Here is a 57,671-nt window from a genome sequence, read left to right as displayed (position 1 = left end):
CAAAATTGTGGCAACATACTTGATATGAATGGCTTAATTAGTTCACAATGAGATAATTCAAAAATTAATTTTAAATTTGTAGGCACATACAACACTCTTTATACTTTGCATACATTCTAAATACATGTCAAATCAACTATATTGTCAAATATGCCATAAACTCAAATTCCCCAGGTTTGAAAAACAGCAAAAATGTGAATGTAAGAAAATTTAAACTGATAATACTTTTTCGTAAAATTATGTTCTCTTCCACCAGCAATATTTTTCTTGTATGTTATAATGTAAAAATATATGAATTAATTTTTTTATATTGATGTACATTTTAGAATTCATAGTCACTGTTTTCCTTATTCAAATAATTTAATTAATTTTCTACCAAAACCTTTTCAATTATTTCAATTTCTATATGGTTCAAATGTGTAGAATAAATTTTAGTTTCATAGTTTCGACAAGAGTTTGGCATGATATCTTTATCAGAACCAACTAGAATTATTTCCATATCAGATTTTACCAAAACTTTGGCTTTATCCAAAATTAGATCTCCTGCACAAATATCAAATTGAACCATAAATGTTTCAGAATAGAGTTGTTCTGTTGAGCGAACTTCAGTATACGGTTCTATTGGAATTCGTGAAGGAAGTGCAAGATTTTGCTTATGAATTTCAATGAATTTATTGTAAATCCTTTCGTTTCTGTCATCCCCCTGATAATGCCAGACTTTGTCATTGTAGAGATCCACACAATCATACAGATAAGCTATGTGAGAATGTTTATCTTGGAATTGAGTATACTCTAAAACCACATAGGAAGAATGTAAAATATTACATTGTGTTATTCTTGGATCATTAAATGATTCATCAGGTGTCAAAATGACAGGATCTACAATGATTTTATCTTTTATCTTGTCTATTGTGATGATATTATTTTCAATTAAATATTTTATAGCATTTAGGAATTCTTGTTCAGATACCATATCTTCTCCAAACCACATGGCAGTATTTTTTATCCAGGAAGGAACAGATTCTGCATACGAGTAAGAGCTGAAACCTCCTACCAACAACAGTACAACAGGAATCAAGACAAGGGTTATTTTCAATTTAGACATTCTTTTCTTCTTAACTTGAAGTAAATGATTTGAACATCATTTTGTTTTTGGCACTAATTATAATTACACTTGTGATTGAAACAATTAGGATCATCATGGCAATTGTCCCAAATTCAGGAACGATGTTAATTTCAATAGATTCTCCATCCAATGTAGTTAAGGAATCAACTCCAATTCCGTGTAATGTGAGGGAAATACTCACATTATCATTACTAGGTAATGCTTGTGTAAGATGGTCACGAATACCCATTTGTTGATTTATCATTGTTTTGTACAAAATGACTTTATCATTTTGAGATGCTAAAATATCATAATTTACATCAGTTAATTCTTGTCCATTCTTATCAGTGAATCTCACATTAATTGTCATATGTTCACGTTCTACAGGTTCTGAAGCTGTAACAAATATCCAAACAGATCCATCATCAGAAAGAGTCTGAGTTTTTACCATAGAGCCAAGATGATTTGCACCAATACTCAATTCAGCCTTTGGACTAACTGGCTCTTCTGCAAATGCAAATGTGTGAAAATTAGTAGCAGTAAATATTGTTACAAGCAATATTGAAAAGCATAGAATTTTTTGTCTTGTATTTAGATTAAAAATACAGTTAGAATTAATCAAATAATGAGTCCTGATGGACTCGGATATTACTGCCGTTAATTTGAACCAAATTCAAAAAAATCATTCGTATTAACTACGCGTAACTTACTATTAAGGAGTCCTTTTAAACATCACACATCAAAAGAAGATTATAGGAAATGTTTCTTGTAACAAATCTATTTTGAATATTTTTTCATATAGTTGAGACCCACGTAGTAATAACAACTGCACTTATGCTGGAGAAGTATAAACCATATCCCATGAGCTTATTTCTGGGTTTCATTATGCACCTATCACAGTCATTTCGAGTTTTACCTTACAAAGATTCACCATACAGTCATTGCAGGCATATTCACCAGTTGAATTCTTGCAACCACAGTTACATGTACAGGAGTAATCATTCATTCTATTAGATTCGCCCGCACAAAGAATTATTGGTTGATTGATAGTTGCATTTACTTTCTTGTTTTAGTAATGTATTTTTTATCATACATTAATTGGTCATACTAACATATAAGATACAGATGATTTTTGTTTTGATTTAACATTGAATGGTTGATTCAGTTTAAGTCATGTGTGGCAATTAATACATAGGTCACAGTATAACTCATTTTTGTTATTGTTTACTCTTGATAGTAGACATTGTATGTGGAAATTGTGGAAAAATAATTAAAAATATGATCAAACTTAGATCTGTAAAAGACTGTATGCGTAATTTTTCTAATAAATGCCCATATTGTGGAAAAACTTTATCCATTTCAGACTTTATGTTGGATGTTGAGATTTGTGCATGAAGCAGATAAGATGAAAAATAGCTCACTATGAGATGTACTCTTGGAAATATTGTTCTTATTCTATAGAATCAGAATATAATCTAAATAAATCCTAAAAAAGATCATTTTATTCTAGGAATTTCAATAAGATGTAATTAATTTGGTTTTATTTTGTGTTGATAGTAGCTAGAACTAATTTTGTTGGGGTTTAAAAGACAAAAACATGCATGTAATACATGTTACAAAAGTATCAAATTCATAATTGCAACTATAGTAAATTAATCACAGATACAGTTAATGGAGAAATTTTTTGTGCAAATTGTGGCACAGTTATTGAAGAAAAATTAGATAATCATAATGAAACGTCTGTTCACAGTTTAGAGGATTTCATGAGTAAGAGTCAAGTTGGTTCAAAGCAATCCCTTGCAATACATGACAAAGGAATGTCATCTATCATTGGAAAAGATAAAGATGCTACAGGCAAATCACTAAGTTCATTTAACAAATCAAGATTTAATCGACTAAGAGTATTAGATAGTAGAAGTAAAACAAGAAAATCATCAGAAAGAACACTTGTAAAATCTCTAAATTTTCTAAATGGATTAAAAGGAAAGCTAGGCATATCTGAGAATACAATAGAAGGTACATCGTCACTATTTAGAAGGGCACAAAAGCATCAATTGATTCGAGGAAGAAGTTCCAATGATTTGATGGCAGCAGCTTTGTATGTTTCATGCAGACAAACTATGACTCCTAGAAGTCTGGAGGATATTTCTGAAATTGCCAACATTACAAAGAAACATCTACAAAAATCAGTCAGAGTTTTAATTAATGAATTTGGACTTGTACTGCCTCAATACAATATATCTTCATTTCTAACTAAATTATCCAATGATCTAGGATTTTCTGAGAAAACCAAACGTTATGCTTTGAAAATATTATCAGATGTTGAAAAACGTGGTTCTGCTGCTGGAAAGAATCCTATAGGACAGGCAGCTGCATCACTATATCTTGCATCTATGCTGATGGGAGAAAATATTCCACAGAGAACATTCTCAAAAATTTCTGGAGTATCAACTGTAACATTACGTAATAGAAAAAATACAATACAAAAATTATTGGAATTGTAAGTGTGATAGGATATTGGATATTTCTCATCTCAAGAAACTATTGCACCAATTCCTGCACCACAATGTAGAAAAAAAGCATCATTGGTGGACTGAATAATAAAACCTACTGAATTCCATTAGTCCCAGGACAGAGTATATTTCACAATTCATTTGCTTGTGATTTTATATTTGCAAAGCAAGTCAAGAAATAACCTCAAATCTTTTTTGTGTTCCTTTTCTGACTCGTTTAGTTCCTTGAGCAAGTCTTTGTAGTCATAATCTGAATGAGATTCCATTGATTCCTGATTTACTTCGTTTATTGAGATCCTTTTTTGGATCTGCATGATTTTGTTTTCCCCATATTCTATTGTAGAATTAATCTTCTGCATATGCTCATTAGGATTTTGCTTTGAATTATCCTGCTGTTCAGTCATTTTTGTAACTATCTCATGGTTTTGCAGAATCTGATTCCATTCCTCAAGTGTTAATGGACGTTTTAGTATACAAACTTCAGTTCCATCAGGTATGTCTTTGTGCACGTATTCTGTAGTATGTATTACTCTCTCTTCACTCAATTTGGTTTTGCCAGCAGTATGATCCAAAGTCATTCTATTCTACAACACTCACATTTTCTTTCGCTTTTTTACCAAAATATTTTTCTATTATTTGTAAAACTTCATCAGCAATTATTCCCTGTTCGTCTTTACCCCATATTGTCTTTAACTCTGCTACCATCTCCTGATTGTCAAGAATTTGTTGTTTTAACATTTCAAGATTTTCTCTAGGATATGCCAATCTTGGAATCATGAAATAGTTGTAGTTCATTCCAACCAAAACAAAATCATCTCCAGTCAATTTGATTTTAGAAGTAGATTCTATATCTAATTCCCTTATGGTTTGCACTTATTTAGTCACCATGATTTAATCCTCTTGCATACTTCAATATTCATCAAAGAAAGATACATCCTTGACTCTAGACATGTTGAGCATTTTACAATTGAGATGTCATCACTATTTGGCAATAATTCAAACGTGTGGTCTCCATACTTGTAGTTCAGCTCAGTGTCATACCAAACACCATTTACAAGTGTCATTTGGCCTCAATTTTCAAAATGTATCTTGGCAATCCTGAGGATGCTTTACTCATGCTTGTTGACTTGTCCTGATATCTTTTTTTAATAATTCATAGGATTCTAAATATTCTTTTTTCTTGAGATTCTCCGGAATTGTCTTGTTATTCTTGTTTACTTGTGGTGTTTTTTCTTTTTTTGTTTTTGTCATAGTATAAGTGTGCGAATCTAGCATATATCATTGATCTATTTGTCATGAGTGTTAGATAGAAAAACCAACAAAAAAATCATATAAATCCATTCAATGAAACTCGAATGAATCTAGTGAAAGATTTCACTTATTCCATTTATCATGAACTGAATTGCAAAAGCCGCCAGAAAAATTGCAAAGACCCTAGTCACAATTAATGAACCACGTTTTCCCAGAATTTTGTTAATCGGCTCAGCAGATAGCAACACAAGATATGTTATTACAGTTACAATCAAGATTGCAACCAACGTTATCAAACCTCCAGATGATTGAAACGATATTAGTGCAATAGTCAATGCCCCTGGACCAGAAAGCAATGGAAATGCCAGTGGGACTATACCTTGCTCTTGTTCTATATTGCCTCCACCCATTCTCCATTCACCATGGGTCAGAAATTCAATGGCAACGATGAATAGCAACACTCCGCCTGCTATCATGAAACTGGAGATTTGAATCTCAAAAATTGAAAGAATTTCATTTCCTACAAATGCGAAGACCAACAGCAAAATCACCACCACCATAACAGTATTTTTGAACAATGATCTTCTCTTACCCTTCTCCATGTTTTTGGTCACGCCAATTGTGATTGGAATCGTTCCAATGGGGTCAATAACCACAAAAAGGATGATTATCGTTCTAATCAGTTCTACAGAAAAATTCTCTGGGATAAAAAACAGGCCTTCAAATGACATTCATTACTTATAATGTAATCAAGTCTATAAAGTAACCATCACTTTATGTTGTAAGTTCAGTTGTTTTCTTTGCAACATAATAACTCTGCATATCCATTTGTCATCTTGCTGTCAGTCGAATAATGCCAAATTGCCTTGTATTCTTTTCCGCATTTATTACATATTTCTGTCATGAGATAGGTCCTTCTTCCACACATTACATGCAGGACATCTGTTTGTTAACTTGGTTGCTATTTTTTTTAAGAACACATTACCACAATTCTCACAGGATCTCAAATCATCATTTGCAATCATGTCTTATGTCGTTTTTCCTGCAATGGATGTTGCCTTTTCTTTCAGATGAGTTTTTTCATGAAGAAGAAGTTTTCGAATATCACCTTCAGAGGAGTCCCAAGTAAATTTGCAGTGTTTGCAATGATATGTCATTTATTTTTCTAGATCCTCTGTTTTCGTTTTTCCAGATTTAGCGAATTTGTTTACGTCTTTTGATGTCTTTTCTTGTTTTCCTTTCAGTCTTGCAAAAATATTTTTTATCATACATTAATTGGTCATACTAACATATAAGATACAGATGATTTTTGATAATAATTTACACGTAGCTGAGTAGTCAATTCAGTCCTTCTTTACAGATATGCAAACTCACACCACTACGATACTAACATTACGTTAATTTTACTTATAGAGTTTCTTCAAGTACAGGTTAATTAGGTAAAAAGGGCAATTAACATTATGAATACAATGAAATCCTATAGTCAAAAAACTTGTTCAGACTGTAAGAGAGTACATTGTCAGAGAGGATGTAACTGTGATTGTCATTGGGAGCCATAAAAAATAATTTTGACCCACGGTATTTTTACTCAAGAAACATGTACTCACGATGCTAAAGTTAGGATGGCAGGACTCAAGGACATGTATGAATGCACGAATTGCCACAAATTTATCCCAATTGTTGAATCAAAAGTGATCGATAATAGAGCTCCACAATATTTAGAGAATAATTGGGAAGATGACTGAAATTAGAAAGTTGTTGTAAATACTCTCTAATTTTTCATCATAGAGAAAACGTGCATAACCCATAACTGTATCTTCGGATTGAATTAGATTGCAGATTTCCTTCTTGTCTTAGGATTTTTAGATAATTTTTGCAATTATTTTTGCAAAGTCTCTACCATCTTTAGTTAGTGAAATGTGTATTTTATTATCATAAATTGTAGATTTGGCAAGACCCTTTTTTTCCATCCAGACAATGTGTTTTGCAAGTCTTGTATAGTTTAGTTTAGTATCTAATGCCATCTGTGTTTTTCCTTCTGAAGGATGTTCAAGCATAAATTTCACTATTCTCATCAGAGTTTTCATACTAGGATCAAAAGTAGGCGCGATAGATTTTGATTTTAGAATTTTTATGACTTTAGGATTGACAATTTTACTCAATATGGGCCTAATTACAATACTAAATGGTGTGTTATAACCCATATCTCAATAGACAGGCATGTCCAACCTATAGTTTAAGAGATAAGTTACTTTTGGCACTAATTCCCACCACACTTACAATTGACACAACTAGAATCATCATGGCAATTGTTCCAAATTCAGGTACGACATTAAACATAATTATATCTCCTTTAGGCCCTGTCCAATCATTCTCCTGTCCAGGAATTCCTATTCCAAGTAACGTAATCTTTACGTTGACAGGATCTCCTGATGGTAAAACAGCAGTCCAATACTCTTCAATTCCTGCATTACTATGATTATTATCAATTGTCAGTACATTATGTTCATTTTGTACTGCAGTTAGATCATAGTTGAGATTCTTAATCAAATCTCCTTGTTCATCAGTAAATTTTGCATGAATTCCCATTGCTTTTCCTTCAGTAGGATTCATCACTTCGAGGTTTACTATGATTGTTCCATCTGAAGACATGCCTTCAATTATTGTCATTCTATCTGCCTTGTCTATGATTTTACCCGTTACAGTGATTTTACCCGTTTCCCAATGGTATGTTTTGTCATAATATTCATGTATGGTCTGGGATTCAAATCTATAAGTAAAAATTTCCCCGGGTTCTATTATACCACTTTCAAAAACTCCATCTGGACCATCTATTGGATTACCACTTGCTATTGATCTTGGAGAATCATCAAAATTGTGCCACACTACCAATGTATCTTTTTCTATAGTCAAATCCATAGGGATAAAACAAATTCCAGACTCTTTACAATCATGACTATCATCTGTAAATGGAATTATTATTGCAGCAATACCTGAAAATGGGAATTTATCCTTCGACTCTTGCGTTGAACTGGAATTATCTGTTTTTTCAGATTTTTCATCAAAGGTATCCTGCACAATAATTACTCCTGTCATCCAAGGATGGATATTGCAAGTATAATCAAAAGTACCAACATGCTCAAACTTTTGAGAGAAAGAATCTCCTGCCATAATTAAACCACTATCAAAAATATTGTCGGATTGAACTGTGGGATTTGTAGATGTAACTGTATGTGCGGTACTATCACTATTTTTCCATGTTACTATACTTAAAACATCGATTGTTATTTGTGAAGAATCAAAACACGTATTATTTTCCTCACATCCTGGTACTGAAGACCCCTTAGTGATGTTCACACTAACATTAGTATGATCAGCATATGAACTAGGTATAGAAGAAACACCTAATATGAAAACAAACAATACAGAAATACATAAAAATTTTTTTCTGTTAAGTAGATTTGATCTAGTGTTGGAATTATTCAAAGGACAACAGCTAATCCATTAATTGCACAATCAGATGAACAGTAGGAACTAGCACGATGGTAAAAATCCTTTCCACAGTATCTACAGGTCACAACATTATTTCAGAAAATACAATATTAAACAACACTGACAATTATGTACATCTTCTTTACATAAGCATCAGTTTTTCTCAATTAAATGTTCCATCATAAAAAATCATACATGAAAAAAATTAAGAAACCTAAAGAATCAAATACATTCCACCAAATTCTTGTAGAACTTAGAAAACATGATTAAATGTAGTGTAACTTTAAAGAAAATGTTGACAAGTACAACATATTTTTTCAAAAAGTAAATTTGATCAAGTATTCAAAAGATCATACATCTCATTTCTATATCTTGTATATACTAGTTAGACATTACAAAATCAATGAGTTTCAAACATGACAAAGAAAAACAAACCCCCAACATAATAGACCTTCTTTTGAGCAGGAAGGCCAATGAAAAAATTGAACCAAACACATTGATAAAAAATGTTCAAAACAGAATCAATAATGCATTGGAAAAAGGTTATCAATACACAAGAGTGATTGATTCATCTGAAAAATTTCTGAGAAAAAATGTATTTGGACAAATAAACATGGCAGTACTTTATGTAGACATTGTTGGTTCTACGAAAATGAGCATGACATTACCATCTGATAAACTCTCGCTAATGCTAAGCTCATTTTCTCAAGAAATGTCGTATGTAATTGAACAGTTTGATGGTTATGTCCTAAAATTTGTGGGGGATGCCGTTATAGGATATTTTGTAGAAGATAAGGCAAATCAAGTACCTGCAGCATACAATGCAGTTGCGTGTGCAGAATCCATGATAAAGGTAGTAACACAAGGAATCAATCCAATATTAATTGACAAAGTGGGGCTTTCAGAGATTAGCATAAAAATTGGCATTGATTTTGGCAAGAATGTAGTAGTAAGATATGGCTCTGATGAAAAAAAAGCATTTGTTGATTTGCTTGGACCTACAATGAACATAGCATCAAAGATCCAAAAATTAGCGAAAGCAAACCAAATTCTAGTAGGTAATGAGATATACAACAAACTAGACTCATACATGCAAAGATTTTTTTCAGATATGACAAGTGACTTAGTTTATCCTTTACAACATTATTCAGAAGATTCTGATGATGTTTATCGTGTTTATGGATACAGATGTTAATATTCACACATAATCAATTTTTAGATTTTTCTAAGACATTCCTTTAAAGTCTTAATACTTATGTTAACCACGTAATGTTATGTTAAAATCAACATTTGAAAATAATTCCCATTGGGAATCTACAAGTAAGCATATTCTGAGTTTTCCAGAAATTAGATTTGTCGGAGTCATAGACAATATGGGCAATCTTGTTGTAGGAGATTACAAAAAAGGTGTAGTACCAATTGCAAAGATAGACCAATACAAGATCTGTATGGAACACGCACTAGAATTATTTATGAAAAATGATCTTGATGACGTCTTGGGTCCGTTGGATTACATAGTTTCAAAAAGAAAAAACATAAAGATAATCACTATTCCTGTTAACAATTATCTTGTATTGATTTCTGCCGAATCTACTGTGAATGTAGAACCAATAATTGATGAGATAATTCAATCTTTGAATGATAGATACAAAACAATTAATCAATAAATCATTTAAAAAATTCTTTATTATTACCTGAATTTTTTACTAATTCCATATCAAGACTTTTTCAATTATTTCAATTTAGACAATCTTTTCTTCTTAACTTGAAGTAAATGATTTGAACATCATTTTGTTTTTGGCACTAATTATAATTATACTTGTGATTGACACAACTAGAATCATCATTACGATTGTTCCAAATTCAGGCACAATTTCTGTCTCCATATCTTCATCAAATACTTCATCAAATACTTCATTAGAGAGGTCATTTGAAACCATGAAATACATCTGAGTTTTTTCTTCAAGATTTTCTTGGCTTGCTTCTATGGTATATTGTCCTTCATCGAATCTAGGAATAGGAGGAGTAATCAAATATTTGAATTTGCCATCGCCATCAATTTGGACATTTGGTCGATAAACTACATTTCCAGATGGATCATAAATGACAAGCTTGATTGGATGGAATGATTGGATGTCACCTTCTATTGTTCCCATAATTAGTAGTCTATCTGTTGTGGCAATGGTAGAATCATATGAATAAAGTGAAATTTCTCCAAATGAAAATGAATCAAAACTTGTAATAGCAAATACAGATGCAGATAATATGAAAATGCACAAAAACTTTTGTCTTGTATTTAGATTAAAAATACAGTTAGAATTAATCAAATAATGAGTCCTGATGGACTCGGATATTACTGCCGTTAATTTGAACCAAATTCAAAAAAATCATTCGTGTTAACTACGCGTAACTTACTATTAAGGAGTCCTTTTAGATGTACGTCAGATTAGAACGGGTTGAAGAAAATTTAGTTTACAGAGATTGAATTAGCATTTTGTATCTAGTTTTCATTTTCTAATATCCACTCAGTTGTCTAGTGTGAGTGGCATCATTTACTACTGCTTCTTCCATTCTTTTCTCCAATATGCCAATGTATGAATCTCTACATCCTTGAGAGCAAAATTTTTTATTAGTTCCTTCAAACGATTTCGTACAATGCTTACAAATTAATTTGATATTGTTTGTCATCTTTGATTTTACCGTACCAAGATCAATCATGTGCATGTGGATTTGCAGAACCTGATTTCATCTTTACAAAAGTCCCAGCTTCCTTTTCATGAAATTCCTGATTAGCCTGATCTACCTTGATTGCTTGTGGAGGGCATACAGAAACACAGGCCATACACCAAATACAATCATGTTCTCTTATTGGATCTGCTTTGTCAGTCATATCTTTTCGTTCATCTTTGACATCACTTCCAGTTCCTTCAAAAGTTTGACCAATGACATCTTTTGCTGGGATGTCTTTTTCAGTTCTATACCACTGAAAAACTTGCACAGGACATGCTTCAATACATGCACCATCGGCAACACAAGAATCCCAATCAACTGCAATCATTGTACCACTTACACCAAGTGGAACCTGTTTTTCTCCCCTTGTAGCATATGCTGCTATTACTTCCTTGTTTTTGGATGCTTCAGCATCTGCTCTGCCAGGGCCCCACATAAAATGAAAGTGTTCTCCATCAGAATGGTTAATCTTTCCAATTGGTTTTAGGCCTTCAGGGAAGTTTTCTGCTATTGGCATAACTTTATTTTAATAAGACATTCTATTAAGAAAGCCTGATGTTTATGTATGGAAGATATACAAAACTGTCAGCATTTTCTAAATACTGATTTGTTATTATTATAATGATTGATACTTTCACCAACCCATCCCCTGTTTTGGTCTTAAGTTTCAATCATTTTTTTACTTAGATGTTTTACACATGTTTAATCCAAATAACATCCATACAATGCATTGTTATGTCTTAAAAACTGTAATGGAGTTTAGCAAATAATGGCAACAATCTAATAATTCAATACTATAGTTCTACAAATTTTAGAACAATATTGCTATATTTTGTTTTTCCACGTCTCTTTCCAAGCATCATAAAACCCTTTCAAAGAATCAGCATATGCATCTAACAAACTGATTGATTTTTGGCATAATTTATGATTTAATGTTGCCTCGAAATTTTTATAATCAGATATAGAGGGTAAAGGACCTTTGAGAAATGTATCATATTCATCTTTTATTTCTGAAAATGAAGAGGCGTTTTCAACATCAATACGTGCAAGCCACAAGGTTGCAAAGTCTTTTCTAGTTTTTGTGGAATCATCTTTTGATTTTTCCATTACTTGTGAATATATTTTTTTAATTTCATTTGAAGACTTTTCTAAGGAATTTACAGAATCATCAAATTTTTCCATATTTTTATAATATTCATCTTGTAATTTTTGCCAAGACATTGTTTGATATGTTTCCATACTGTTGTTAGTACAATATACTACTTAAACATGGCAAAGTATGGAATTTAAGAAAACAGATGTTTATGTAAATAAGATATACAAAATCATCAGTGTTCTACAAATACTCACTTACCATTGTGATGATTAATGAAACTTTCACCAGTATACATCCTGTATTGGTCTTAAGTTTCAATCATTTTTTTATTTTGACATTATGATGATCCGTATCTTTTTTTCCAAAAATAAATTTAATATAACAAATCTCCAACAAACAAGATCATATTTTATCGCTAGTTAGTAGATATGAAAGCATAATGGAGATAATGGCCACCGTTAGAAGGAAGTATGAATAATTTGAGGATGGCGACCATTAGTAAATTGTATGTTAATTATGCTATTAAGTAAGCCTGACTTTTATGTTATTTTTATCGACAAATCTGTCAGAGATAAAACTAATTTATCAAACAGTCTCTGCAATCAGATGAGAAAATTCGTGGCCGTTTTTAGTCAAGACGATATTGATTTTATTATCCTTAATTGTAGATTTGATGAAGCCTTTGTTCTCCATCCAGATAACATGTTTTGCAAGTCTTGAATAGTTCAGATTGGCATCATGTGATAGCTGAGTCTTTCCTTTAGCACCATTTTCTGTCAGAACTTTGAAAATACGTAACAGGGATGTCATACTTGGTTTAAAGCTAGATTCTAATTTTATACACTTGATGTCTGTAATTTGTGCAACCAATTGCCATTCTTCCTCAATAATATGTACGGGACAATCATATTTAACAGATTAAATATGATTAAGATCTGTAGGCGTAAAAAGAAATATTCTAAATTTTCAGAGTCAATGGTTAATACCTATGATGAACACTAGTAAGCCTGCCAAGAAAAGAGTATAAAACCATTAGCATAAAAGTGAAAACTTTTGTGAGATTTGTAAAAGGTGCAAAAGATGCACGTAAAAAGAATCCTACAACTACCAATACCAGATTCCTTGACTATCTTCTTGATCTTGGGCATGTATGATAGAACAAATTGTCATAAATTTATCCCCATTGTCGAATCAAAAGAGATTGATCATAGAGATCCACAATATTTAGAGGATAACTGAAAAGATGACGATATAGAAAGTTATTGAAAATCATTAGACTTTTCTAATAAAGTATGTTTCAAGTCCTCATAAGGCTAAGCAACATGATATAATGTTTTTAGATACCCGTCAGATTAGAAAGGACTCTTTCAAGGTCTTGTTTTTCATATCTTAGGCTTTTGACTGTTGTATTGTCTTGTACTAAAGTAGATGAGAATTTCTGCAACATCAATTTGTTTTCATTAGAAAGTACAGAGGTTGTAATTACATCATTCAGGGTCTTTGAATGGTGATAAAGTAGTCTTGCATCTATTTTGGCATCTACATTTTTTGCCAACGAAATTTGGTTGATCAGTTCAGTATTAATCTCATCTAATATTGTTTTGAGTGCATTTGAAACAAATGTCATACAATAGGATAGTCGTTCTAGTTAATTAAGATGCAATAATCCATTATTGCATATACAATATGAGAATCTATATCCATACAGTATTTCTTATCTTAAGAATAGAATTATGCTTATGTGTTAGGTTTTAACATATGTTCTCAGTGACAATTTTGTCAGTATTGTTATTCAATATGTACATCAAATCAACAAACATGTCAGCGTCGGTTAATATAGAAAATTTTGTAAAATAAACAATGGGAGATATTCAAGTTTAACATGCAATATAGTTGGTTTTAACATATGGAATTACTCTTTAAACATATTCTTGTACCCTATGATGGAACAAAATCTGGAACTAAGGCATTTAATGGTGCAATTCAACTTGCAAAAAAATTTTCTTCTAAAATCACCATACTAGCTTGTATGGAAAAAAACTCCACCTTTGGATTTTTTGATACAAAATCTGATAAAAGCAAAATGAAAGACAGAAATGAAATAATGAACGAAAAATTAGATGAATTAGACCAACTAGCAAAAAAATCAGGCATTCGATGTAATTCAAAAATTTCTAACTGTGGTGTAGCATCAACATGCATCATATCATATATCAAATCACATGAAATAGATCTAATTGTTATGGGTAAATCCTCTAAAGTCAGTCCTGAAAAAATTTACCATGATAGTACTGTAAATCACATCTATGTTAGCGTTAAATGTGCAATGTTAAACATTTGAGATGATTTTATTTCCACCTAAACCCATCAATGTGTGTACGACTTCAAATATTATGTTTGATTGTGGTCAAAAGGGAATTGTTCTTTATTGAAAAAAATTATCTTAACTTCCAATGAACCTCAGGGATTAAGCATAGAATATGTGTTCAAATCATTCAAGGTACCATTCTATAAAGAAATAGTTCAAGCAGAAGATCTTAAAATATCGGAATACACTGCAATTGCACCAGATAATACGGCACGAACAATTTTAGAAAAACTATCAAAAATACTTGATACCAAGCAAAAAGAGATAATGATTACTAGTCAAACATTGGATGCGTCATTTTCAGATTATCTTGAAAATCTAGAACAACAAGAACAAGAAAAAGATACAGGACGACTAACTGAAGAGTTTCATGCAATCTCAGAGCCTTCTGTTGAATTTAACAAAGATTTGTTTGTAATGGTAGTTATTGCATCAATTGCAGCAGTAATTGGCCTATTTTCAAACAATGCTGCACTTGTAATTGGTGGTATGCTACTAGCACCTTTGATTGGACCTATGACTGCATTTTCATTTAATGTTGCAGTTGCACAGCCACGTAAGATTGCAAAAGCAGCTTTGAATGGTATTTTACTTTTGATTGCAGCTTTTGCCACTGCTGCAATATTGACACTGATAGTATCGCAGTTTGTAGAATTACCAATTACTGAAGAGATTATTTTGAGGACCGAAGTGTCTTTCGTGTTCTTAGCTTTGGCAATAGCATTAGGTGTTGCAGGAGGCGTTGCAATGTCTTCAAGTATACCTGGTATTCTTGTAGGTGTTGCAATTGCTGCTGCCTTGGTTCCACCATTGGCAGTTGCGGGAATTGGTCTTTCATTATGGGAATTGGATATTTTTACTAATGCGCTTTTACTTACCACACAAAATGTAATTGGTCTTATTTTGGGCATGATTATGGTATTTTTTGTCAAAAAAATAACTCCTAGAAAATATCATGAGAAAGAAAAAGCTAAAAGTTACATGCTCATTACAATATCTATTTTTGTTGCAATGAGTGTAATTATTGGCATAATTTCTCTTCAGGCATTTATCTGACAAGAAGGTAAATGAAAATCATAGTTTTTCATACTTTCCACCTGCCATGTTATCAAATAGGATCCCAAAAATGAAAAATTACTTATGAATAAACATCAGAATTTATAATTATTACTTTAATTTTGCAAATAATTTTTTTATCAATGTAAAAAATGGAGAGGGGTTTAATCCTTTTTCTCTGTTTTTGTAGAGTCATCTTTCTTTGGCTCTACTTTTTTCTCGTCATGGCCTTTTGGCAATGTTGGTTTTGTTTCTTTATCTTCCATACTATTATTTCAGAAAATAAGATATTAAGTGGCGCTGACATAGCAGTGTATTTAGTGAACAAGTATGGTAACATAATAGACATATTGGTAAGTATTGCGTACTAGTCAGATATAGTTATGTTACACCAATACAAGAACTTGTTTTGTAAATTATAAACGTCTTTTTTTTGATTTTTTTAAATCATAAAAAAAATATGTAACATCTTGAAATATTGATCATATCTTTCTTACTAGCATCTGACAAGTTTGATTCAGCAATGCTAATTTTCTCCCTTAGTTTTGAAAATTAGTCAGGGGTAACGTTTATTGGCTTAAAATATTTGATAAACAGTAATTGGTTTGCACGCCAACAACCCAGTGAGATAGCCAGCATTCGTGTTGTGCACTCACTGGGACATTACATCTTATCAGGAGCAGTAATTCCCAATAGGTTCAGTGTTTTTTCAATAGTAATTTTAAAAGAATGAACCAAACACAAACGAGAATTTTCTAGTTGTTCATCACCCAAATCAAGAACCTTAGATTTTTCATAAAAAGAGTTGAATGCAACTGCCAAATCATGACAATACCTAGAGATTACTTTTGGAGACAAATTATTTGCAGCATCGCGAACTTGCAAATTGAAAAGCCCAATTGTTTTCACCAAATCAATTTCAGATGGCTCTTGAAGTAAAGAAAAATCAACATCAATAGAAGGAGTTTTTCCAGATTTTTCTAAAATTCTAGATGCTCTAGCATGAGTGTATTGGATGTATGGTGCAGTATCACCTTCCAAACTAAGAGATTTTGTCAAATCAAATGCAATAATTTTGTCTAAATCTTGCTTTATCATTTCATAGCGTAATGTTGCAACAGATACAGCATGAGAAATTTGTTCAATCTCAGAATCATTCATTTCAGGATGTCTTTTCTTTGTTTCCTCAGTAGTCTTTTCTTTTAGTAAGTCATAAACAGAATCAGCATTAACATACAATCCTTTTCTTCCAGACATTTGTGCTTGTTTACCATCAGTCTCTAATCCCAAAATTTTTGCAGTATCAGAACTTAGAGTAACAGATTCGTATCCTAGATGAACATATGCATCAGGAATCGATTTGAATTTGCCCATTAATGATGTGATAATTTTTTGTAATCTTGCCTGACGCGAATCAATTACTGTGATCACCTTATCACCAGAAAAATTTTGAGGTTCAGAATTACTATCATCAAGTGTAGTCTGCCATAAAACACGCGAATTTGGTTGTTCTTTTTCATATTTTTCATAATAGAATGGATCATCAAGTAATCCTAATTTCCAGGCAGCATATGGAATATCTTTTGCAATATAGGTAGCAGTCCCATTACTTCGAACAATTACTTTGTCTTCTTCTTTATCATCGCCACGAATAACCCAACATCCAGCATTTTTTCCATCATTTTCAAATTCTACTAGTTTCATTTCTTTGAGTTTTTCAAAGATTCCATCCCATAATCCAGAGCGAATTATTTGAGATTCAAAATTCAAGCAATCATAAGAAACAGACAGATTCCAGCACGTTTCAAGTTGATTTGATAGTACACGACGTGTTATTTTATCAGCAAATTGGGCAGTTTCAGAATTTCCATCCTCTAATTCCTTGAGAACATTTTTCCTGATTTCTTCCAAACTAGAATCTTGTTCATATTTTTCAGTAGTTTTGACATAAACATCATCACCACAATAATGATCAAATTTTTTCCCTTTTGGAGGTTCAACATCAAATCCAAAATGTTTGAACCCAACAATAATGTCTGCAACTTGAAGACCAGAATCATCAACATAGTTTAAGACATTAACTTTGTAGTTTGCTTTTTGTAAAATTCTAGAAACAGTATCACCAATAATGATATTGCGAATATGACCAATGTGAAGAGCTTTATTTGGATTTACACTAGTGTGTTCTACAACAATTGTGGAGTTTTTTCCAATATCAACATCTCCAAATTCAGGTAGATTAGATTCAGATAAAATTAGTTGGCTTAGTTTTGGCCAATCAGCGTAAAAATTTAGATAACCAGAAGGATGTGATTCAGATTTTAAAACTAGTGTGTTTGTACATTGAGAGTATTTTTCAGATAACATTTCAGAAATTTCTTTTGGGCTTTTTTTGAGTTGTTTTGCAAGTAAAAAAGAGACATTAGAGCTAACATCACCAAATCCAGGTTTTGCAGGTTCAACAGAAAACTTTACGTCAGAAATAGAAAGTTCATCTAAAATTTTGTTGATGTTATTTTCAATTTCATCAATAATAGATTTGAAAGTCATACTATATCTCAGATAATATGGGTGCTAATTTATCTAATGCTTCAAGTACTCCATCACCTGCATGTGCAGAGACAGTCATCGTGGCCGCTGATTTTACAGCATCAGACGCATTACCTAAAGCAATACTTGTTTTTGCTACTTTGAACAATGGAATATCAGTTGCACTATCACCAATTGCTATAACATCATCTTTTGAGATCGAAAATCTTTTCATAATTTCAGTAAATCCAGTTCCTTTGTCAATTCCGGAGGAATTGATATGATACGCATATTGACTATCAGATAATTCAACGTCAATATTGTGCTCAGACAATATTTTTCTAGCCTGATCCAGATCAAATGTTCTTTGTAAAACAACCTCAGTCATTCTAGGAAAAACATACTTTTCTTCTACATTTTCCATGTTATTTTTTAAAACATCAAGAGCATTTTTGCACTCGTCGATATTACCTAGCAAAATATGATCGTTAGAATCAAGGGTGATACAACCGCCATTTTCTCCTACAGCAACCTTTGTTGTGCCACCAAATACTGAAAGTAAAAATCCTTCAACAGAAGATCGGCCAGTTACAAAAATTACATCATGACCCATGTTAACAAGACGTCTTAATGCTTCTAAAGCATCCAGATGAATTCGTCCACCGCCATTTTCAGTGATAGTACCATCAATATCTACTGCAAAAGTTCTTTTTTTCACATCAGATGTTTTTTCTACTGAATAATATTTGCTACGTATGAAACAAAAAAGAAATACGTATTGTTCATTAATGCAGTGATTTTATTCAAAATATGACAAAAAAAGGAATTATTGAAGAGATTTTCAGTAAAGCAAAATTTGCAGATGAATCTAAATCATACAAAATTTTCTACAGAAATTTTGAAAGAACAGTTGAAACCACGTTGCCAGAATTTTTAGTTCAATCAGAAAACCTACAGACCATACCAATTAGCAGAATAAAGAAAATTAAAAAAAATAATACGATTTTATTTGAAAAGAAATTAGCAGGTAGTGAATAGTATTGGGAATTCCTGAAAAAATTAAAGCCATTCAAGATGAAATGGCAAGAACCCAGATTAACAAAGCAACAGAACATCATCTTGGATTACTAAAAGCAAAGATTGCAAAACTCAAAAGAGAGCAAGAAGATAATGCTATAAAAAAATCTGGAATGAAATCAGATGGATTTGATGTTAGGAGAACAGGTGATGCAACAGTTGTGTTCATTGGATTACCAAGTGTTGGAAAATCAACATTACTCAATAAATTAACAGGAGCAAAATCAGCAGTAGGAGCATTCCAATTTACAACATTGACAGTAGTGCCAGGAATGATGGAGTATAGAGGAGCAAAAATTCAGGTATTAGATTTACCTGGAATCATTAAAGGTGCATCCACTGGAAAAGGATTAGGAAAAAGAATCCTATCTGTGGCAAGAACTGCAGATCTTGTGCTACTAGTTTTAGACGTATTTCAGCCATATCATGAGGACGTTCTAGTTAATGAGTTAGGAAATATAGGAATCAGATTAAACCAACTTCCTCCAAACATAACAATTGAAAAAGCAGCAATGGGTGGAATTGCAATTGCTCAACAAGTTAAACTTACAAAAATCACAGAAAAACATTTGAAAGATATTTTACACCTTTACGGAATTGTCAGTGCACGTGTTGTTGTTAGAGAAGACATAACATCAGAGCAAATAGCAGATCATATTGCAGGAAATATTAGTTATTCAAAAGCACTTACAATTCTAAATAAAATTGATTTAGTTGATAAAAAATTTCTAAAAGATTTGAAAACAAAAATAAAATCAGATGTAATTGAAGTATCAGCAAATTCAGACATCAATATAGAAATATTAAAAGAAAAAATCTATGAAAAATTAAAATTCATTAGAATATACATGCGCCCAAAAGGGGGTGAAACAGATTTCAAAGAACCATTAATTGCAAGAGAGGGAGATTCTGTGGAAGATATTTGTAACAAGTTACATAGAAGAATGAAAAGAGAGTTCAGATACGGATTGGTGTGGGGAAAAAGTGTAAAGTTTGGAGGACAAAGAGTTGGTTTGAGTCATATTCTACAAGATGAGGATGTGTTAACAATTATCAAAAAACGAGGAACATAATTTTAAAAAAGTTTGACATGGATCAAGAATTTGAACATCGTTGGTGCAAATTTTGCATGACAAAAACAAAACAAGAACTAGTTTTTCTTCCAGAAATGGCAACATACAAGCGTAGAAGGAAATACAAATGCACAATTTGTGGAAAAACAAGTTGGTTGCAAGGTAGAAGACCATCAGCTGAAGGGGTTTACTGAAAATTTTACGATCAAAAATAATTTTTTGAAAAAAAACTACTTGAGAAATTGTAATCAAATTGTGTAAATTTCTTTAGTTTAACCACTGAAAAACAATGAAAATGTCGATCAACACATGGCAGCTAAACGAAAAGCCGCTCCAAAGAGAAAAGCAGCTCCAAAGAGAAAAGCAGCTCCAAAGAGAAAGGCAGCTAAAAGAAAGACTGCAGCAAAAAAAGCAGCTCCAAAGAGAAAAGCCGCAAAAAGAAAGGCAGCTCCAAAGAGAAAAGCAGCAGCAAAAAAAGCAGCTCCAAAGAGAAAAGCCGCAAAAAGAAAGGCAGCTCCAAAGAGAAAAGCAGCAGCAAAAAGACGAAGATAAACTCGTCAAAAAATTAACAATCGTCACAAGGCGAATTGTTTTCCATTTTTCTAAAAACAGTTAGTGAAAACTATTCAAAAAATTATTTTCTAACTAAAAATATTTTTTTTTGAAAATGAAATTTAATTTTTAGAGAACTAGTAAAGATAGCTCATTAGTTTAATTTGTTCTTCAGTACTGATAACATTTTTCTCAGTTAGTATTTCTAACATTTCTTTAAACAATGCTTTTTGTTCAGAAGACATTCCACCTGCAGGACCTTTTTCTCCGGGTGGACCTGGTGGACCTCTTGGACCTGGTGGACCTAATGGACCTTGTTCTCCACGTGGACCTTGTTCACCAATAGAACCTATTGGACCAGTTGGACCTCGTTCTCCTTGTGGACCTTGAATTCCTTGTGGACCTTGTGGACCTTTTTCTCCTGATGGACCTGTTGTTCCTCTTTCACCTTGAGAGCCTTGTGGACCTTGTGGACCTTTGTCACCGGGTGGACCTGTTGGGCCTGTTTGACCTTTTTCTCCCTGTTGACCTAATGGACCTTTTTCTCCTTTTTCTCCCTGTGGACCAGGAACACCTGTTAATCCTTTTGCACCAGCTGGACCTTGTGGACCTTGTGGACCTTTTTCTCCGATAGGACCTTCAGTTCCTCTAACACCTTTTTCTCCGATAGGACCGGGTGGACCTAATGGACCTTTGTCACCGGGTGGACCTGTTGGGCCTGTTAATCCTTTGTCACCAAGTGGGCCTGGTGGACCTATTGGACCTTTTTCGCCGATAGGACCTATTGGACCTTTTTCGCCGATAGGACCTGGAGCGCCTTGAATTCCTTTTTCACCTTGAACACCTGCTTGTCCTGTTGGACCTTTTTCTCCGGGAGTTCCAATTGGACCTGTTAATCCTTTTTCTCCAGGAGGACCTTGTGGACCTTTGTCACCTTTTTCTCCAGGAGAACCCCTTAATCCAGATAATCCTTTATCACCAGGAGAACCTGTTGGACCTTTTTCTCCCTTGTCTCCAGTTGGACCTTTTAATCCAGTTGGACCTTTGTCACCAATTGGACCTGTTGCACCTTTGTCACCTTTGTCACCAATTGGACCAGGAATGCCTTTGTCACCTTTGTCACCTTTGTCACCAGTAATTCCTTTATCTCCAGTTAGCCCTTTATCTCCAGCAATTCCTTTGTCACCGGGTGGACCTTTATCTCCAGTTGGACCTTTGTCACCGGGTGGACCTTGTGGACCTTCAGGACCTTTGTCACCGGGTGGACCTATTTGTCCAGGTGGACCTTGTGGACCTTTGTCACCTTCAGGACCTTGTGGGCCAGGTGGACCTTTGTCACCAGGAGTACCTTGCAGACCAGAATAACTAGTACCAGTTTTAGTTGTACGTTTTTGTTTTGAAGTTTCAGAACTTGGTTTAGTTTCAGTTGATGATGGTGTAGTTGATTGAGATTTTGGTTTTGATAATGGAACATCAAATACAGAATGCAATGACGAGAATAGATCTGTGACAACTATCCAAACGGTTTCTAATTCTAACACAGATGATGGAATTGGATTTTCTGGAGAACCAATTGTTTCAGAAAAAATTCCATCTTTTACTCTAAGATGGAAATTACCACGCCAAAGGGAAGTAAATTGTTTTGATTTTATTTGTGCATCTGAAGGTCTACTGCCAACAATCGCGATTTGGGCCTCATACACACCTGACTGTTTAAAGGGTGCCTGACCTTGGATTTCTAATTTAGACGGAGATGACACATTCGTTTGTTTATACTTCAAGTATTTCTGTATTTAGATCGCATAAATTGATTCTAAATCAAATAATTTTCAGGCTCATGGAGGATAGTATTTATCTAGATAAAAGCGCATTTTGAGCTAGTGAAGAAACCTTTTGGGAAAAAATCAGAGGAAAAAGAAGAAGAGTCTAAAGTAGAAAAAAAGACAGAAGAGACCGCACTAGTAGATATTGACTATAATCGTAAGAGATTGTTTAAGAAGGGTGTCAATTTGATGGCAGATGAAAAACTTGAGGAAGCCATCACAGTATTTGAGCAAGCATTAAGAATCGATCCAGATAATGTTGAGACATTATTGAAATTAGGATATGCAAGGTTCCATATTGATGACCATCATGAGGCATTGAGAGTTTATGACAGAATTTTAGATATTGACGTTACAAATCCTGAAGCTTGGAATCTGAAAGGATTAGTACATTATGAACAAAAAAATTATTCAAAAGCCCTAGATTCAGTTGAAAAAGCAATTGAAACAGATCCAACATACGGAATGGCATGGTATAACAAAGCATGTTTCTTGTCATTATTGAATCAAGTTCCAGAATCATTAGAAGCATTGAAACGTTCAATCGAAATTGACGTAAAGAATGCTAGAAAATCAATTAGGGACAAAGATTTTGCCAATGTTAGAATTGAAGAAGGGTTCAAAAGAATTCAAGAAGTTGTAGTTTTGGAATCAATTAGACAAGGATACCACACAATTGGATCAATTGTTTGGACAACATTTCTCGATAAGAAAGATGCAGAAGATGCATTAAGAAAATTATTAGAAAAAGGACTAATTGTTCAAAATGAAAAGAGAGACGGTCTAAGTAGAATTCCAGTATATGATCTTGCACCAAATGTTGCAGAGAAAATGGGCAAAGAAAAGAAAGGATTGTTTGGAATTACAAGAAAGAAATTACCAAAACCTGTAAAGAATCTAAAAGAATTAAGCCAAGCAATTCAAGATGCTAAAGAAGCAATAGAAGAAGAGAATGCAGAAAGAGCAATTGAAGTATTTGATGAGTTTATTGATCCTAAAAAATCTGGAGAACAGATGATTGAAAACTTCTTTGATGAACATAGAGAAATCAGATTATGGAAAATTAGACTAAAAGATAGAGGCAATGATTACATTGCAGAAAATAAAGAAAAGATGTTGGTGTTATTTGATAACGTAGAAGTTACAATTACCAAAAAACTCAGAAACGAAATTTCTTAATTATTCAGCAGAAAGATCCCAATAATTTGCGTCTTCTTGTTTTGCAGTGGGTTTTTGAAGATTTTTCCATTCTTTGAAAGAACGCACATAGAGTTTGGCATTAGGTAGATCTGCAGTCTTTAATGCATAATATGCCAATCCAGAAAGCGTACCTACACTACCACAATAAGTAATAATTTCAGAGTCACCAGTAATTCCACGATTATCAAGCAAACGTTTCATATCCTCCTTTGGGCGTAAAATTTTGTCACTAGATGCAAGTGTTCTATAAGGTAAACTGATTGCACCAGGGATGTGTTGTTCAAGGAAATTCAATCTCTCTCGATTATCAATCAAAATAACATCATCACGTTGTTTTGCAGTTTCAAGATAATCAGAAGTAGCCAAAATATCAGGTTGTAATTTTATAGAATGTTCTTTGCTTTGTATCTCAGGAGTTTGTGAATCACTTTCCAAACCAAGGGATTTCCAATTACTATAAGTGGTTTCAAGTAAACTTACATCTGAATGACCAATATACTCCAAAGTCCATGCAACTCTTGATGCTAATGCTCCAAATGTATCATCATAGACTACAACACGAGTTTCATCATCAATTCCCATTGAATTTACTAGTTTTGCAACACGTTCAGGACTATCATCGGACAAAAGATTTGCCAAAGGTAAATTTACAGCACCAGAGATATGATCTGTTTTGTAATCACCTTCTCGTCTTACATCAATTACTCGAACACTTTTGTCTCTTATTTCTGAACGTAAAGAGTCTACATCAGTTGTAATGGCACCAGATTCTGTCAAGCAGCACATTCACCTTTTCCAGTTTTAGTATGGTAACTAGTGTCGCTGCCATAATCAAGATAGAAATCAGGATCCTCCTCTTTTGTTGGAGGAATGGTTAATGGTTCAATTGCTTTTTTGATATCAGCTAGAGTTTTAATTTCAGAGTCTTCACTGTTAGTTGCAATTCTATGAATCCAAGACTTTAGAGTGTCATCAGGTTTTTTGTGTTCTTTGAATAATTCAATAATTTTTAAGATTACAGGAATTACTCTTTTTGCAGGAACTCTGTGACAAATTTGTCCCAACATCGTATCACCATCAGAACGTCCACCCAGCAGCATTTGGTAATTTGCATACATGTCTTTTCCAAGACGAGCTCCACCTCCAAAGAATCCTATTGTTGCAATTCCATGTTGGCCACAAGAATTTGGACAGCCGCTAATTTTGATAGAAGCATCACGTAAATCATCATCTTCATCAAGTTTTAGGTCTAAGAATTTTCTTTGAATTTCTTTGGCTAATCTATGAGAATTTGTCAATGCCAGATTACATGAGGTTGTACCAGAGCATCCGATAGGTGCAGTCATGGTAAGAGAACCAGATTTTGCCAAACCAACTTCAAGGAGTTTAGAATACAAACGTGGTAAATCATCTTCATGAACATAACGCAATGCAATGTTTTGCACAAAGCCAGTACGTGCCTTACCTTCAGAAGAAAAGTTACGAATAATGTCAGCTAATGCATGTAATTGACTTGAAGTGATATCTCCTGCTTCAAGAGTGATATAGACTGTTTTGTAATCAGATTGTTTTTGGGATTCAGTGTTAGTTTTTAGCCATCGTGCATAACCATCAGGAGTTCCACTTCCACTTTCATCACTTATTCTGATAGGGCGTTTAATTTCATCAGGAGTGTGATCAACATCAAGTTGTGTAATTACAGATTGTGTAGCTCTTACTACTGCTCTTTCTTTTAGTACAAGATTTTGGAATTTTTCCCATCCCATATCATTGACAAGATAGCGCATTCTATTTCTTGCAAGGTTTTTTCTATCTCCTAATCTATCAAAGATTTTCACTACAGCAATTGAAGTGTAAAGTAAATCTTCTTCAGGAGTAAAGTCTTCTAATTGATGTCCAACAAATGATCTATTTCCCAATCCACCACCAAGGAATACTTTGAATCCTCTTTGAGGAGTTCCATCTATTTCTTTTATCTGTGGAATTAATCCAACATCAACCATTCTTACCATGCCATGTTTCTCACAGCATGTGAAAGTGAATTTGAATTTACGAGGGAGATTTTGGCTCATAGGATTTCTCAAAAAGAATTGTGCAGTAGCACGTGCATAAGGAGTTGAATCAAACTCCTCATCAGGACAAACTCCCGTCATAGGACTACACATTACATTTCTTACACTATTTCCACATGCTTCTCTTGATGTCATTCCTACATCAGCAAGACCACGAAGAATTTCAGATACGTCTTCAAGAATCACCCAGTGTAATTGGATACTTTCTCTAGTTGTTACATGTGCACTTCCAATAGAATATTGTTCACTTAGTTGAGATAATTTTTCAAATTGATGAGGATAAATTTCACCTGCAGGAAGTTTAATTCTAACCATAGCATAATCGTTAGTCATTCTAGTACCATATGCACCATGTTGAAGTCTAAATCGTCTAAAACTATCTTCGTCGTATTTTCCTTGACGGAATAATTTTACAGTTTTTGCAAAATTATCAGCCTCTTCAATTCTTGCCCAGTTAATTTTAGGTTTAGGAGAATCAGCTGCAGATTGTTTAAGATCAGATACTGTCAATATAAGGAAATTTCTTTTTGTTGTGATATAAATTTTTGAGAAATGGAGGTTTTAGGACTCAAACTTTCAAGGCTGGTACAATATTTCCTGTATTAGGAGGGAATAATCATTTTACAGATATGGAATAATTAGTATATCCTAAGTTTTTGAGAAGTGGCAAAGTATTAATGGGTTCTAGACTGGAATTTTTTCATGCAAGAAGCAACTGTAGCAGAAAAATCATCAAAGATATTTACTGATGTACGTGAAGTTGAAATTACACAAGCTATCGCAAATGAATTTCATGAAGTGTTAATTGACAGAGCAGAATCAGATGTAATTATTATTGGTGCAGGCCCAGCAGGACTCACTGCAAGTAGAGAACTTTCAAACTTGGGTTTCAAAGTTCTAGTTATTGAACAAAACAACTACCTAGGGGGAGGATACTGGTTAGGAGGTTACATGATGAATCCAGTTACAGTTAGAGAACCAGCACAAAAAATTTGGGATGAGTTAGGTATTCCATACAAAAAAGTACAAGAAGGATTGTATTTGACACCAGGTCCACATGCAGTATCAAAATTAATAGCAGGTGCATGTGATGCAGGAGTAAAATTCTTACAATTAACAAAATTTGATGACTTGGTTCTAAAGAATGGAAGAGTTGCAGGAATTGTTGTTAACTGGATGCCAGTTTCAGCATTACCACGTAACATTACATGTGTTGATCCAGTTGCATTTGAAGCTAAAGTGATTATTGATGCATCAGGTCACGACTCTGTTGCAGTAAAAAGACTTGTAGACAGAGGTCTAGCTGAATGGAAAGGTATGGAACCAATGTTCGTAAACGATGGTGAAGAACACGTAGTTCACAAAACAGGAGAAATATACCCAGGACTAATTGCAGCAGGAATGTCAGTCACAGAAACTCATGGATTAGCAAGAATGGGACCTACTTTTGGTTCAATGCTTTATTCAGGAAAAAGAGCAGCAGAAATTGCAGCTGAAAAAATCAAAGAGTTAGAAAGATAATACAAGAATATCTTACAAATTATTGTTGTGCCTGAATGTTTTATTTTTGAAGCATGTTTGATGAAATCATACCTGTAACGCATGTGAAAACCAGTTGTATTTCACAAATGTACTAATCATGCACATCATTTGGCATCACTAAGAGAAAATAGAGTTGATTTAATTCAGAATTAAATCATCTTAGTTATGGATTATATCCATAACTAATTTACTGACATCATGAAGCAAATCAAGAATCAAAAAATTGATGAGTCAGAAATAGAACCTTTGCTATCAAATATTCCAAAAATTAATCAAGAAATTGAGGAGGTCAAGAAATCATTTTCAACAAATTCTACAATAGTAAAGGATACAGTAAGAAAAGAAACAGAAATTCAATTAAAAAATCTTAATGAAAAAATTTCTAGAATTCAAGATCAATTATCAACATCAGAGTATTGGAATAGACTGAAAAATTCAACAAAATCAACGTCCAAAATTATTCAAAATGCTACTAAAGATGGATTAAAGGAGTCAAAAGGCCCTATTGACAAGTTCAAAAAATTCATCACAGGAATGATATACAGAGAAGAATATCCTGGCGAAAGATATTTGAAACTTTTGACAAAGCTTGGAGAATTAAAAGAAAAAGGATTGATCACTCAAGAGGAGTTTAATTCAAAAAAGAAGAAAATTCTTGCAAAAATTTAAGAAAAAATAGTAGAGAATGGATCAAAATGCATAACTACATATCAGCATCTCAAAATGTAAAAAGATGAACAAGGACATCCTAATTTTTTCATTAGGAGTTGCCATAGCGATACTAATTGGTATTGTGATTGTAACTAATTTTGATTGGTTTTCACAAGAGTGGTTGATAGGACTGATCATGATTGTGATAGGTTTTGTAGCCATCGGAGTTTTTGTATACTCAAAAATCAAAAATAACATATAATTTTCAATCGTTATTTCAATTAATTGTTCAATGATAAACCAATTCTCATCAATTTGACAATAACCATAAAGGCATTTATCAAAAAAGAAATTTGTTTCTATATTGAAAACAAGTAAAATTATCATTTATGATGAACCTACAGTTCCAGAAATTCAAATAAACAAATTAGAAAAATTTCTCAAAGAGACATTTCATGTAGGGGTAGAAGTGAGAAGGAACTTTTTTGAGAACACAAATGAAGAATTGTTTCAAGAAATCGCAGCCACAAGAATTTTTGAATTAAAAAAACCATTTTCAAAACATATCCCAACAGAATCAGAGATACAAATAGAGAAAGAAAATATAGATTATTCACAAAATAAAGAAAAAATTCTTTATGATGGATTTGAATTTCAAAAATCAATATCAAAATTTATTCCAATAGAAGAACAAACTCAAGAGAACTTTCACATAATTTTAACAAATAAACTAACATGTACATTTGATGAAAGTGATTTTAGATATCATGCAAGGGCATTAATTGGAACAAATCCTTCAATAATTTCAACTACAGGAATAATAGAAGCCCCTGCAAAACCTAAAGAATACTATCTAGAATTATTGACAAATTTTTCAGAAGAAAAACTAGACGAAATTAATGAAAAATACAAAGGAGAATTCTTAGAATATAATGATCCAAGATTATCAGAAATTACAGAAGGATATCTTTTACAGGCGATCATGTATTACGAAACAGGGGATGCATTCTGTGAAGATAAAGAATGTAGACTGTATAATGCACACTGGCAAAAAGATTTGTTTAATTCACAATTAAAAAATAAAAAATTTTGTAATAAACACAAAGACAATTTGAAAAAGATTATTGATCATTCGTGAACAGATTTTATATGATTACGAATTTTTTCAGATGATTTTTTCAATGATGAAATCTCAGTATCGTCAAGTTTAATTTGTTGAATTTCAGATACGCCATTCTTGTTAATTTTTACTGGAACACCCATAGCAACATCACACTCCCCATACTCTCCGTCAAGAACAACAGATACAGGAACTATGATTTCTTTATTGTTTAAGATAGCATCAATTACATCAAATGTATTTTTTGCAATACCAAATTGAGATCTGCTCTTGAAATTTCGCAATGTTTTCCAATAATTTCTCACATCACGAGTTATGGAATCTCTACTATCAATCATAGAAAATAGTGGGTTTCCACCCACAGTAACTCCAGAAAAAACAGGTACCATAGAGTCACCATGTTCACCCAAAACAATTGCATTGGAAATCGAGGATTGTGGAACAGAAAGTGTTTCAGAAATATGATAGCGAAATCTACTAGTATCAAGACTAGATGCAATACCAATCACTTTGAATCTAGAAAATTCACTTGTCTTTTGAAAATAATAGGTTAAAACATCAAGAGGGTTAGATACCAGTAAAATTATTGCAGAAGGACAGTATTGCTTGATTTTTTCTGCAATATCTTTTATCATTTTAACTTGCAAATCTATGTTTTCAGCTCGATCTTTAGTGTACACTCCAACACTTGCAGAAATTACTACAATGTCCGAGCCAACCAATTCAGAATAATCATCAGTTCCACGAATAGAGAATTTAGAAGTTGCAGGAATTGCATTTGCAACATCAAGGGATTCACCAAGAGCTTTTTTCTTATTTTTATTGACAAGTAAGACATCATCTAATGCGTTAGAAGCACAAAGAAACGCAATTGATGTTCCGACTCTACCACTACCAACGATTGAAATCAAATTAACCACATTGAAGATCTTATCATTAAAAACTAAACTTCTCGTTTACGTATACTGTCTCTCTGACGTTTATCATCATACTTAGACATTTCTCTTTCTAGTTTTCTACATAACTCATCACTGATTTTAAGAATATCCCAATCAGATTCAGTGTATACAAGTTGATTTTTTGAGGTCTTTACGATTGCAGTAACATCATAATGAGTTCTAGTCCCTTCACTGTTCTGGGATTTTACAGTAATTTTAGCCTCAATAATATCAGATAATACAGATTGAACTTTTTCTAATGTACCTCCAAATTTAGACATTAAAATTTCATTAGCAGTTTCATCTTTTGACAATCCAATAACGTATAATGGTATTTTAGTCATTTTACAACAAGTATAGGTTTTTTTGATTTATGTAATACATAATTTGAAACACTACCCAAGAAAAGTTCCTTTGCAGAACTTCTTCCACGAGCCCCAATCACAACTAAATCAATTCTATTTTTTTTATTATTTGCAAATCGTGCAATATCATATCCAGGATCACCAGATAATGCTTTTGAAATTAATTTTATTCCTTTTTTGGCAGCCCTCAATTTTGCATCATCAAGAATTTTTTTCATTTCTTTAGAAGAATTAAAATCCAAAAACCCAAGTGGATGAATAGCATAAACTCCAGGCACAGATTTTATCGTTAATCCAACAACTACACCTTGAGATTGCCTAGCTATGTGAATAGCCATATCTAAACCACGAATTGAGTTTTTAGAGCCATCTAAAGGGACAAGAATTTTTTTAGTTTTTATCATAATATTATAAATTAGAGAATAGTGAATTTAAAAGAACTTTTGATTTCCTTAAGTGATTTTCAGAAATGATAATTTAAAATCCATATCATATAATTGCTAAACTACAAAATATCATGGAAAATACATTTGTAAGTCAAATAATGAGTAAGAAAGTTCTAACAGTAAAAATTTCAGAGACATTAGAAGAAGTAGCAAAAAAAATGAAACAGGAAAATGTAGGTTGTGTTATTGTGGTTGATAAAATTGCTACATTAGGAATAGTTACAGAAAGGGATTTCGTTACCAAAATTGTTGCTGAAAAAATACCCAGAAACACAAAAATTTTTGAAGTGATGTCATCACCTCTAATTACAATAGAATCAAATGAAACAGTTTGGGAAGCTGCAGAAATCATGAAAGAAAAATCCATTCATAAACTTCCAGTTTTAGAAGATGGGGAGATCGTAGGTATTGTTACAACTACAGACATAGTAAAAATTTCAAGTGTAGGATCTGATTCTCAAATGCGTAAAATATGTGATCAAATTCTTATGAGAATGAAAGATGATTAATTGAAAGGATATTCACTTAAATTATTGAAATTAAAAGACGAATTACTATGATGGCAGCAGATGCAGGTGCAACGGTACTTGAAACAAATGATGATAATCCAAAAATGCCAGACAAAAAGAAAACAAAATTCGATGTCATTATTATTGGTGCAGGCCCATCAGGATATACTGCAGGAATTTATTGTTCCAGAGCAGGTTATGACACATTAATTTTATCAGGAATATTACCAGGAGGGCAACTAGTCAATACAACTGAGGTTGAAAACTATCCGGGATTTGAGAATGGGATTATGGGACCAGACTTGATGATTGATATGAGAAAACAATCTCAAAGAATGGGTACAACCATAATTGATGATGAAGCAGTAGATGTAGATTTTAGACGCAACCCACTCAAAGTTCTAACAGCATCAGAAGAATACGAAGGTCGTGCAGTCATTATTGCAACAGGGGCAAATCCTAGAAAACTAGGATTAGAAGGTGAGGAAACATTTGGTGGAAAAGGTGTTTCATATTGTGCAACATGTGATGGTCCATTTTTTAGAAATCAAGAATTAATTGTGGTTGGGGGAGGAGATTCAGCTATAGAAGAAGCAACTTTTCTTACAAAATTTGCAACTACTGTTCACTTGGTTCATAGAAGAAATGAATTGCGTGCAAGTAAAGTTATGCAAGAAAGAGCACTAAGTAATGAAAAAATAAAATTTCATTGGGATTCAGCTGTAATTGATATCAAAGGAGATCAGAAAATGCAACAAGCAGTTTTAAAAAATCTCAAAACAAATGAAGAATCAACATTAGATGTAGGAGGTCTCTTTGTTGCAATTGGACATGTACCAAATACAAAATTATTTAAAAACCAAATCGAGTTGGATGAAGAAGGATACGTAATATTAAAAAATAAAACACATACTAATGTTGAAGGAGTTTTTGCAGCAGGAGATGTACATGATAGAAGTTATAGACAAGCAATCACAGCCGCAGGATTTGGTTGTATGGCAGCAATTGATGTAGACAAGTATCTAACAGAAAGTGCAGACAAACAAGAATGAAAAATGCACAATGCAAAAAATGTTTAAAGAAATTTTTTGAAAAAGAAATCTATACAATTCAACAATTTCAATACAGAGAAAAACCACCATACAAATGGACATTAGAATATTTTAAAAAAAATGGAATTGGGGAATGGGATTCATTTTGTGAAAAGTGCTTATTAGAATATTCCAAAGAATCTTTTGAATCTTGGAATAACTCACAAATCTAAACTCTTTTTTGATACAAAATATACTGATTTTCATGACTAAAAATACAGAAAATAGACATAAAACCATCAAAGAGCATAGCGACAAACTAGCAAAATTAGGAATGGAGTTGAGTAAGATTCAGTTTAGTTACAAAGTAGAAGAAAAAACATCAAAAGAATATTGGCAAAAAAGAATTAAAAATTTTGAAGAATATAACAATAAAGCTTTAGAGTACTATAATCAAGTATTTTCTTTAATCAAAGTTACCAATAAAGAAGAATCAGAAAGGTTCCTGTTACAGATTAGTAAATTTCGACAATTAGGATCATCATTAATTGAAATCATGGAAAAAATTAAGGAGAATCCATCAATTATTAATTCTAAAGACAGACAACAGAGTCAATGGAGTAGAGAAATCAAAAATGACATTACAGAACATAGTAACAAATGTCTACATCATGAGAGAGACATGAATTCATACTTTAGAGAGTTTTATGAAAAGTATTTGAAAGATACTTTAGGTAACTAGTATGCCAATTCAGACATGTGTTTTGCATTTTTAAGGCAATTTTCAAAACTTTCTTCAGACATTACATTTTGTTTAGCATATACACTCTTGAACTTTCGTCCATCATCAGCAAAAATTCCAACAACGCATGCATTTTCTTCAACAGGATATTTTTTCATACAAGCATAAACTGCAGCAGAAGAAGGACTAATCAGAAGTTGATCTTTTTCAAAAACATCCTTTACAACAGAAAATGCTTCTTCATTATCAACAGAGACCCAATCATCAACTACGTTCTCACGTTTCAAAAATAAATCAGGTTTGGCAGATTCTTCAAAATTTCTCCATCCTTGAATGAGATGGTTTTGTTGTGGTTGACATCCAATGATTTTCACATTAGGGTTTTTTTCTTTAAGAAATGCCCCAATTCCAGTAATTGTTCCACCAGTACCCACGCCAGTAAAGAAATGAGTTATTTTGCCTTCAGTTTGTCTCCAAATTTCTGGTCCAGTTCCAATGTAGTGACCCTTGAAATTTGCTTCATTAGCATATTGATTAGGAGAATAGTATGTATCAGGTCTTGAAGATGCAATAGAAGTTGCAAGTGCAATACTTTGATCAGTACCTGCACCAACTTTTGGACACAAATCATCACTTGTTTCAAAGACTTTGGCACCTAAATTTCGAATAATATCTTTAGTTTCATTACTTGCCTTTTCAGGGATAACTATCTCAACTTTATATCCTAACAAATTAGCGATTCCAGTTAAAGCGATTCCAGTATTTCCAGAAGTTGGTTCAATGATAATGCTCTTACCTTTTGTCAAAATTCCTTTTTCTTCACCATCTTTTATCATCCAATATGCAGCTCTGTCTTTTACTGATCCAAATGGATTATGTCCTTCTAGTTTTGCAAAATAATCAACATTATCACGTGAAAGAGAATCTAATTTTACAAGAGGAGTGTTACCTACACGATTCAAAACATCGGTGTCAGTTACAGTAGTCATAACTTTGGTTATTTCACCTTTTTAATTTGGAATGTAATTACATCTCCATTCTTAGACATGTCTAATAATTCATGACCTTGTCTTGTTACCCATCTAGAGATATCATCTTCAGCTGCAGGATCATCTGCAGAAACAGTTAATGTCTCACCAACTTGCATTCTTTCAATTTCAATTTTTGTCCGAAATACAGGTTCTGGACAAAATAATCCAGTAGCATCTAATTTTTTTTCTGTTGATTCAGACATCTTATCTAATTGAAAAAAGCGTTTTGTTATATTAAAATCTATTTGAGTTTTTCAGATTAATTATTACTTACAATGCCATTTTGAACATAGTTGCAAGATTTCTATCTTTCATAAAACTTGGATCTTGATTCTGAAAATTGATTTTTTGTGAAATTCGCTTCATCAAATAAATTGCAATTTTGTAAAAAAGTGACCACATGTGGCTATTTTGATTAGAATCATAAATTCTCAATAATAATGTCAAAAGCCATTTTGCATTTGGATAATGTTCAGAAATATAATCAATCAGATATTCTTTTGAATTATTAATTTTGTATCGTAAATGATCAAGTGTTTCAATTTGATGAGCATAACCTGTTTGAGAAATTTCTATTTTTCCATGTTTCATAGAAGATAAAATATCATCAAGGTTATTTTCAGAATCAATTACATTGACACATCGTCCAAGAGTAGACAAAACATGAGAATCACTTCCTGCAACTTGAATCATATTATTATCTAAAGCAAATTCAGTTGCACGAGCATTAGATAAAATATCTACATTATTGCTGTTAAAGACCTCCACCATATCACATTTTTTGGCACTGTCACGTAGTGCATCAAGTAAACTAAATGGGTGAGGAGCAGATGAAACACCATCTTGTTTTTTAACTTCATCAATAACTTCCTCAAGAGAGAGACCAGGAGATATCACATCATGTATTCCATAAGCTAAAACATGTGCACCTGTATCAGTGGTGATTTCTTCTGCAGGAAAAACATCAATATTTTTGAATTTTAAATGATCATTTTTGTATTCTAATAATTGATGATAGCCATCCAAAGTATTATGATTGGTAACAAAAATTGCATCTAACCCTAAATGATATGATCGCTCCAGTTGATCTCGTATCGAAATATCACAATCATATGGAGGCTCATCATCACCTACATGAAAATTTGAAAAAGAGTTATGACAATGTAATTCAGCATTTATCGGCATTTTCAAATGAAATTTTTCGTCTTTAGGTAATAATCTTATGGAATCAGAATAGTGAATTATCTAAAAAGATCTTCAGCTTCAGGACGAATTAATTCATTAATTTCATGTTCACCTTTCTGGAATGAATAATTACGAACTATTGCCACAGGGGTTTTCAATGTTTTTCCCATTACTAATTCAGATGCAGCAGAAAGTTCATCAGCAATCGCAATTGCTGTAACTCGCAAAGTTTTTCCAAAAGTATCTTGAGTTCCCTCATAATCAATTATCGGAGATAAACCAGAAATACCTATAGCGCAATTTGTTTGTCCCATTCTAAAGGGACGTCCAAAAGTATCAGATATAATTACAGCAACATCTTTTTTTGTACGTTCAAAAATTTTTTTACGTATGTTTCTAGCAGACACATCAGAATTCAATGGTAATAATGTAGCATATCCTTCTTTTACATTACTTTCATCAATGCCAGCATTAGCACAAATTGTTCCATCATTGGTCTCAACAATTAAAATTCCATTTTTCATACGAATGATTCGTTTTGATTCAGATAAAATTAATTCAGTTATTCTAGGATCTTTTTGATATTGAGAACTAATTCCTTCAGAAAGCAATGAAGGTTTTACTGTAGACAGATCAACTAAACGTCCTTCTTGTTTTGAAATTATTTTTTGGGCAATTACTAAAATATCTCCATCTTGAATTTGGTTAGAAGAAATTATTAATTCAGAAATATCATCTGAAGGTTCAATCTCTTTGTCAATATGAACAGGGGTAATTTCCAATTATAGTATGTCAGCATATGGACTAAAAAATTGTTTATGCAGGAGTCGGAGCTTCTAATTCTAATTTGTAATGTTTGTTAATAATATCCAAGATTTTTGAAAGATCTTTTTCTTCCAAAGTGGTAGTTGCCATATCTTTTACTATATCTTGTGCACGGTACGCAATTCCCAATCCACATATATCAAATAACTTTACATCATTTGCCCCATCTACAACACATACAATGTTTTCTTTCTTTTCTCCCCATTCTTCGATTTTGATTCTTGCAGATTTTGATTTGTCTGAATCTACATTGATTTTTACTCCATCGAGTTTACCGTCTTTGAAAATTAATTCATTTGAATAAACATAGTCCAATTCTAATTCTTCTTTTAATCGGTCCATCATCAAGGTAAATCCACCTGAAACAGCCATCAATTTCCAACCAGCAGCCTTTAATGCTCTACATGCTTCTTTTGCACCAGTCATTATAGGCAATGCATCAGATACTTCTTGACAAATTTTTTCATCAAGTCCTTTTAGAGCTGCAACTCTAGTTCGAAGTCCTTCTTCCCAGTTAATTTTTCCTTGAATTCCTTGTTTTGTAATTGCCCAAATTTCATCTTGTTTGTTGAGTTTTTCTGCAAGAATTGGAAGGTATTCTTCATCATACAATACACCTTCAACATCAAAAATTGCCAACAATTGATTTCTGTTTTGCAAAAATTTGCTAATTATATTAAAGTTTAAACTTTTTTGGGATCCAAAAAACGCTAGTAATAAATCACCGGAGTTAATGGTATAGTTATGGGCGAATTAGAACACAAATACGAAGTAGATATCAAAGAAAGAGAAGGACGACAAAAATTACCAGATAATGTCAAAGCAGAATTAAAAGCATCAGGTATGATGGACGATAAAGGAAAATTAAAGTTGAAAGGTGTTAGTCCAAAAATGCTCAAAAGAATGAAACAAGAATTTGTAGAATGCCCAGTTTTGAAGGACGACATACATTTTATCCAATGTTTCGTATGTCCAAATTTCCAAAGCAGAGTAACAGGGCAAGTACTCTGTAAAGGCGATAAATTATAATCAAAGATTTCTCACGAAAGGCTCATTAGTTAATTTATTCTGAGAATTTTAGTTTGAGTAAAGAAGATGTGGGAATCACAGTTTCAAAAAAAGATGATTTTAGTGAGTGGTATACTCAAGTTGTACTAAAAGCCAAACTAGCAGATTACGCACCAGTAAAAGGGTTAATTGTGCTCAGACCAGACGGATATTCCATTTGGGAGTCATTAAAAAATACGTTTGATAAAAAATTTGCAAAAAATGGAATTAGAAATGGATTTCTTCCAGTATTAATTCCCGAATCACTATTAGGGAAAGAACAAAAACACTTTGCAGGATTCAATCCTGAAGTATTTTGGGTAACCCATTCAGGAACAAATGAAATTGGAGACAGATTAGCATTAAGACCAACATCTGAAACATTAGCATACACATTATATTCAAAATGGATTCAAAGCTGGAGAGACTTACCTCTAAAAATTAATTTTTGGAATACAGCATTGCGTGCAGAAATCAAAGCAACAAAACCATTTCTAAGAACATCAGAATTTTTGTGGCAAGAAGGACACACAGTACACATTACACAAGAAGAGGCAGAAAAAGAAGTTATGAAAATTTTAGATATTTACAAAAATACTGTTGAAGAAGAATTAGCAATACCAGTTACAACGGGAAAGAAAAGTGAAAAAGAAAAATTTGTAGGAGCAGTATACACTACTACAATGGAATCAATTATGCCAGATGGAAAAGCGTTACAAATGGGGACATCACATTTCTTAGGACAGAATTTTTCAAAACCATTTGAGGTAAAATTTGCAGATAAAGATAATGTAGAACACTTTGCATGGCAAACGTCATGGGGGGTTTCATGGAGATTAATTGGCGCAATGATAATGGCTCATGGAGATGATCAAGGTCTTGTTTTACCGCCTAAAGTTGCTCCAACACAAGTAGTAATTGTTCCAATTTATAGAAATGATGAAGGAAGAGACATAGTGTTGCCAAAAGTAAAAGAAATTCAAGAAAAATTAGAATCAAAAGATGTTCGAATTCAAGTAGATGATAGACAGGGACTATCACCAGGTTACAAATTCAATGATTGGGAAATGAAAGGAGTTCCTATACGCATAGAAATAGGACCAAAAGACATTGAGAAACAAAGTATTGTTGTTGCAAAAAGATACAACCGTGAAAAAATGAACTTGGAAATTAGCGAGATAGACAAGATTCTTTCAATTCTAGACGAGATACAAAAAACCATGCTTGAAAATGCACGAGTACAATCAAAAGAAAATACAAAAAATGTTTCAGATTATACAGAATTTAAATCACAAATAGAAAAAGGGGGATTCTTCAATGCTCCTTGGTGCGGAAAATTAGAATGTGAAGAAACAATAAAAGAAGAGACAGGGGCAGACATACGAGTAATTCCATTTGGTAGTGAGAATACTGGTTTGAAATGCATGTATTGCGGTGAACAAAGCAAATCAATTCCAATTTTTGCTAGAGGATACTAGTTATTTTCAATAGAACAAATATCCATTATTTTGTACGCAGTTTTGTCAATATCCACAGTTGGTTCAGCAGATACAAAGAGAACATCATCATTAATGCAAAAGTAAATGTGACAACATTTTTTCTTCTTGCAGCATATTATGGTCAGATATAATAGTGGAAAAAAATGATCATAGATTGTGACTAGCAATCCACAATTGGAAGAAAGAAAACCACTTCTAGAACAATTCAGAGAGACCAGAAGTAGAACATTAGAATTAGTAAAAACTTTAGAGAAAGACGATTTTGTAGTACAAACAGCATTTTTTATGAGCCCGCCAAAATGGCACATAGGACATGTTAGTTGGATTTATGAAGCAATTATGAGTAAATTAGACAAAGATTACGAATTTTATTCAAAAGAATTTTCAGAATATCTTAATTCATACTATCAGCAATTTGGAGTTCCACAGGATAAAGGATTACGAGGAGTGAGTTCAAGACCCACAGTTGATCAAATCTTTCAATATTTCAATACAATCAATCAAAGAGTAGAGAAATTTATTGAAACTCAGTCTTTGAATGATGAAGAAGTTAGATTAATCATAATGGGATTTCATCATGAATGTCAACATCAAGAATTGTTAGTGTATGATTTACAACATCTTCTTGCAGAACAATACAGACCAGTAAGAAAAAATCAAATTCAAAAACAAAATAATGTTGAAAAACAAACTGTCGAAATAAAAGGTGGTTTATACACAATAGGATTTAATGGAAAAGAATTCTGTTATGATATCGAGCTTCCAGAACACAAAGTTTACCTTAACGATTACAAGATAGATGTTTTTCCAGTTACAAACCAACAGTATTTGGAATTTATCGAAGATGGAGGATATGAAACATACAAGTATTGGTTATCAGATGGATGGGAAAAAGTAAAAGCAAACAAATGGAAAGCCCCAATGTATTGGGAAAAAATTGACGATAAATGGCATGTCAGAGACTTTTTAGGAATTAGAGAGATAAATCCAAACGAGCCAGTATGCCATGTTAGTTTCTATGAAGCTGATGCGTATTGCAAATGGGTAGGGAAAAGATTACCAACTGAAGCAGAGTGGGAAAAAGCTGCTTGTTGGGATGAAAACAAACAGGAAAAAATGATTTTCCCATGGGGAAATGATCAACCAACTGAGAACAAATGCAATCTGCTTGAATCATATCATTGGGGATGTACTGAAATAGGAACATATCCAGAAGGAAAAAGTCCTTCAGGTTGCCAGCAAATGATTGGGGATGTATGGGAATGGACATCATCAGAATTCACAGGATATCCAGGATTCAAAACGGGATTTGATGAATATAATGACAAATGGTTTACGAATCAAAAAGTTTTGAGAGGAGGTTCATTTGGAACACCAAAAATGTCAATTCGTGGAAGTTACAGGAATTTTTTCAGATTAGATGAAAGATGGCTATTTTCAGGTTTCAGATGTGCCGAAGATATCTAAATTCAACCACACGGATGATTGAGTTCCTCTTTTAGGTTAAATCTTGCTTGACATTTCATGCAGAAGTATTTTGCAGATTGATGATTTTTCAACAAAATATAAAGATTTTGCATAAACTGTCTATACCTGACAATATGTCATAAATATGACAATATTAAAATATCTGGATTGTTATTTCACCATATGCAAACTGCAATTTTAGAATATGAAAATCAAGCAATGCCTAGATCCCAAAGACAGGTAACCTACTTTTGCAGATTATGTAGAGAATATGGAATAAAGACTAGAAAAGCACATCTACAGAATTTTCACAATGCAAGTAGAGATACTGTAACTAAAAGAAGCAATAATGATCTTGTGGAGGTAATTTTCATTGAATCAAAATAAAATTTACAAAAAATAAAAATATTGTAAATTGGAATATGGAAAAAATGGCTACTGGAAAAGGTTGCAATATTTGTGAGAATGAACATGATGGAGATTTTTATAGATTTTGTAAATGTTCATGTCATGGAAGAATTGCAAGAGAAATTGTTGGGTAAATCTTTAGAGTTATTTTTAGTGGAAAAAGTGGTATGTTGCTAGCCTAAGATTCCGCTAGCAACAAAGTAGGCACCTATACCCATCCCCATTACTGCACCAATACCCATGCAGATAAGGTCGAATTTTACGACCTTTTTGAATGGAGCATGAACCATTTTATCCCAGTTTGAGATTTGTTGTGTTTTCATGATTATAGTTAGTAATGGTTGAAGATAGATTGGAGTAAGCTCATTAGCTGACTAGAACATATGTTCAAAAACAATACAACAATACTATGCGAGAACATACTGTCACCCTAGACAAGTTACAGAATTGTGAGTTTTTTGTCACAAGTTCTCGCAGCATTGTAGGAGGAAAAACAAATGAGGATAGAAAGTTGTAGAAAATGTGGCGTAGAACTAAAAATTAGACAAAACTGTTCCGTATGCAAAAAACCAATAAAATTTGAATGTGGAAACTGTAAAGTGGAATTAGATGAACAAATTCACACTATCTGCAAACTAGTAGATATGAACTACAGACCAAGGATTTCAGAGACGGCATAATGTCAAGGAACTCTGATCCACGCCCATTATGCATTGGAAAATGCAAAGAGTATCATGCACAAAGACCAAAAGTAGGAAAAAGATATCAGATTGGACAGAAAAGATGTCAAGCATGTGATCAGTGGATTAGTTATGAAGGAGTTTGGTGTCCTTGTTGCCATCATCGCTTAAGAACAAGACCAAGATGTAAAAAATACAAAACAGAAGTTGCACGGATTTAGATTGTTAGAAGATATCTTAAATATAATTAATTTTCAGAAAGTTTGTCTGTATGTGATTTTGATTTGCTAAATGTATCTTGAAGTTTTTTATTTAGAGCCTCAACATCAGATTTTGATAATGTTGTTTTTTCATTTTTAACAATTTTACATTCTACTGTAATTGGTAAATCCTTTATGTTTGAATATTGTTCATATGTCAAAAGAGCGACATTGGGTTTCTTTTCATTTTTAAATTTAAATTTCACAAGGATTGAAGGTAATGAATCATCATAGCCCATATCATATTAACATCATAACTTTAGATGTAAATACTTTTCAAACTTGAGTTAATTTTAGAAATGTATTATCGTAACAACAATATCATGCATCTTGAATAATCATGGTGTTTGATTGTTGGATGTTTTCAATAATCTTAACAATGTTTTCAATACTAAATGGCTTACGTATTAACGCATTAGCGTTTAAACTTTGTAATGTTGATTCTAGATCAGAATCAGTATTTCCAGTAACCATAATGACGGTAGATTCAGGATCAATTCGTTTAATTTCTCGTAGTGCAGTAATTCCATCTAATTCAGGCATATTGATATCTAAAAATACCAGGGAGGGCGATTTTTCACGATATAGACGAATGGCATCATTACCATTCATGCCAGTTGCAACAACATTGATGTTTATCATAGGCAACATTTCTTCCATAAGTTCTCTAATATCGGCATCATCATCTACAACAATTGCTGAAAGAGGAGTCATCTCATTTCCAAAAGTGGAAATAAGTATTTAACATTTTTTGAAAACTATATCACATTTATGAAAAAATAGGCACAAAAAAGACATTTGTACAGAAAATCATACAAAATGCGGTTTAAAATAGAACAATTTCAAAGTCTTGATTCAATAATTTCCAAATTTGAAAAATTTAATATACAATCTTAACGTATGAACACCATGGTAGGATTTGATCAACTTATTGCAAAATCGCTAAACAAGACAATAAGAGAACAACTTGGATCAAAAACTATTAAAAAAATTGAAGACAGGGTTTTTGAAAAATTTGGAATTTCATTTGGACAAGCAATAGAAGAATTTGAAAAATTAGATATTGTATTACGTGAATTTTTTGGCAAAGGTGCAGATGGTATTGAAAGAAACATATTCGAAAGTGTATTCATAACAAAATCACAAAAGTCTAAAAATAATTGGTATACAATTAAAGATCCTCAAATTACTTCAACCATATTACAAGCATTTGGAGATCCTGAAAAGAAAAAAATTTTAGAACTCCTTTCAGATGAATCAAAAATAATTGCAGACATAATAAAAAAATGCGATCTGCCACAAACATCAGGGTATAGAAAGATCAACAGTTTAATTGATGAAGGATTACTAGTGAGCGCAGAGCAAGTAGTAAAAGAAAATAAAAAAATAAACAAATACATCTCTGTGATAAATAATGTTAAAATCAATATTGAGAAAAGCAATGTGGTTGTTGAATTACAGTTAAATGAACAACAACAAAAAGATAGTTCTGTAGTACAAGTAATTCAGCAACTATAGTAAATTTATTTAAAATATCTAGAAATACATTTAACATCGGGATTAATGTTTAATATATGAACAAACCAGAAATTGTTCCAGATAAACTTACAAATCCATTAAACCCAATTATCATAATTGCAATACTTGTTGCAGGTTCTGCAATTTTTGCAATAATGCAATTTTTACCTGAAGAAGATGGCGGAATGTTAGCATTTTCTCTTTCAATTATTTTTTCAGGCGGAGTTGCCGTAACTGCATTTGTCGTATCAAAACAAAATGAAACAGGCATTTTAAGAAAAGCATATTTGTTTCTAGGATTTGGTTTTATAGCATATGTAATTGCAGAATTGCTCTATTACTCATTTGAGTTATTTTTGAATATAGAGCCATATCCATCAGTCGCAGATATCTTCTTTTTTGCTTTGTATCCGTTGACATTAGGACATTTGTTGCTTAACATACGATTCTTTCATTCAGGATATACAAAATTACAGAAAATTTGGGTTCCAGCAATCCCCGTTTTTGCAATTGTAGTTTATGTAGCAATGTCTTTAGGAGTTCCAGATGCAGAGATCAATTTTGACTTTTACTACGGACTGATATTTGTAAGTGGGGCTGCAGTAACATTGTCTTTTACAATTGTAGGGGCATCTATATTCAAACAAGGTACACTAGGAGCTGTCTGGTTACTTTTGGCATTGGGATTGATGTTCAATGCAGCAGGAGACATATGGTATTATCATTTGGAAATATTTGGAGAGTATTTTGATGCTCATCCTGTAACAATAGTTTGGTATGTAGCTAACATGTTTATCATTTATGCATTAATCAAGCATCTAAAAACAATTTAGATTGAAACCCATTCAGATTCTGCATTAAATTGTGATTTGTATCTATTCATTCTTTTGAGAACAAGTTTAGCAGTATTTCTAACACTTTCATTTTCATCTTTAAGTGATCTTTGAATTGCATCTATCTGATCAGTGGCCCTAATTATCATAAGACATTCAGTTGCCTCATGTCGTACAAGAGGACTAGGATCATAGTTTGCAGCATACGCAAGATCAGGTATTATTCTTCTCATATTTCTAGCTGCAATTTGATAACAGACTTCATGACGTACAACGTCATTAGGATCATTTTTCAAAACCCAGGCAAATAAATCAGTCATTTTTTCAAATAAAGGGCCTTTGAGATTAACTTCAACAGGAATTTCTCCTCCAAGCCAAACAGCATCCCAACGTTCGGATTCATCTTTTGAAGTCTTAAAAATTTCTTGGATTTTTTCAAATCTTTCTTCAAGAGGAAGATTTTTTATTATTTTATCGAATTCGTCAGGAATATTCACAGTGCTCATGATAATCGATTAGTAACTTATGAGCATACCATTATTTCAATTTTTGGAAAAAAGTACTATATTCAAGTATGTGTATTTCCAATAATGGTATCAATTATCATAATGGGGTGTAGTTTTAATGCCTGAAAACAGGCAATTAATTCAAAAAATCAAAGATATCCAAATTAGAAAAAAACAGATTTTCTCAAAACCCAAAATCAGCCTTGTTGGAGTAGGTTTTTTATTTGCTTTACTTGCAGCAGCGTTTTCAGCTCTACCAAATGTTATACCAAAATCAATGATGGGAGAACAATCTGTCAATGAAATAATTCCAAATCCATTGATGATTGTTTTTGTGATATATGTTGCAAATAGTTTACTGTTTTCTCCAATCCGCAAAAAAAAGAAATCAGTAGAAAAAAAGACAAGTAAAACAACTTGGATATTACTTATTTTATTGGGAGCAGCTGAAGCATCAGGTACGTTAAGTTATACAGTGGGATTACAAGAAACAAGTGCAACAAATGCATCAATTCTGGTAAACTCTGAAACAGTTTTTGCAATATTATTAGGAATTATGATATTTAGAGAAAAACTTGGACGTCAAGAAATGATACCTTTCTTTCTAATTGTAGTAGGTTCCATATTAATTCCAGTTGGAGTAGATATTCAAAGTAATCAATGGGATTTCTCAGATTTTATGTTTGGAGATCTTCTAATAGTATTATCAGGATTTTTTTATTGTCTTGATACATTTATTGCAAAAAAACTAGATGATTCTATAAAAACACGCCATATAGTACACATCATGTCATGTACAGGTGCCTTAATGACATTAGGATTAATGTTCTTATTTCAAATCCCATTTGATATAACACTAGAACAATTTTCCATAATGTCAATTGTGGGATTCTTAGGAATTGGAGTGACAATGATGTTTTTTGTGATGGCCTTAAGACTAATCGGTGCGATTAGAACTGTTTTGATATATTCATCAACAACGGTTTTCAGTATTATATATTCGGCAATTGTTTTAGCTGAAACAACTACGTTATTGAATATTATTTCAGCTGCCAGTGTCATGATAGGGTTATTTGCACTACGCAACAGAATAAGTGCAGATTAAAAAAATAAAATTTAATGAATTTAGGCTTAAATTCTATTCCTTTAGCTTACTTTCTTTGAAAATATCAGAGCCATACCAACTATATCTAAAAAAGTCAAGACACCATTCATGAAACATCGGATCATCAGAATAAAGCATTTCGCTAATATCAGATTCCCCGTCTAACGTAGGAAACATTATGCAGGCTTCTTTTTCATTTAAGACAACTATAGTTTGAACATTTTTCTCCATTTTTCTTTCTATGAGTCCCTTTTCCATTAGCTTGTCAAATCCAAGTTTTTTGAGTAATGCCTTTCTCCCCTTTGGAACAACAACAGATTCTGAAAAGATGTAATTGAATTTAACACCTTTTTTGACTCTTTTTACAAGAGGTTCAATTAGATCAAGAGGAACTTCAGATAAAATTTCATAAATATATTCATCCGAATTTTTATAGATAGACTTCCAAGTTTCAAGAACTTTTGACACGCCTTTAACATATTGAGAGTTTGCTAGTTGACCACAACGCATTTGAAATTTGTGTGGAATATCACCAAAATTGTGATCCTCAAAATATTTCCTATTTTGCGACAAAAATACAAGTGATGGTACCTGTGTACACACAACTTGTCCAAAAGTGGTCAAAGAATATGTCCCTCCAACATTTTTTTTGATCAAACCAGCTTTTTCTAATCTTGAAAAATTTCTATGAACTTCTTGTTTTGTAGAGTTAATACTTTTTGCAAAAGCAGTGGGTGTAGATTGTTTTGTTAATAATCCAATTAAGATATTCAATCGCTGAGAGCTTGCAAGCTCCAAAATATAATCTGCAGTCTTGTCAATCAAGTCAGCCATGAAAAATCAATCATTTTATTTACTAAAAAACTAGTTGGAAATAAGCTAAAACTAACAATGAAACGTTATAGGTCAATCTTGAATTTTAAAACCAAGTTCTTTTAGTTCATCTCGTATTTCTTGCTTTATTTGATCAAGTTCAACTTTAGGAATGTCAAAACTAACCATTTTCCTAATCTGATTTAACATCACCCTTCCATCTTGATCATCAGTTAATTGCTGACCTGATTCTTCAAAGGTGTAAAATGCCTTCATAATCTCTAGTCTTTGTTCCATTCCATCACCGACGGGATTATTCATCCAGTTATCAATCATAATTCTGAGATCATTTTGAGTTACAGGAGGAATGGGTTCTGTGCTAAAATCCATACTCATTCCAAATACAGCTATTGCAATAATTACAATTCCAATCAAAAAAGGAATTATTTTATTCACTAATTCTTTATGTCGTTGAATTTACTTAAAAGATCGGGAGTCCAAAACATAGAAATCATTCTTAGGTAGAATTTTGATTAATTTTTAGAAACTAAGGTTAACGAAAAATATTTTTTGTCATCAAGCCAGGTATGTTTTAACTCAAATCCCACATCATCAAGAAGATCATGAATTTGAGATAAGCGATATTTATGTGAGTATTCAGTATGGATCAATTCATCTTTTTGTAATTTTAATTCCATATCGGATTTGGAAATAACAACAGATTGATTCGACAATGATTTCAAATACATTTCAATTCGTTGATCCTTTTCATTGTAAATAGCATGATGGGAAAAGTTTTTGAGATTAAAATCGGCATCAAGTTCATCATTAATTCTAGATAAAACATTAAGATTGAATTTAGCAGTAACACCTTCAGAGTCATTATAAGCTGATTCGAGAATAGATGTATCTTTTACAAGGTCAAGTCCAATCAAAAACAAGTCACCAGGTTTCATGGTAGAATAGATTTTCTCTAAAAATTTGTAACCATCAACAGGTGAAAAATTACCAAAACTAGAACCTAGAAAAACGATAAGATTGTTTTTATCATCGTATGTCTTCAAAAATTCTAAACCACCTTCATAAGTATCAATAATACCGGTAATTGTCAGATTCTTGTAGTCATTTAGAAGTTCTTCTGAGCTTTCGGTAAGAATTTCAGATATATCTATTGGAAAATATTCAGTAGTTTTTTGAGAAGTTGTCAAAAAATCTAAGATTAATCGTGTCTTTATGGATGAGCCACTTCCTAATTCAACTAATCTATATTCTTCATCTAAGAATGAAGACAAATCAGTTTGTAATTTTTTTAGAATAGAAATTTCTGTTCGGGTTGGATAATATTCTGAAACAGAACATATTTTTTCAAACAGATCAGAGCCTTTTTTGTCATAAAAGAATTTAGGATGAATTGATTTTGAATTTGTTCCTAGGCTAGTAGAAATTTCTTCAGCAAATGTTTTTTCTATTTTTGTAGCATGAGGTTTGAAATATTGTAACCTAGAATCAATAACAAATTTTTTGTATTCTTTGTTTTTTTGTACTGTGTTGTTCAAGTATTAAAATCCCTTTTAGAGGACTTAAAAGTTTTAACCCAATTTATTACGCACAAACTATATCTCTTGATATACTTCTAAGTTCAACGTTATTTGTTGGAAGATATTCTTAGAATCGAACATTTGAAAAAGTATTTCATCAAAAAAGGAATGTTTGGAAAACAATCAGACATAGTAAGAGCAACTGATGACATTTCATTTTCTATAAAAAAAGGAGAAGTGTTTGTGTTAGCAGGAGAATCAGGTTCAGGGAAATCTACTATTGCAAAATTAATTTTAAGATCAATACAACCAGATTCTGGAAAAATATTTTTTGAAAATAATGAAATCGACAATAATCCGGAAAATTTACAAAAAATCAGAATGGGATGTCAAATGATTCATCAAGATCCATATGATTCGATAAATCCAAGAATGAAAATCGGAGACATTGTTTCAGAACCATTAGAAATTCATAATATTGGAAGCAAAAATGAAAGAAAAAACAGAGTGGTTGAAGTTCTTCACGAAGTAAAGCTAGAACCAGCTGAAGAAATTGTTAAGAAATACCCGCACATGTTGTCAGGAGGACAAAGACAAAGAGTTGTTTTAGCAAGAGCATTATCATTAAAACCCAAAGTCATCTTAGCTGATGAACCAGTTTCAATGCTCGATGTATCAATAAGGGCAGAGATGCTCGAATTAATGCAGGAGTTACAAAAAAAATACAATATTTCATTCATCTATATCACACATGATTTAGCAACTGCAAGATATTTTGGTCAAAGAATAGGAATTTTGTATTTAGGTAAAATTGTAGAGATTGGTCAAATTGATCAAGTTCTATTAAGCCCAAAACACCCATACACACAGGCATTAATTGATGCAATATCAGAGCCAAACCCAGATAACTTACACAAAGAAAAAGAAATTAGAATTAACGAACCATCAGGAATAGACATTCTTCAAGGCTGCAGATTTAGAAATAGATGCCCATATGCAATAGACAAATGTGAAACAGAGCCAGATTTAGAGAAAATAGAGGACGGTCACTTTTCAGCTTGTCATGTAGAAATTAACTAAGTGGTTCTAACAGAAGGCATACGTTTATCCTTGTAAGTAACAACATGAGAGACACCATTTTTTGGGAAAACACCATAGATCAATTTTGCTTTTTGAACTACAGAGTCTTTTAATGAAACCATTATGAATTGACTTTCTTTTGCCCTTTCTTCTAAAATGTTTGATAAACGTTCAGAGTTTGGAGCATCAAGGTGAGCATCTACTTCATCAAACAAGTAGAATGGAGAAGGTTTGAGTTTTTGTAAAGCAAGTACAAATACGATTGCAGCTAGTGTTTTCTCACCACCGCTAATGGATGTAGATTCTCTTTTTGGTTTATTTGGGAATTGTATCAGATAAGAAATTCCGGAATTAAATATATCATCTTCGTTTTGTAATTCTAACCAAGCATTACCACCAGTCATTTTATTGAAAATTAATTTAATTTCTTTATCGACCTTGTCAAATGCATCCAAGAATGTTTGCCGTTTATCTTTTTCAATATCTTCAATAAACTTTACAATAGAGTTTCTTTCTTCTTCAAGAGAATTCTTTCTAGTAGACATTGAACGATAACCATAAGACACTTCAAGATAGGTTTCAGGAGCCTTTGCATTTAGTGCGTTAAGTGAAGCTAGTTCTGCAGATAATCCTTGTACAATTGATTCCACATCAAATGTTTCCATATCCTTATCAAAGCCAAATGCAGAGAGAATCTGTTGTAATTTTACCTCATTTTCCACCAAATCTCGCAAATCCCTATTCAAAGAATCAGATTGTCTCTCCAAAGTATTGATTTGTTTAGTTAATTCTCGGTCTTTTTCAGATAGAATTTTTAATTTATCATCAAATTCTTTAAGTTGACCAATTGATGATCCTGATGTTTCAATAAGTTCTTGTTCTTTTTCTCTTAATTTTACAAGAACTTCATTTTTTGATTCTTTTTGTATTTCCAATTCATTGATTTTTGTTTGTAGTTCTTCTTTTTCCAAATTTAATGAACGTTCTTCATCATGAAGACGATTAGATTGAGATTTTTCACGATTATCTTGAGTTTCTAATGTTGTTAGTTGAGAAGATTTATCACGATATTCATTTGTTATTGTTGTGTATAGTTTTTCAACCTCTGCTTTCTTAACATTGATTCGAGATAATTCATTTGCAATACGTGTTTGTTCACCGCTTGCATAGTTGTCTTCCACAATTGAAATACGTTCTAGCAGAGATTCTACATGAGATTCATTTGTAAGAACTTCGGATTCGATATTTTGATCACGTGAAGTTAAATCAGCAATTCTGTCTATGAGTTGTTTTTTCATATTCAATGCAGATTCAATTCTAGGTGTAAGGGTAGAATAATTCTCATTAGTTGAGGCCAATGATTGTTCAGATATTGAAAGTCGTTCTGAATTTAATTGAATAGAATCATCTAATTTTTTAATTGCATTCTTTTTCAATAGAAGATATTTCTTTACAGCATTAATTGATTGGAATAATCCATCAACATCACTACTCATCGAAATTAATTTTGTAAGTTTTGATATCTTTGAGTCAATATCAATAACAACAGTGCCACCTTTTGCCTCAAAGTACTCACCATCCATAGTAACTGCCTTGTATCCAGATTGGGAAACATTGTAAGCAGATTCCCGAGTTTTTGTAAGGACAATATTGCCAAATAGGAATGTTTTGAGTTCAGAATAAGCAGGCTTGCAACGAACAAAGTCGGAAAGTACACCAATCACACCTGATTCAGTAGGCAGTTTTAGATTGAATTTAGGAATAGAGTCCATAGGAATGATCTTGAGTTTAGATAATTTTCTAGATCTTGCAAATTCTGCAATTCCAAGAAGAGTGGCAAAGTCTTTTACAACTATTGCTTTAATCCAATCAGAACTTACAGCCAATATAGAACGCTCATATTCTTTGTCCCAAGAAATCATTTCATAAACAAGACCTTCAATGCCAAGTTGTTCTGCATCTTCTTTTAATTTTGCAACAGTGTAATCTTCATGCATGAATCCTTTTACAGTTTTGATTTTTGATTCATAACGCGTTGCAGCTTGGTTAGATTTTTCTAGAATCTCACCCCATTCATCCATATCAGAAACAATTTTAGATTTTTTTGATTGTAATATTTGAATTCTAGATTTTAGTTCAGTAATTGTTGCATTATGATTCTTTATCATAGACTCTAGTTTTAATTTTGAGGAAGTTAGTTCTTCAATTCCAAGTTCAAGCCCGTTTAGTTTTTGAGTGTTTGATTCAACTTTTATTTTTGATTCTTCTTTTTCATGTTGAAGTTTAGAGAGTTTGAGCTTTGTATCATTTAGTTCAGCAGTTAACGTTCGAATTTTTTCATCAATTTCAGATTTTTTAGCAGCAGCTTGTGATTGTTCATCCAAAATTTTATTTCTTTGAGAATCAATAATTTCTAAATCAGAATTAATTTTGTTTTTCTTTACGTTAGTCTCTTCAATTGATTCTTTAATTTTTAAAATCTGAGTATCGATGTCATTTCGGGCACTATCAACTTCTTCAAGTTCATTTTTTATTTCTGGAAGTCTAGATTCAATTTGTTCTATTCGTTTCTTTGATGCAGAAATTGCACTGTTATCAATTTCATATTGCTCCATAGCAGTAGCAATTTCGGTGTCAAGGGCAGATTTTGCTTGAGTGTAATCATTTGCTTCTGCCATCAATTTTGATTTTTCTGTTTCTAAAGTTTCAATTTCAGTTCTCAAGATATTTCTTTCACCATCAAATGTGGTGATTTCAGCAGTAACAGAGTGCAAAGTAGATTCTTTAGATTCTTTTTGACCAGAGATTACTTTGAGTTTGTTGGCAGCAGCTATTGCCTTGTATCGATTTAATTCACGCTCAAGAATATCATGGCGTAGTTTCTGATTACGTTCTTCTTCAAGTTCATCAATACGTTTCTTGATTTCACCCATTTTTGCAAGAGCGATTTCCAGTCTCCTGTCTGCTTCGTCAAGTTGTTTTACAGATTCAGCCTTTTTTTCGTCAAAATATGAAAGTCCAATTAAATCTTCGATTGTTTTTCTTTTTTCCTCAGATGTGAATTCAGAGATTCTTGTAACTGTTCCTTGTTGGACTGCATTAAGTTGACCCAGTCCAGCATTTGCCATATCAAGCAAATCAAGAATGTGACTACGATTTGTTTTCTTTTTGTTTAGATAGTATGTGTTTTCACCATTGGCATCCATTTCTCTTGTAATCTCAACAGTATCAGTATCAACAGGAATTTTTCTATCAGAGTTATCAAAATGGACACTGGATCTTGCCATTTTTGGTCCACGTCGATTTCCTTCAATATCATGAATTAATGATCTTAGTTTGTCAACCCTCATAACTTTGGGTTTATTTTCACCCATTGCAAAAATGATGGCATCTAAGATGTTACTTTTGCCAGATCCATTAGGACCTGAGATCGATACAAGTCCAGGTTCAAACTGAACGGTAGTATTCTTAAAACCAAATGACTTGAAACCAAAGATCTCAACTTTTTTAACATGAACCAATAATGTTATTCTTGCAAATGGTGAGATAATCGATGTTTAACAAGTTTAGTTGACACTATTGCATAATTTTTCTTGTTTTAGTATGATATTTTTCGTAACGGTAAAGACAAAATATTTTACAATAACCCTCTTGTGCCTACTTATAATTACCAAGCAACGTGTTTACAAGTATGACAAAACTAGGATTGATTCAAACTGCTTCGCATGATACGGATCAAAAAGCAATTTCAGATGTTTCAAAAATTCTAAGAAAATTAGGCAGAAAAGAAACTGAGATCGTATGCTTGCCTGAACAATGGTTAAAAAATAATCAAATTGTAGATTGGGATATCCAATTTAGAGAGTTTAAGGAAATTGCCAAAGACTTTCAGATGACAATAATTCCAGGTGCATTTTATGAGACAATAAGAGGCAAGTCATCCATAGTATCGCCAATTATTGGGCCAAAAGGAGAATTCATAGGAAAACAAGAAAAAATACATCCATTTGACTATGAAAAAGATAATGTCAAGCCTGGAAAAGAGGCTAAAATTTTCAAAACTGCCTGTAAGTTTGGAGTGGTCATCTGCTATGATATGGTATTTCCCAAAGTAGCAAACACTCTAGCCAAAAAAGGAGCCCAAGTGTTGTTATCTCCAAGCAGAATTGTCAAGCGAGGCATAGAACCATGGCAAATGTATGTTCAAGTTAGAGCATTAGAGAACAGAATCCCAATTCTTGCAGCAAATGTCGAGAATCACAAATTTGGAGGCAATAGTTTGATAGTGGATTTGAATCAAAATAACAAAATAGTTACTACAAAAATCACCAAACTAAATGGCGAACAAGGAATATCACGTGAGTTTGACCTTAAAAAATATGAAACAGCAAGAAAGAAAAGATTTTCAGATTCTAATAAATTTCAGTAATTAATCGCCTGCAACAAACTTTTCACATTCAGCCTTTGCTTTAACATCAGAAGTTTGTTCAATTGGATGTTTCATCAAATAGGCACTTGCAGGTTTTATTGGACCCCCAACTCCTCTATCAAGAGCAATTTTTGCAAGTCTAATTGCATCAATTACAATTCCTGCAGAATTTGCTTTGTCATCTACTTCTAAACGAACTTCCATATTGTAAGGAATGTTTGCCCATTGACGTCCTTCAATTCTCATAAACATGAGTTTTGTATTACCTAAAAATGGGATAAAGTCAGAGGGACCAACATAAATTTGATCATCATCTAATCTTTCATCAAGTTGACTCTGTACACTTTCAGTTTTAGAAATTTTCTTTGAAACAAGTCTATCTTGTTCTTTCATGTTTAAGAAATCAGTATTACCACCAACATTGATTTGGTAAGTTTTTTCAATTTTAGTACCTCTATCATTACATAGTTTTGCTAATGTTCTGTGAACAATGGTTGCACCAACTTGTCCTTTGATATCATCACCAATACAAGGAATATTTTTCTCAGCAAATTTTTTTGCCCAGTTCTCGTCAGATGCAATGAATGAAGGAATACAATTTACAAATGCAGTGTTTGTATCAAGACAAATTTGTGCCCAATATTCAGTTACTTTATCAGAACCCACAGGCAAGTAAGATACAATTATTTCAACACCGGTGTCCTTGATTACCTGTTTTACTTCTTTGGTAATCTCTTCAACAGATTTTGGATTTTCAACAGGCTTGATTCTATTTTCTACCCACAGTCCAACACCATCTAGAATAGGACTTTCGTAGATTTTAGCATCAGTTTTTGGTAATTCATCTTTTGGAATCCAATCAACCATGTTAGGATATGCATAGATTGCTTCATGGAGTGGTTTTCCAACTTTATTTTCACCAACATCAAACCCACAAACAAAATCAATATCATGAATACCATAACCAGCTAATTTGTCATGAATAATTCCAGTAACTTCTTGATCAGGGTTTTGTCTATAATACTCAATACCTTGAATTAAACCTGAAAAACAATTACCAATTCCTACTAATCCTACCTTAATTCTACCTGCCATTCGAAAATTGGTGTTATTGGGCGGGTTTAAAGTTTTCTTAGAGAAATTAAAAAAACAATAAGATTAAGGCAGGATTTTATACTTGGCATCGGCGATTAAGATCATGTTAGAACCAGGTCGTCCTGTTAAAGATATAGAAATTACTCCAGACATGCCAATAGAGAAAATTTTTGAAGAGTTATCTCAATCAGGAGGATTTGAATCAGTAAATCTTTCAGATGGTTTATCAATTCTAACAGAAATGATTTCAGATAAACAATGTCTCAAATTTGTTTCATTTGTCGGTGCGGTAATTTCAACAGGGCTAAGAGGAGTCATCAAAGATATGATCAAAAACAAATGGTTCGATGTAGCAATTACAACATGTGGTGCATTAGATCATGATATTGCCAGACATTTTTCACATTACAAAGAAGGTTCATTCACAATGGATGATAGAGAGTTAGCAGACCAAGATATCCATAGATTAGGCAATGTTTTGGTGCCTATGGACAGTTATGGACCATTAATTGAAGAGAAAATGCAGGCATTCTTAGAGGAAGAATACCAAAATGGAGTAAAAGAAATGACGACAGCAGAAATTTGTAAAATGATTGGAAAACATTTAGGAGAAGATTCATTTCTCTATTGGGCATACAAAAATGACATTAGCGTTGTAGTTCCTGGAATCATGGATGGTGCAGTAGGAAGTCAGATTTGGTTGTTCACACAAAAACACAATGACTTTAAGTTGAATATGACAGGAGATGCAAATTTACTTTCAGGATTTATTTTCAAAGCCAAAAAATCAGGGGCTTTTATGATTGGGGGAGGGATTTCAAAACATCATACATTATGGTGGAATCAATATAGAGAAGGATTAGATTATGCATTATACATTACGACTGCACAAGAATTTGACGGTAGTCTTAGTGGTGCATTAGTTAGAGAAGCAATATCTTGGGGAAAAGTTACACAAAAAGCTAGACAAGCAACACTTCATGCAGAAGTTACAACAATTTTACCATTTATCTATGCTGCACTAGTATCGAAATTACAAAAATAGACAAAACCTATTATCTAATAAAAATAAAAAACAAACATGTTTCCCAAAATTAGAATTAAAGAATTCAAGCCACTTAATTTGGAAGGAGGGTATCTCATTGATGGATTTCCATCAGCAGGTTTTAGCAGTGCAATTGCAACAGAATCAATGATACATACATCAAAATATGAATTAACAGGAATTGTAGATTCAGACATATTTCCGCCAATTAGCATAATCAAAGATGGAAAGCCAAACTATCCATCAAGAATTTTTGTAAATGAAGAATTGAAAGTTAGTATATTTTTATCATATCTTACACTTGATCAATCATTACACAAAGTTACAGCCAAAACAATGCTTAATTGGGCACAAAAACACAAAATTGGATTAATAATAAGCAGCATAGCAGTTAAGAATTCTAAAGAAAGTGAAACATTGATTGGGGTAGGAAGTACAGATTCTGCAAGAGAGAAAATTAAGAAAGCAGGACTAAAAGTTTTGGAACATGGGACAGTTCCAGGGATCCCGGGAACATTGTTAAATGCAGCTAGGATAACAGGGCAAGATGTCATTGTAATTATTTTTAATACGAATGGAGAAGGAGCAGATTTCAAATCAAGTGCACAATTATGTTTAGCAATGTCAAAATTAATCCCTGGATCATCATGTGATATTTCTGCATTACAAAAAGAAGCAGAAAAAGCTGAAAATGTTATCAAAGAAGCAGAAGAAGAATCAAAACATATGAAAGATTCTATGTACATGTAAGTTCTTTTGACTATGTTTATTTCATAATTAAAATAATGAAAATTCGATAGATGGAACAATTTTTAGAATTTGCAGTATTAGTGATAATTATTTCAGCATCAGGAGTAATGGCACCAGGACCGCTTTTTGCAGCAAATATATCATTTGGATTGAGAGAAGGTACAAAATCAGGCATCAAAATGGCCACAGGTCATGCGATGGTAGAATTACCTTTAGTGGTTTTGTTAGGGATCGGAGTTTTTTCGTTAGAAAGTTTTCCAGAATTTAGAACAATCATTTCTATTTTAGGAGCAATAACACTTTTTGTTTTTGCAGCATTACAAATTAGAACAGTTCTTAGAAAGAAAGAATTTTCAATTAAAAATCAAAAACAAGGGGCATTAATTACAGGAGTTTTACTAAGTGGGTTAAATCCATTTTTCATTATTTGGTGGTTAACTATAGGATTCAAATTAATTTCAGACGCAATGCTGATTTGGGCATTTTCAGGCATGTTAATCATGTTTGGATTACATATTTGGATGGATTTTGCATGGTTGGGAGCAGTTTCATTTTTAGCATCAAAGAGTACAAAAATTCTTTCAAATAGAAATTACAAAATATTGATGATAGGATTAAGTGGAATGTTGATTTACTTTGGAATTACTTTTTTGCAAGAAGCACAGTATTAACCACAATCAAGGATTTCTATTTGAGGTTCACAACTATCATTAAACAAATCAATCTTTTCAACAATCACTTCACAAAGTTCTGGATCAAGTGTTTCATCATAAGAATTAATTTCATTTAAAATTACCATGTGTTGAATTCCACATGAAGAATTGGAAAACAATATCACAAGTATTGAAATTAAAATTCCACTTAGAATTATCAGAGGGATTTTAAAATTATTCTTTTGAAATGTCAATTTCCATGGTAGAGACATTACGTTGCTTACCATCTTGAGAAGTTAATGAATCAGATGAAATTCTTACGTCGCTTATTACATAGCCTACAGAATCCATTCGTTTTACAATCATTTGAGAGACATCAACAGCTTGAGTGATTCTTTTTCCTCTAGCTTTTATGGTAACAGTGGGTCTTGTTGAAAGTTGAGTTAAAGTTGCAGAAACATAAGTCATTATTGGTTTTGTTCCAACAAAAATTACATCACGTTCTTCAGTAGAATGAGGAGAGTCTGAAAAGTATTTGTTTTTGTCAGTGTGGGGTTTATTTTCAGAATCATATTCTTTTGGTTCAGGTTCTGGTGTTGGTTCTGGTTCTGGTGTTGGTTCTG

69 protein-coding genes and 1 pseudogene are annotated in these 57,671 nt (G+C 32.5%); 32 read left to right on the top strand and 38 right to left on the bottom strand.

Annotation, left to right across the window (positions count from 1 at the left end; translation table 11 throughout):
• Positions 1–364 precede the first annotated feature (364 nt).
• Together ACX12B_RS02960 and ACX12B_RS02955 are read right to left on the bottom strand one after the other, a co-directional pair.
• Positions 365–1,096, bottom strand: coding sequence for a hypothetical protein (locus tag ACX12B_RS02960; protein ID WP_459352566.1), 732 nt, complete (start codon positions 1,094–1,096; stop codon positions 365–367).
• A 19-nt stretch (positions 1,097–1,115) separates the two neighbouring features.
• A complete protein-coding gene (locus ACX12B_RS02955) occupies positions 1,116–1,664 on the bottom strand; it encodes a PEFG-CTERM sorting domain-containing protein (protein ID WP_459352565.1) in 549 nt (182 codons plus the stop codon).
• Positions 1,665–2,715: 1,051 nt separating this feature from the next.
• On the opposite strand from ACX12B_RS02955, the gene ACX12B_RS02950 reads away from it, so the two are divergent.
• The gene (locus ACX12B_RS02950; RefSeq protein WP_459352564.1) at positions 2,716–3,609 is read left to right on the top strand and encodes a transcription initiation factor IIB; all 894 of its coding nucleotides are present in this window, start codon (positions 2,716–2,718) and stop codon (positions 3,607–3,609) included.
• A 146-nt stretch (positions 3,610–3,755) separates the two neighbouring features.
• Here ACX12B_RS02950 and ACX12B_RS02945 read toward each other — a convergent pair whose 3' ends face one another.
• From ACX12B_RS02945 to ACX12B_RS02915, 7 genes are all read right to left on the bottom strand, one after another.
• Positions 3,756–4,163, bottom strand: a complete 408-nt coding sequence (locus ACX12B_RS02945; RefSeq protein ID WP_459352563.1) for a hypothetical protein — start codon at positions 4,161–4,163, stop codon at positions 3,756–3,758.
• Between the two features lie 34 nt (positions 4,164–4,197).
• Positions 4,198–4,491, bottom strand: a complete 294-nt coding sequence (locus ACX12B_RS02940) for a hypothetical protein (RefSeq protein ID WP_459352562.1) — start codon at positions 4,489–4,491, stop codon at positions 4,198–4,200.
• 8 nt (positions 4,492–4,499) lie between these two features.
• Positions 4,500–4,682: a hypothetical protein gene (locus ACX12B_RS02935; RefSeq protein ID WP_459352561.1), complete on the bottom strand. Its 183-nt coding sequence runs from the start codon at positions 4,680–4,682 to the stop codon at positions 4,500–4,502.
• 49 nt (positions 4,683–4,731) lie between these two features.
• The gene (locus ACX12B_RS02930; RefSeq protein ID WP_459352560.1) at positions 4,732–4,869 is read right to left on the bottom strand and encodes a hypothetical protein; all 138 of its coding nucleotides are present in this window, start codon (positions 4,867–4,869) and stop codon (positions 4,732–4,734) included.
• A 110-nt stretch (positions 4,870–4,979) separates the two neighbouring features.
• Positions 4,980–5,600, bottom strand: coding sequence for a MarC family protein (locus ACX12B_RS02925; protein ID WP_459352559.1), 621 nt, complete (start codon positions 5,598–5,600; stop codon positions 4,980–4,982).
• 1,131 nt (positions 5,601–6,731) lie between these two features.
• On the bottom strand, positions 6,732–7,073 hold the full coding sequence (locus tag ACX12B_RS02920; RefSeq protein ID WP_459352558.1) for a hypothetical protein: 342 nt from the start codon (positions 7,071–7,073) through the stop codon (positions 6,732–6,734).
• Between the two features lie 25 nt (positions 7,074–7,098).
• The gene (locus tag ACX12B_RS02915; RefSeq protein WP_459352557.1) at positions 7,099–8,355 is read right to left on the bottom strand and encodes a cupredoxin domain-containing protein; all 1,257 of its coding nucleotides are present in this window, start codon (positions 8,353–8,355) and stop codon (positions 7,099–7,101) included.
• Positions 8,356–8,764: 409 nt separating this feature from the next.
• Between ACX12B_RS02915 and ACX12B_RS02910 the strand changes: the two genes are divergently transcribed.
• Together ACX12B_RS02910 and ACX12B_RS02905 are read left to right on the top strand one after the other, a co-directional pair.
• On the top strand, positions 8,765–9,556 hold the full coding sequence (locus ACX12B_RS02910; protein WP_459352556.1) for an adenylate/guanylate cyclase domain-containing protein: 792 nt from the start codon (positions 8,765–8,767) through the stop codon (positions 9,554–9,556).
• A 79-nt stretch (positions 9,557–9,635) separates the two neighbouring features.
• Positions 9,636–10,028, top strand: coding sequence for a DUF6659 family protein (locus ACX12B_RS02905; RefSeq protein ID WP_459352555.1), 393 nt, complete (start codon positions 9,636–9,638; stop codon positions 10,026–10,028).
• Between the two features lie 93 nt (positions 10,029–10,121).
• Here the strand turns inward: ACX12B_RS02905 and ACX12B_RS02900 are convergent, their stop codons facing one another.
• From ACX12B_RS02900 to ACX12B_RS02875, 6 genes are all read right to left on the bottom strand, one after another.
• Positions 10,122–10,640 (bottom strand): PEFG-CTERM sorting domain-containing protein, encoded by a 519-nt coding sequence (locus tag ACX12B_RS02900; protein WP_459352554.1) that lies wholly within the window; start codon positions 10,638–10,640, stop codon positions 10,122–10,124.
• A 235-nt stretch (positions 10,641–10,875) separates the two neighbouring features.
• Entirely contained in the window at positions 10,876–11,079 is a 204-nt protein-coding gene (locus ACX12B_RS02895; protein WP_459352553.1) for a hypothetical protein, read from the bottom strand.
• The gene (locus ACX12B_RS02890) at positions 11,072–11,608 is read right to left on the bottom strand and encodes a 4Fe-4S dicluster domain-containing protein (RefSeq protein ID WP_459352552.1); all 537 of its coding nucleotides are present in this window, start codon (positions 11,606–11,608) and stop codon (positions 11,072–11,074) included. The genes ACX12B_RS02895 and ACX12B_RS02890 overlap by 8 nt, the downstream gene beginning before the upstream one ends.
• Before the next feature lie 308 nt (positions 11,609–11,916).
• The gene (locus tag ACX12B_RS02885; RefSeq protein ID WP_459352551.1) at positions 11,917–12,330 is read right to left on the bottom strand and encodes a hypothetical protein; all 414 of its coding nucleotides are present in this window, start codon (positions 12,328–12,330) and stop codon (positions 11,917–11,919) included.
• Between the two features lie 442 nt (positions 12,331–12,772).
• The gene (locus tag ACX12B_RS02880; RefSeq protein ID WP_459352550.1) at positions 12,773–13,057 is read right to left on the bottom strand and encodes a winged helix-turn-helix domain-containing protein; all 285 of its coding nucleotides are present in this window, start codon (positions 13,055–13,057) and stop codon (positions 12,773–12,775) included.
• Between the two features lie 466 nt (positions 13,058–13,523).
• Positions 13,524–13,814, bottom strand: coding sequence for a hypothetical protein (locus tag ACX12B_RS02875; RefSeq protein WP_459352549.1), 291 nt, complete (start codon positions 13,812–13,814; stop codon positions 13,524–13,526).
• Positions 13,815–14,093: 279 nt separating this feature from the next.
• On the opposite strand from ACX12B_RS02875, the gene ACX12B_RS02870 reads away from it, so the two are divergent.
• Together ACX12B_RS02870 and ACX12B_RS02865 are read left to right on the top strand one after the other, a co-directional pair.
• Positions 14,094–14,528, top strand: coding sequence for a universal stress protein (locus ACX12B_RS02870; RefSeq protein ID WP_459352548.1), 435 nt, complete (start codon positions 14,094–14,096; stop codon positions 14,526–14,528).
• 87 nt (positions 14,529–14,615) lie between these two features.
• Positions 14,616–15,611 (top strand): TIGR00341 family protein, encoded by a 996-nt coding sequence (locus tag ACX12B_RS02865; RefSeq protein ID WP_459352547.1) that lies wholly within the window; start codon positions 14,616–14,618, stop codon positions 15,609–15,611.
• Between the two features lie 663 nt (positions 15,612–16,274).
• Here ACX12B_RS02865 and ACX12B_RS02860 read toward each other — a convergent pair.
• Positions 16,275–18,161: an arginine--tRNA ligase gene (locus tag ACX12B_RS02860; protein ID WP_459352546.1), complete on the bottom strand. Its 1,887-nt coding sequence runs from the start codon at positions 18,159–18,161 to the stop codon at positions 16,275–16,277.
• A gap of 1 nt (position 18,162) precedes the next feature.
• Positions 18,163–18,858 (bottom strand): phosphoglycolate phosphatase, encoded by a 696-nt coding sequence (locus ACX12B_RS02855; RefSeq protein WP_459352545.1) that lies wholly within the window; start codon positions 18,856–18,858, stop codon positions 18,163–18,165.
• 92 nt (positions 18,859–18,950) lie between these two features.
• On the opposite strand from ACX12B_RS02855, the gene ACX12B_RS02850 reads away from it, so the two are divergent.
• The 4 genes from ACX12B_RS02850 to ACX12B_RS02835 all read left to right on the top strand — a co-directional run bounded on the left by ACX12B_RS02850 (position 18,951) and on the right by ACX12B_RS02835 (position 20,842).
• Entirely contained in the window at positions 18,951–19,178 is a 228-nt protein-coding gene (locus ACX12B_RS02850; RefSeq protein WP_459352544.1) for a DUF504 domain-containing protein, read from the top strand.
• A gap of 2 nt (positions 19,179–19,180) precedes the next feature.
• Positions 19,181–20,290, top strand: coding sequence for an OBG GTPase family GTP-binding protein (locus tag ACX12B_RS02845; protein WP_459352543.1), 1,110 nt, complete (start codon positions 19,181–19,183; stop codon positions 20,288–20,290).
• A 56-nt stretch (positions 20,291–20,346) separates the two neighbouring features.
• Positions 20,347–20,484: a hypothetical protein gene (locus ACX12B_RS02840; RefSeq protein WP_182126834.1), complete on the top strand. Its 138-nt coding sequence runs from the start codon at positions 20,347–20,349 to the stop codon at positions 20,482–20,484.
• A gap of 115 nt (positions 20,485–20,599) precedes the next feature.
• Positions 20,600–20,842 carry a hypothetical protein gene (locus ACX12B_RS02835; RefSeq protein ID WP_459352542.1) on the top strand — a complete coding sequence of 81 codons (243 nt, stop codon included), beginning with the start codon at positions 20,600–20,602 and terminating at the stop codon, positions 20,840–20,842.
• 137 nt (positions 20,843–20,979) lie between these two features.
• On the opposite strand, the gene ACX12B_RS02830 is transcribed toward ACX12B_RS02835, so the two are convergent.
• Positions 20,980–22,602 (bottom strand): collagen-like domain-containing protein, encoded by a 1,623-nt coding sequence (locus ACX12B_RS02830; RefSeq protein WP_459352541.1) that lies wholly within the window; start codon positions 22,600–22,602, stop codon positions 20,980–20,982.
• A 120-nt stretch (positions 22,603–22,722) separates the two neighbouring features.
• On the opposite strand from ACX12B_RS02830, the gene ACX12B_RS02825 reads away from it, so the two are divergent.
• Positions 22,723–23,844 (top strand): tetratricopeptide repeat protein, encoded by a 1,122-nt coding sequence (locus ACX12B_RS02825; RefSeq protein WP_459352540.1) that lies wholly within the window; start codon positions 22,723–22,725, stop codon positions 23,842–23,844.
• On the opposite strand, the gene ACX12B_RS02820 is transcribed toward ACX12B_RS02825, so the two are convergent.
• Both ACX12B_RS02820 and ACX12B_RS02815 read right to left on the bottom strand, forming a co-directional pair.
• Positions 23,845–24,642: a sulfurtransferase gene (locus ACX12B_RS02820; protein WP_459352539.1), complete on the bottom strand. Its 798-nt coding sequence runs from the start codon at positions 24,640–24,642 to the stop codon at positions 23,845–23,847.
• On the bottom strand, positions 24,639–26,447 hold the full coding sequence (locus ACX12B_RS02815) for a nitrite/sulfite reductase (RefSeq protein WP_459352538.1): 1,809 nt from the start codon (positions 26,445–26,447) through the stop codon (positions 24,639–24,641). The genes ACX12B_RS02820 and ACX12B_RS02815 overlap by 4 nt, the downstream gene beginning before the upstream one ends.
• A 192-nt stretch (positions 26,448–26,639) precedes the next feature.
• Here ACX12B_RS02815 and ACX12B_RS02810 point away from each other — a divergent pair, with 192 nt between their 5' ends.
• The 4 genes from ACX12B_RS02810 to ACX12B_RS02795 all read left to right on the top strand — a co-directional run bounded on the left by ACX12B_RS02810 (position 26,640) and on the right by ACX12B_RS02795 (position 29,268).
• Entirely contained in the window at positions 26,640–27,458 is an 819-nt protein-coding gene (locus ACX12B_RS02810) for a sulfide-dependent adenosine diphosphate thiazole synthase (protein WP_459352537.1), read from the top strand.
• Positions 27,459–27,677: 219 nt separating this feature from the next.
• Entirely contained in the window at positions 27,678–28,148 is a 471-nt protein-coding gene (locus tag ACX12B_RS02805) for an SHOCT domain-containing protein (protein WP_459352536.1), read from the top strand.
• 64 nt (positions 28,149–28,212) lie between these two features.
• Positions 28,213–28,392, top strand: a complete 180-nt coding sequence (locus tag ACX12B_RS02800; RefSeq protein ID WP_459352535.1) for a hypothetical protein — start codon at positions 28,213–28,215, stop codon at positions 28,390–28,392.
• Positions 28,393–28,494: 102 nt separating this feature from the next.
• Positions 28,495–29,268 (top strand): DUF6775 family putative metallopeptidase, encoded by a 774-nt coding sequence (locus ACX12B_RS02795; protein ID WP_459352534.1) that lies wholly within the window; start codon positions 28,495–28,497, stop codon positions 29,266–29,268.
• Here the strand turns inward: ACX12B_RS02795 and ACX12B_RS02790 are convergent.
• The 3 genes from ACX12B_RS02790 to ACX12B_RS02780 are packed head-to-tail and all read right to left on the bottom strand — an operon-like array spanning position 29,259 to position 30,960.
• Entirely contained in the window at positions 29,259–30,161 is a 903-nt protein-coding gene (locus tag ACX12B_RS02790) for a malate dehydrogenase (protein WP_459352533.1), read from the bottom strand. The genes ACX12B_RS02795 and ACX12B_RS02790 overlap by 10 nt on opposite strands.
• Before the next feature lie 32 nt (positions 30,162–30,193).
• A complete protein-coding gene (locus ACX12B_RS02785; RefSeq protein WP_459352532.1) occupies positions 30,194–30,532 on the bottom strand; it encodes an HPF/RaiA family ribosome-associated protein in 339 nt (112 codons plus the stop codon).
• Positions 30,529–30,960, bottom strand: coding sequence for a universal stress protein (locus tag ACX12B_RS02780; protein WP_459352729.1), 432 nt, complete (start codon positions 30,958–30,960; stop codon positions 30,529–30,531). The genes ACX12B_RS02785 and ACX12B_RS02780 overlap by 4 nt, the downstream gene beginning before the upstream one ends.
• Before the next feature lie 110 nt (positions 30,961–31,070).
• On the opposite strand from ACX12B_RS02780, the gene ACX12B_RS02775 reads away from it, so the two are divergent.
• The 4 genes from ACX12B_RS02775 to ACX12B_RS02760 are packed head-to-tail and all read left to right on the top strand — an operon-like array spanning position 31,071 to position 33,281.
• Positions 31,071–31,508: a CBS domain-containing protein gene (locus ACX12B_RS02775; protein WP_459352531.1), complete on the top strand. Its 438-nt coding sequence runs from the start codon at positions 31,071–31,073 to the stop codon at positions 31,506–31,508.
• A gap of 47 nt (positions 31,509–31,555) precedes the next feature.
• Positions 31,556–32,560, top strand: coding sequence for a thioredoxin-disulfide reductase (gene trxB, locus ACX12B_RS02770; RefSeq protein ID WP_459352530.1), 1,005 nt, complete (start codon positions 31,556–31,558; stop codon positions 32,558–32,560).
• Complete coding sequence (locus ACX12B_RS02765) at positions 32,557–32,772, top strand: hypothetical protein (protein WP_459352529.1); 216 nt, start codon at positions 32,557–32,559, stop codon at positions 32,770–32,772. The genes trxB and ACX12B_RS02765 overlap by 4 nt, the downstream gene beginning before the upstream one ends.
• A gap of 32 nt (positions 32,773–32,804) precedes the next feature.
• A complete protein-coding gene (locus tag ACX12B_RS02760) occupies positions 32,805–33,281 on the top strand; it encodes a hypothetical protein (protein ID WP_459352528.1) in 477 nt (158 codons plus the stop codon).
• Here ACX12B_RS02760 and ACX12B_RS02755 read toward each other — a convergent pair.
• From ACX12B_RS02755 to serB, 5 genes are all read right to left on the bottom strand, one after another.
• A complete protein-coding gene (locus ACX12B_RS02755) occupies positions 33,278–34,270 on the bottom strand; it encodes a cysteine synthase family protein (protein WP_459352527.1) in 993 nt (330 codons plus the stop codon). The two genes, ACX12B_RS02760 and ACX12B_RS02755, sit on opposite strands and share 4 nt — an antisense overlap.
• A gap of 8 nt (positions 34,271–34,278) precedes the next feature.
• Complete coding sequence (locus ACX12B_RS02750; protein ID WP_012215052.1) at positions 34,279–34,515, bottom strand: sulfurtransferase TusA family protein; 237 nt, start codon at positions 34,513–34,515, stop codon at positions 34,279–34,281.
• 67 nt (positions 34,516–34,582) lie between these two features.
• On the bottom strand, positions 34,583–35,497 hold the full coding sequence (locus ACX12B_RS02745; protein WP_459352526.1) for a PHP-associated domain-containing protein: 915 nt from the start codon (positions 35,495–35,497) through the stop codon (positions 34,583–34,585).
• 56 nt (positions 35,498–35,553) lie between these two features.
• A complete protein-coding gene (gene cofE, locus ACX12B_RS02740; protein ID WP_459352525.1) occupies positions 35,554–36,279 on the bottom strand; it encodes a coenzyme F420-0:L-glutamate ligase in 726 nt (241 codons plus the stop codon).
• A 34-nt stretch (positions 36,280–36,313) separates the two neighbouring features.
• On the bottom strand, positions 36,314–36,964 hold the full coding sequence (gene serB, locus ACX12B_RS02735; RefSeq protein ID WP_459352728.1) for a phosphoserine phosphatase SerB: 651 nt from the start codon (positions 36,962–36,964) through the stop codon (positions 36,314–36,316).
• Between the two features lie 102 nt (positions 36,965–37,066).
• Here serB and ACX12B_RS02730 point away from each other — a divergent pair, with 102 nt between their 5' ends.
• The 6 genes from ACX12B_RS02730 to ACX12B_RS02705 all read left to right on the top strand — a co-directional run bounded on the left by ACX12B_RS02730 (position 37,067) and on the right by ACX12B_RS02705 (position 41,644).
• Complete coding sequence (locus tag ACX12B_RS02730) at positions 37,067–37,351, top strand: hypothetical protein (RefSeq protein ID WP_428326730.1); 285 nt, start codon at positions 37,067–37,069, stop codon at positions 37,349–37,351.
• A gap of 53 nt (positions 37,352–37,404) precedes the next feature.
• Complete coding sequence (proS, locus tag ACX12B_RS02725) at positions 37,405–38,847, top strand: proline--tRNA ligase (protein ID WP_459352524.1); 1,443 nt, start codon at positions 37,405–37,407, stop codon at positions 38,845–38,847.
• Between the two features lie 177 nt (positions 38,848–39,024).
• A complete protein-coding gene (egtB, locus tag ACX12B_RS02720) occupies positions 39,025–40,335 on the top strand; it encodes an ergothioneine biosynthesis protein EgtB (RefSeq protein WP_459352523.1) in 1,311 nt (436 codons plus the stop codon).
• Positions 40,336–40,518: 183 nt separating this feature from the next.
• Positions 40,519–40,722: a hypothetical protein gene (locus tag ACX12B_RS02715; protein WP_459352522.1), complete on the top strand. Its 204-nt coding sequence runs from the start codon at positions 40,519–40,521 to the stop codon at positions 40,720–40,722.
• Positions 40,723–41,240: 518 nt separating this feature from the next.
• Entirely contained in the window at positions 41,241–41,423 is a 183-nt protein-coding gene (locus ACX12B_RS02710; protein ID WP_459352521.1) for a hypothetical protein, read from the top strand.
• The gene (locus ACX12B_RS02705) at positions 41,423–41,644 is read left to right on the top strand and encodes a hypothetical protein (RefSeq protein ID WP_459352520.1); all 222 of its coding nucleotides are present in this window, start codon (positions 41,423–41,425) and stop codon (positions 41,642–41,644) included. The genes ACX12B_RS02710 and ACX12B_RS02705 overlap by 1 nt, the downstream gene beginning before the upstream one ends.
• Positions 41,645–41,670: 26 nt before the next feature.
• Here the strand turns inward: ACX12B_RS02705 and ACX12B_RS02700 are convergent, their stop codons facing one another.
• Positions 41,671–41,889 carry a hypothetical protein gene (locus tag ACX12B_RS02700; protein WP_459352519.1) on the bottom strand — a complete coding sequence of 73 codons (219 nt, stop codon included), beginning with the start codon at positions 41,887–41,889 and terminating at the stop codon, positions 41,671–41,673.
• Positions 41,890–42,004: 115 nt separating this feature from the next.
• Entirely contained in the window at positions 42,005–42,397 is a 393-nt protein-coding gene (locus ACX12B_RS02695; RefSeq protein ID WP_459352518.1) for a response regulator, read from the bottom strand.
• Positions 42,398–42,583: 186 nt separating this feature from the next.
• Here ACX12B_RS02695 and ACX12B_RS02690 point away from each other — a divergent pair, with 186 nt between their 5' ends.
• Together ACX12B_RS02690 and ACX12B_RS02685 are read left to right on the top strand one after the other, a co-directional pair.
• Positions 42,584–43,201 carry a hypothetical protein gene (locus ACX12B_RS02690; protein ID WP_459352517.1) on the top strand — a complete coding sequence of 206 codons (618 nt, stop codon included), beginning with the start codon at positions 42,584–42,586 and terminating at the stop codon, positions 43,199–43,201.
• Between the two features lie 56 nt (positions 43,202–43,257).
• Positions 43,258–44,034 carry a histidine kinase gene (locus ACX12B_RS02685; protein WP_459352516.1) on the top strand — a complete coding sequence of 259 codons (777 nt, stop codon included), beginning with the start codon at positions 43,258–43,260 and terminating at the stop codon, positions 44,032–44,034.
• Here ACX12B_RS02685 and ACX12B_RS02680 read toward each other — a convergent pair.
• Positions 44,031–44,540, bottom strand: a complete 510-nt coding sequence (locus tag ACX12B_RS02680) for a HEAT repeat domain-containing protein (RefSeq protein WP_459352515.1) — start codon at positions 44,538–44,540, stop codon at positions 44,031–44,033. The genes ACX12B_RS02685 and ACX12B_RS02680 overlap by 4 nt on opposite strands.
• A gap of 118 nt (positions 44,541–44,658) precedes the next feature.
• Here ACX12B_RS02680 and ACX12B_RS02675 point away from each other — a divergent pair, with 118 nt between their 5' ends.
• Positions 44,659–45,645: a DMT family transporter gene (locus tag ACX12B_RS02675; RefSeq protein ID WP_459352514.1), complete on the top strand. Its 987-nt coding sequence runs from the start codon at positions 44,659–44,661 to the stop codon at positions 45,643–45,645.
• A gap of 33 nt (positions 45,646–45,678) precedes the next feature.
• Here the strand turns inward: ACX12B_RS02675 and ACX12B_RS02670 are convergent, their stop codons facing one another.
• The 3 genes from ACX12B_RS02670 to egtD all read right to left on the bottom strand — a co-directional run bounded on the left by ACX12B_RS02670 (position 45,679) and on the right by egtD (position 48,014).
• Positions 45,679–46,479: a helix-turn-helix transcriptional regulator gene (locus ACX12B_RS02670; protein WP_459352513.1), complete on the bottom strand. Its 801-nt coding sequence runs from the start codon at positions 46,477–46,479 to the stop codon at positions 45,679–45,681.
• Between the two features lie 72 nt (positions 46,480–46,551).
• Positions 46,552–46,914: a proteinase inhibitor gene (locus tag ACX12B_RS02665; protein WP_459352512.1), complete on the bottom strand. Its 363-nt coding sequence runs from the start codon at positions 46,912–46,914 to the stop codon at positions 46,552–46,554.
• Between the two features lie 77 nt (positions 46,915–46,991).
• Positions 46,992–48,014 (bottom strand): L-histidine N(alpha)-methyltransferase, encoded by a 1,023-nt coding sequence (egtD, locus tag ACX12B_RS02660; RefSeq protein WP_459352511.1) that lies wholly within the window; start codon positions 48,012–48,014, stop codon positions 46,992–46,994.
• Positions 48,015–48,110: 96 nt separating this feature from the next.
• Here egtD and ACX12B_RS02655 point away from each other — a divergent pair, with 96 nt between their 5' ends.
• The gene (locus tag ACX12B_RS02655; protein WP_459352510.1) at positions 48,111–49,076 is read left to right on the top strand and encodes an ABC transporter ATP-binding protein; all 966 of its coding nucleotides are present in this window, start codon (positions 48,111–48,113) and stop codon (positions 49,074–49,076) included.
• Here ACX12B_RS02655 and ACX12B_RS02650 read toward each other — a convergent pair.
• The gene (locus ACX12B_RS02650) at positions 49,073–52,597 is read right to left on the bottom strand and encodes a chromosome segregation SMC family protein (RefSeq protein WP_459352509.1); all 3,525 of its coding nucleotides are present in this window, start codon (positions 52,595–52,597) and stop codon (positions 49,073–49,075) included. The genes ACX12B_RS02655 and ACX12B_RS02650 overlap by 4 nt on opposite strands.
• A gap of 170 nt (positions 52,598–52,767) precedes the next feature.
• Here ACX12B_RS02650 and ACX12B_RS02645 point away from each other — a divergent pair, with 170 nt between their 5' ends.
• Positions 52,768–53,505, top strand: a complete 738-nt coding sequence (locus ACX12B_RS02645; protein WP_459352508.1) for a carbon-nitrogen hydrolase family protein — start codon at positions 52,768–52,770, stop codon at positions 53,503–53,505.
• Here the strand turns inward: ACX12B_RS02645 and ACX12B_RS02640 are convergent, their stop codons facing one another.
• Positions 53,506–54,600, bottom strand: a complete 1,095-nt coding sequence (locus tag ACX12B_RS02640) for an inositol-3-phosphate synthase (RefSeq protein ID WP_459352507.1) — start codon at positions 54,598–54,600, stop codon at positions 53,506–53,508.
• A gap of 103 nt (positions 54,601–54,703) precedes the next feature.
• Between ACX12B_RS02640 and ACX12B_RS02635 the strand changes: the two genes are divergently transcribed.
• The 3 genes from ACX12B_RS02635 to ACX12B_RS02625 are packed head-to-tail and all read left to right on the top strand — an operon-like array spanning position 54,704 to position 57,066.
• The gene (locus ACX12B_RS02635; protein ID WP_459352727.1) at positions 54,704–55,645 is read left to right on the top strand and encodes a deoxyhypusine synthase; all 942 of its coding nucleotides are present in this window, start codon (positions 54,704–54,706) and stop codon (positions 55,643–55,645) included.
• A 36-nt stretch (positions 55,646–55,681) separates the two neighbouring features.
• A complete protein-coding gene (locus ACX12B_RS02630; protein ID WP_459352506.1) occupies positions 55,682–56,395 on the top strand; it encodes a proteasome assembly chaperone family protein in 714 nt (237 codons plus the stop codon).
• 50 nt (positions 56,396–56,445) lie between these two features.
• Complete coding sequence (locus tag ACX12B_RS02625) at positions 56,446–57,066, top strand: LysE family transporter (RefSeq protein ID WP_459352505.1); 621 nt, start codon at positions 56,446–56,448, stop codon at positions 57,064–57,066.
• Here ACX12B_RS02625 and ACX12B_RS02620 read toward each other — a convergent pair.
• Together ACX12B_RS02620 and ACX12B_RS02615 are read right to left on the bottom strand one after the other, a co-directional pair.
• On the bottom strand, positions 57,063–57,194 hold the full coding sequence (locus ACX12B_RS02620; protein ID WP_459352504.1) for a hypothetical protein: 132 nt from the start codon (positions 57,192–57,194) through the stop codon (positions 57,063–57,065). The two genes, ACX12B_RS02625 and ACX12B_RS02620, sit on opposite strands and share 4 nt — an antisense overlap.
• An 88-nt stretch (positions 57,195–57,282) precedes the next feature.
• Positions 57,283–57,671: pseudogene (locus tag ACX12B_RS02615) on the bottom strand (DNA-binding protein); the annotation flags it as partial.

Source organism: Nitrosopumilus sp. S6 (assembly GCF_054515815.1).
The sequence above is the reverse complement of the archived record's forward strand: the minus strand, read 5'-3'. Positions and strand labels throughout refer to the sequence as shown.

Bases quoted from the DNA above. Each gene is read 5' to 3' on its own strand.
- ACX12B_RS02950 (WP_459352564.1), top strand. From the start codon at position 2,716: ATGTTACAAAAGTATCAAATTCATAATTGCAACTATAGTAAATTAATC.
- ACX12B_RS02935 (WP_459352561.1), bottom strand. From the start codon at position 4,682: ATGACACTTGTAAATGGTGTTTGGTATGACACTGAGCTGAACTACAAG.
- ACX12B_RS02930 (WP_459352560.1), bottom strand. From the start codon at position 4,869: ATGACAAAAACAAAAAAAGAAAAAACACCACAAGTAAACAAGAATAAC.
- ACX12B_RS02925 (WP_459352559.1), bottom strand. From the start codon at position 5,600: ATGTCATTTGAAGGCCTGTTTTTTATCCCAGAGAATTTTTCTGTAGAA.
- ACX12B_RS02920 (WP_459352558.1), bottom strand. From the start codon at position 7,073: ATGGGTTATAACACACCATTTAGTATTGTAATTAGGCCCATATTGAGT.
- ACX12B_RS02910 (WP_459352556.1), top strand. From the start codon at position 8,765: ATGAGTTTCAAACATGACAAAGAAAAACAAACCCCCAACATAATAGAC.
- ACX12B_RS02905 (WP_459352555.1), top strand. From the start codon at position 9,636: ATGTTAAAATCAACATTTGAAAATAATTCCCATTGGGAATCTACAAGT.
- ACX12B_RS02895 (WP_459352553.1), bottom strand. From the start codon at position 11,079: ATGATTGATCTTGGTACGGTAAAATCAAAGATGACAAACAATATCAAA.
- ACX12B_RS02890 (WP_459352552.1), bottom strand. From the start codon at position 11,608: ATGCCAATAGCAGAAAACTTCCCTGAAGGCCTAAAACCAATTGGAAAG.
- ACX12B_RS02885 (WP_459352551.1), bottom strand. From the start codon at position 12,330: ATGGAAACATATCAAACAATGTCTTGGCAAAAATTACAAGATGAATAT.
- ACX12B_RS02875 (WP_459352549.1), bottom strand. From the start codon at position 13,814: ATGACATTTGTTTCAAATGCACTCAAAACAATATTAGATGAGATTAAT.
- ACX12B_RS02870 (WP_459352548.1), top strand. From the start codon at position 14,094: ATGGAATTACTCTTTAAACATATTCTTGTACCCTATGATGGAACAAAA.
- ACX12B_RS02860 (WP_459352546.1), bottom strand. From the start codon at position 18,161: ATGACTTTCAAATCTATTATTGATGAAATTGAAAATAACATCAACAAA.
- ACX12B_RS02850 (WP_459352544.1), top strand. From the start codon at position 18,951: ATGACAAAAAAAGGAATTATTGAAGAGATTTTCAGTAAAGCAAAATTT.
- ACX12B_RS02840 (WP_182126834.1), top strand. From the start codon at position 20,347: ATGACAAAAACAAAACAAGAACTAGTTTTTCTTCCAGAAATGGCAACA.
- ACX12B_RS02835 (WP_459352542.1), top strand. From the start codon at position 20,600: ATGGCAGCTAAACGAAAAGCCGCTCCAAAGAGAAAAGCAGCTCCAAAG.
- ACX12B_RS02810 (WP_459352537.1), top strand. From the start codon at position 26,640: ATGCAAGAAGCAACTGTAGCAGAAAAATCATCAAAGATATTTACTGAT.
- ACX12B_RS02805 (WP_459352536.1), top strand. From the start codon at position 27,678: ATGAAGCAAATCAAGAATCAAAAAATTGATGAGTCAGAAATAGAACCT.
- ACX12B_RS02800 (WP_459352535.1), top strand. From the start codon at position 28,213: ATGAACAAGGACATCCTAATTTTTTCATTAGGAGTTGCCATAGCGATA.
- ACX12B_RS02785 (WP_459352532.1), bottom strand. From the start codon at position 30,532: ATGACTAAAATACCATTATACGTTATTGGATTGTCAAAAGATGAAACT.
- ACX12B_RS02775 (WP_459352531.1), top strand. From the start codon at position 31,071: ATGGAAAATACATTTGTAAGTCAAATAATGAGTAAGAAAGTTCTAACA.
- trxB (WP_459352530.1), top strand. From the start codon at position 31,556: ATGATGGCAGCAGATGCAGGTGCAACGGTACTTGAAACAAATGATGAT.
- ACX12B_RS02765 (WP_459352529.1), top strand. From the start codon at position 32,557: ATGAAAAATGCACAATGCAAAAAATGTTTAAAGAAATTTTTTGAAAAA.
- ACX12B_RS02760 (WP_459352528.1), top strand. From the start codon at position 32,805: ATGACTAAAAATACAGAAAATAGACATAAAACCATCAAAGAGCATAGC.
- ACX12B_RS02755 (WP_459352527.1), bottom strand. From the start codon at position 34,270: ATGACTACTGTAACTGACACCGATGTTTTGAATCGTGTAGGTAACACT.
- ACX12B_RS02750 (WP_012215052.1), bottom strand. From the start codon at position 34,515: ATGTCTGAATCAACAGAAAAAAAATTAGATGCTACTGGATTATTTTGT.
- ACX12B_RS02745 (WP_459352526.1), bottom strand. From the start codon at position 35,497: ATGCCGATAAATGCTGAATTACATTGTCATAACTCTTTTTCAAATTTT.
- ACX12B_RS02730 (WP_428326730.1), top strand. From the start codon at position 37,067: ATGGGCGAATTAGAACACAAATACGAAGTAGATATCAAAGAAAGAGAA.
- ACX12B_RS02715 (WP_459352522.1), top strand. From the start codon at position 40,519: ATGCAAACTGCAATTTTAGAATATGAAAATCAAGCAATGCCTAGATCC.
- ACX12B_RS02710 (WP_459352521.1), top strand. From the start codon at position 41,241: ATGAGGATAGAAAGTTGTAGAAAATGTGGCGTAGAACTAAAAATTAGA.
- ACX12B_RS02705 (WP_459352520.1), top strand. From the start codon at position 41,423: ATGTCAAGGAACTCTGATCCACGCCCATTATGCATTGGAAAATGCAAA.
- ACX12B_RS02695 (WP_459352518.1), bottom strand. From the start codon at position 42,397: ATGACTCCTCTTTCAGCAATTGTTGTAGATGATGATGCCGATATTAGA.
- ACX12B_RS02690 (WP_459352517.1), top strand. From the start codon at position 42,584: ATGAACACCATGGTAGGATTTGATCAACTTATTGCAAAATCGCTAAAC.
- ACX12B_RS02685 (WP_459352516.1), top strand. From the start codon at position 43,258: ATGAACAAACCAGAAATTGTTCCAGATAAACTTACAAATCCATTAAAC.
- ACX12B_RS02680 (WP_459352515.1), bottom strand. From the start codon at position 44,540: ATGAGCACTGTGAATATTCCTGACGAATTCGATAAAATAATAAAAAAT.
- ACX12B_RS02675 (WP_459352514.1), top strand. From the start codon at position 44,659: ATGCCTGAAAACAGGCAATTAATTCAAAAAATCAAAGATATCCAAATT.
- ACX12B_RS02670 (WP_459352513.1), bottom strand. From the start codon at position 46,479: ATGGCTGACTTGATTGACAAGACTGCAGATTATATTTTGGAGCTTGCA.
- ACX12B_RS02645 (WP_459352508.1), top strand. From the start codon at position 52,768: ATGACAAAACTAGGATTGATTCAAACTGCTTCGCATGATACGGATCAA.
- ACX12B_RS02640 (WP_459352507.1), bottom strand. From the start codon at position 54,600: ATGGCAGGTAGAATTAAGGTAGGATTAGTAGGAATTGGTAATTGTTTT.
- ACX12B_RS02635 (WP_459352727.1), top strand. From the start codon at position 54,704: ATGTTAGAACCAGGTCGTCCTGTTAAAGATATAGAAATTACTCCAGAC.
- ACX12B_RS02630 (WP_459352506.1), top strand. From the start codon at position 55,682: ATGTTTCCCAAAATTAGAATTAAAGAATTCAAGCCACTTAATTTGGAA.
- ACX12B_RS02625 (WP_459352505.1), top strand. From the start codon at position 56,446: ATGGAACAATTTTTAGAATTTGCAGTATTAGTGATAATTATTTCAGCA.
- ACX12B_RS02620 (WP_459352504.1), bottom strand. From the start codon at position 57,194: ATGGTAATTTTAAATGAAATTAATTCTTATGATGAAACACTTGATCCA.